The sequence below is a fragment of the Pseudomonas cuatrocienegasensis genome (genome assembly GCF_900110925.1).
GTDB lineage: Bacteria > Pseudomonadota > Gammaproteobacteria > Pseudomonadales > Pseudomonadaceae > Aquipseudomonas > Aquipseudomonas cuatrocienegasensis.
Genome location: NZ_FOFP01000011.1, coordinates 110889 through 159258 on the forward strand (window position 1 = coordinate 110889; position 48370 = coordinate 159258).

Here is a 48370-nt window from a genome sequence, read left to right on the forward strand (position 1 = left end):
ACCTGATCGAGGATTTCCTCGACCCCGAGATCAACCTCTCACCACTACCTGTCAAAGATACTGATGGCCGCATAAAGCTCCCGGCGCTGGACAACCACGGCATGGGTACGGTGTTCGAGGAGCTGATCCGCCGCTTTAACGAAGACAACAACGAAGAAGCCGGTGAGCACTTTACCCCGCGCGACGTGGTGCAGCTCATGGCCAAGCTGCTATTCCTGCCGGTAGCCGACCGGATCGAATCCAGCACCTACTCCCTATATGACGGCAGCTGCGGCACGGGTGGCATGCTGACCGTTGCTGAAGAAGCGTTGCACGAACTGGCCGAGGAACACGGAAAGGAGGTGTCCATCCACTTGTTCGGTCAAGAGATCAGCGACGAAACCTACGCTATCTGCAAGGCTGACTTGCTCCTGAAAGGCGAGGGTGCAGAGGCCGAGAACATTGTCGGCGGCGCAGACAAATCCACCCTGTCCGCCGACCAGTTCCGTTCGCGCGAATTCGATTTCATGATCTCCAACCCGCCCTACGGCAAGAGTTGGAAAACCGATCTGGAGCGCATGGGCGGCAAGAAGGAATTTAACGATCCGCGCTTTATCGTCAGCCACGCGGGCGAGTCTGAGTTCAAGCTCCTTACCCGTTCCAGCGACGGGCAGCTCATGTTCCTGGTGAATAAGCTGCAAAAGATGAAGCACAACACGCCGCTGGGCAGCCGCATCGCGCTGGTGCATAACGGCTCGGCACTGTTTACCGGCGACGCAGGCCAAGGTGAGAGCAACATCCGCCGCTGGGTACTGGAAAATGACTGGCTAGAATCGATCATCGCCCTGCCGCTCAACATCTTCTACAACACCGGCATCGCCACCTACATCTGGGTGCTGGCTAACAAGAAGGCCGAAGAGCGCCGTGGCAAAGTGCAGTTGATCGACGCATCGCAATGGTTTCTGCCGCTGAGCCGCAACCTTGGCAAGAAAAACTGCGAACTGAGTGATGTCGACGTTTCTTGCATCCTCGACCTATACCTTGGCGAGGCACAGGAAACCGCCCAGTCCAAATGGTTCGACACCCAAGACTTCGGCTATTGGAAGATCACCGTCGAGCGCCCGCTACGCCTGAAAAGCCAGCTCTCCGACGAGCGCATCGAGCCCCTACGTTTTGCCTCCGGCGACGAGGCACTGCGCGCCGAAATCTACGCCACCCACAGCGAGGCACTCTATAGCGAATTCGCCAAGCGTAAATCGGCCATCGAGGCCTGGTTGAAAGGTGAGGACGAGAACGAAGACGACGATAATGAAGAAAGCGACAGCGGCGATGACAGTGAGGCACCCGCTGCCCGCAAGGCCGTGCCCGCCAAGCGCCGCAAGAAACTGCTCGACGCATCAACTTGGCAGCGTGACAAGGGGCTGATGGAGTTGGCACAACGGGCGCAGAAGGCACTGGGCAGCGCCGTGTTTAACGACCACAATGAGTTCCGCACCCGCTTCGATTCTGCACTCAAAGCGCAAGGCGACAAGCTTAGCGCGCCGGAGAAGAAGGCCATCTACAAGGCAGTAAGCTGGCGAGATGAAACAGCCCCACCCGTTATTGCCAAACGCACAAAACTCAAAGCCTCTGACCCCTTTGTGGGAAATAACGATGGCCGTTATCTGTTAGATGATCAAAACCACCGCGAAGTTGTGGAATATGAACCCGACACCGATCTGCGCGACACAGAGCAGGTGCCGTTGAAAGAGCCAGGTGGTATCGACGCCTTCTTTGCCCGCGAGGTGCTGCCGCATGCACCTGATGCCTGGATCGCCAGGGAAAAAAACCAGATCGGCTATGAAATTTCGTTCGCTCGCTACTTCTACAAGCCCACGCCACTGCGCACGCTGGCGGAAATTCGCGCTGACATCCTCGCGCTGGAGCAGCAAAGCGAAGGCTTGCTGCACAAGATCGTGGGGGACGCGTAATGACGCTGTCGAGCGCGTACCCGGCCTATAGCGCATCCGGATTGCCTTGGGTTCCTCGGCTGCCGGAGGGTTGGCAGGTACTGCGTAATGGCCGCCTTTTCGGCCATCGCGTCGAAACAGGCTTTCCCGACCTACCCATTATGGAAGTATCGCTGCGCACAGGCGTGCGTGTGCGAGACATGGAAAACCTGAAGCGCAAGCAGGTGATGAGCCAGAAGGAGAAGTACAAACGCGCAGCCAAGGGCGACATTGCATACAACATGATGCGGATGTGGCAAGGCGCGGTCGGCCCCGCGCCAGTCGACGGACTGGTAAGCCCGGCCTATGTCGTGGTGAAACCCTACGACGAGGCCAACAGCAGCTACTACAGCTACTTGTTCCGTACTGCGGCGTACATGCAGGAGGTCAACAAGTTCTCGCGCGGCATTGTGGCAGATCGTAACCGGCTGTATTGGGAGTCCTTTAAGCAGATGCCTTCGCTCGTGCCCCCGCGCCCCGAGCAAGACCAGATAGTCGCCTACCTTCGCGCACAAGATGCACACATCGCCCGATTGATTAAGACCAAGCGCGATCTCATCAAGCTGCTCACCGAACAGAAGCTGCGAATCATCGACCACGCCGTAACACGTGGCCTTGATTCATCTGTGGCGCTGAAGGCATCCGGTATCGAATGGCTAGGCGAGGTGCCAGAACACTGGGAAGTGCAAAGGCTGAAGAACGTGGCCAACGTGGTCTTGGGCAAGATGCTGACCACGGAAGCCAAGGGTGGCGATGGCGATTTCAAGCCCTACCTGCGCTCCACGAATGTGCAGTGGATTAAACCCGATGTGCGCGACGTGAAGGAGATGTGGGTAGCCAAAGCTGAGATGGCGCAGCTCCGCGTTCGCAAGGGTGACTTGCTGGTCAGCGAAGGTGGAGAAGTTGGTCGGGCCTGTATTTGGAACGATGAACTGCCGGAGTGCTACATCCAGAACTCTGTGCATCGCGTTGCGGCCAAGCCGATGATGCTGCCGGAATTCCTGTTTCACCAGTTTTTCGCCTATGGCAAGCGTGGCCGTTTCAATGCCATCGTGAACCGCGTCAGCATCGCGCACCTGACGCGCGAAAAGCTCGTGACGGTTCCGTTCACCGTCCCTCCCATCGAAGAACAAAAAGCCATCTGCCGCTGGATCAGCGACGAATGCCAGCCGCTGGATGACGCCATCACCCGCACGGAAGAGGAAATCAAGCTGATCTGCGAATACCGCGACCGCCTGATTGCCGATGTGGTCACCGGTCAAGTGGATGTGCGCGGTTGGCAGCCCGGCCCGGACGACGTGGTGGACGACGCGGCGCTGGCCGCGCTGGGCGATGAAAACGAAAATGTGACCGAAGAGGAGGATGGCGATGGCGAAGACTGACACCAGCGAGCGCTGGTTTGAGGCGCGAGTGGTACGCGGCTTGACCGGTGTGCCGCAGCCGGAGTACAGCCATGAGCTGGCACCCACGGACTTCGCCTCCACCCACAACGGCTACGTTCAGGGCAAACCCACCGACTACAACCGCGACGTGGCGCTGGATGTGACGCAGTTGCTGGCCTTCTTGCAGGCCACCCAGCCCAAGGCAGTAGACACTCTGGAACTGGCGGCGGACGGCATCAAGCGCACCCAGTTCCTGCACCGGCTGCAAGGCGAGATCACCAAGCGCGGCGTGGTAGACGTGCTGCGCAAGGGCGTGAGCCACGGGCCCGTACACGTCGATCTCTACAAGCTGCTGCCCACGCCGGGCAACGCCGCCGCAGCAGACGCCTTCGGCAAGAACATCTTCAGCGTCACCCGGCAGGTGCGCTACAGCAACGATTCAGGCAACGAGCTGGACTTGGCCATCTTCATCAATGGTCTGCCGGTACTGACCTTCGAGTTGAAGAATTCGCTGACCAAGCAGACCCTGGCTGACGCCGTCGTCCAATATCAGACCACGCGCAACCCGCAGGAGCTGCTGTTCCAGCTGGGTCGTTGCATAGCGCACATCGCCGTCGATGACGCGGAGGCCGCCTTCTGTACCGAACTGAAAGGCAAGGCGTCATGGTTCCTACCGTTCAACCAAGGCTGGAACAGTGGCGCAGGTAACCCGCCCAACCCAGATGGTCTGAAGACCGATTACCTGTGGAAGCAGGTGCTGACCCGTGAGTCGCTGGCCAACATCATCGAAAGCTACGCGCAGGTGGTGGAAGAGGAAGCAGCAGACGCCAGCGGCAAGAAACGCAAGAAGCGCAAACAGATCTTCCCGCGCTTCCATCAGTTGCGCACAGTGCGTGCCCTGCTGCGCCGCGCCCATACCGACGGAGTGGGCCAACGTTATCTGATCCAGCATTCGGCAGGCAGTGGCAAGAGCAACACCATTGCCTGGCTGGCGCACCAGTTGGTGGAGCTGCGCCGCAAGAATGACCCGATGACGGCTCAGTTCGACTCCATCATCGTGATCACCGACCGCCGTGCACTGGACACGCAGATTGCCCGCACCATCAAAGGTTACGACCACGTTGCGGCGATCTTCGGCCACTCCGACAACGCGCAGGAACTGAGAGAGTACCTGCGCCGGGGCAAGAAGATCATCGTTACCACGGTGCAGAAATTCCCGTTCATCCTCGATGAGCTGAGCGACTTCTCCGGCAAGAGCTTCGCGCTGTTAATCGACGAGGCGCATTCCAGCCAAGGCGGCAAGACCACGGCGCGCATGCACGAAGCCCTCGGCGGCAAGGTCGCCGAGGAGGAGTTCGAGGAGGACAACACGCAGGATGCGGTCAACACGGAGATCGAGAAGCGCATCGCTTCGCGCAAGCTGCTCGCCAACGCCAGCTACTTCGCGTTCACTGCCACGCCCAAGAACAAGACGCTGGAGTTGTTCGGCGAGAAGACTCTCGTTGGTGACAAGGTGGAATTCCGCTCGCCCGAAGAACTGACCTACACCACCAAGCAGGCCATCCAGGAGAAGTTCATCCTGGACGTGGTGGAGAACTACACCAGCTACGATAGCTTCTACCAAGTCGCCAAGACCGTCGAAGGCGATCCCGAATTCGACAAGGCGAAGGCGCTTAAGAAGATCCGTCATTACGTCGAATCACACGACAAGGCCATCCGCTGTAAAGCCGAGATAATGATCGATCACTTCATTGATCAGGTAGCGGGCAAGCACAAAATTGGCGGCAAGGCGCGGGCCATGATTGTGTGCAACGGCATCGCACGTGCCATCGACTATTACCGCGAGGTGTCCGACTACCTCACCCAGATCAAGAGCCCGTACAAGGCCATCGTGGCGTACTCAGGTGACTTCGAGATCGGCGGCAAGAAAAAGACCGAGGCTGACCTCAACGGTTTCCCAAGCAAGGACATCCCGGTCAATCTCAAGCAAGACCCGTATCGTTTCCTGATTGTCGCAAACAAGTTCGTCACTGGTTTTGATGAGCCCCTACTGCATACGATGTACGTGGACAAGCCATTGGCAGGCGTGCTGGCAGTGCAGACCCTGTCGCGCCTCAACAGAGCCCATCCGCAAAAGCATGACACCTTCGTGCTCGACTTCGCGGACAACGCTGAGGCAGTAAAGACGGCATTTCAGGATTACTACCGTGCCACGATTCAGACAGGGGAAACCGATGCCAACAAGCTGCACGACCTGAAAGCCGAGCTCGACGGACAGCAGGTGTATAGCTGGCAACAGGTTGAGGACTTGGTCGCGCTTTACCTTGGCGGCGCAGATCGCGACAAACTCGACCCAATTCTTGACGCTTGCGTGGAGGAGTACCAGGAAAACCTAGACGAAGACGGTCAGGTGAAATTCAAGGGTAAAGCCAAGGCATTTGTGCGTAGTTACGGCTTCCTTGCCGCAATCCTGAGCTACGGCCATCCGTCGTGGGAGAAGCTGTCGATCTTCCTAAACTTTCTCATTCCGAAGTTGCCCGCCCCCAAGGAGGAGGATCTCTCCAAAGGCGTACTGGAATCGGTCGACATGGATAGCTATCGCGTAGAAGCGCAAGCGGCTCTCAAGATGGCGATGGACGATACCGATGCATCGTTTGATCCTGTTCCACCGAGCGGTGGTGGCGGCAACGGTGAGCCCGAAATCGACAGGCTGTCGAACATCATAAAGGCCTTCAACGATTTGTTCGGCAACATCGAGTGGAAGGACGAGGACAAAATCCGCAAGGTCATCGCCGAAGAGATTCCCGCGCGCGTGGCCAAGGACAAGGCCTACAGGAACGCACAGGTGAACTCCGACAAGCAAAACGCCAGGTTGGAACACAACAAAGCGCTCAATCGTGTCGTGCTGGAGCTGCTGTCTGACCACACTGAGCTATTCAAGCAATTCAGCGACAACCCGAGCTTTAAACGCTGGCTGACGGACATGGTTTTTGATGTGACTTATCAATCCCAAAATGCCGATGGAGCGCGCAGCGGTGGGCAGCTTAGGGCGCGTGCCCTAAAGGTGATACAGGAAAGGTTCGGTGTTGCAGACATCTGGTCGAGAGCGGTTGATACCCTTTTTGAGCGCTTAGAGAGTAGTTGTGAAAACTTGAGTCTTTCTGATCTGGTGGTAATAGAGAAGTTCAGTGGGCTGTCGGTCAGCAACATCTTGTTCCCTGTCTTGAACGTGCTGTCTGCCAACGACGTGGGTATTTTTCGTCGCGAGTTTCTTAATTTAGACTCCTCCACCTCCCGCCTACCGATGGATTTTGATGAGGTGCGGCGCATGGCATCCTCACACCAAGGGGAAGGTGATTGGGCAGAGCGTCTGTCAATCCAATGGGCTCTTAGGGATGCTAGAGGAAATATGCATGGCTGACAGCCTGAAAACATTGTTCAACTGGTTTCCTGTTTTGCGAACACTGTTTCAAGCAAAAACGGAGCATGAGTTTGATGATTTTTTGGATCGCCATTTCGAGGAATGCATTCAGCGTATGGAAGCTGAGGCGCACCACTTGACGGCAGATAAAGAAGAAAAACTGTCCGCATTCTTGGCGGCTGCATTGAGCATGCCGGGCCTTTCTGTAGTGCGTGAGGGCTACAGCAACGGTCGCGTTGACCTGACGATTAAATCTGAGAGCATTCAATCCTCTGAACGACGTCTGGCCGAAGCAAAGATCTATGCAGGGTCAGCTAAACATGTACAGGCTATCCAACAGCTGGTTTCCCGCTACTCCACTGGGCGACAAAGCCGTGGGTATGTCGTCGAATACATCCAGAAGCCTGGTATCTCTGACATCGTTGTTAAGCTGCGAGCCAAGGCTGATATCGACTTTCCTGTAAATCAAGAAGGAATGACATGCGATCACCGGATGAAATGGGCGTATATCAGCGACCACCGACATACGAGCCAAGAGCTAATTCGAGTTGTTCACATTAATGTGAATCTTCATCGATGATTTAGAGCCAGGATAGAAATGAAAGGCGCTGGAGGGCTGCTGTTTTGCCGAGCCTTGATTGGCTTCCTGAGGTGCCAGACATGATCACTGCTCAACCCACCTAAAGAAAACCCCAGGAGGCACATGACCTACTGGGGTTTCTTTTTCTTCTAGCCACTAACTTTGGCCGATACGCTTAACTCTGGCCGAAACGGCAAATAACTTTGCCCGCCTACATCCAACCTCAGACGTCGAGGTTAGACACCGCCAGGGCATTGGTCTCGATAAAGTCACGACGCGGCTCGACTTCGTCGCCCATCAGGGTGTTGAAGATCTGGTCGGCGGCGATGGCATCTTCGATACGCACTTTGAGCATGCGGCGCACTTCCGGGTCCATGGTGGTTTCCCACAGTTGATCCGGGTTCATCTCGCCCAGACCTTTATAGCGCTGGATGCTATGGCGTTTGGTGCTTTCGGTCATCAGCCAATGCAGGGCATCCTTGAACGTGTTCACCGGCTTCTTGCGCTCGCCGCGCTGCACGTAGGCGCCTTCTTCGAGCAGGCTGTTGAGCTGATCGCCAAGGCTGGTCACCGTCTTGTAATCGTTGCTGCCGAAGAAGTCCCGGTTGAAGGTGATGTAGCTGGAGTTGCCGTGGGAGATCAGCTCGACCTCAGGCAGCCACAGATGACGCTCGTGGTCTTCACGCAGGCTGGTCTTATAGACCAGGCCGGATTTTTCCATGGTCTTCAAGCGTGCATCGAACAGGCTCAACCAGGCTTGCATGGTCGACTGGTCAGCCAGGTTGTCGAGGCTGATGCTCGGCAGGTAGACGAAGTGTTCTGTGAGCTCGATCGGGTATAGACGCGACAGACGCTTGAGGGTCTTCATCACCAGGCGATAGTCATTGACCAGGCGCTCCAGCGAACCACCGGACAGACCCGGTGCGCTTTCGTTGACGTGCAGGCTGGCATCTTCGAGGGCCGACTGGGTCATGTATTCTTCCATGGCCTCGTCGTCCTTGATGTACTGCTCCTGCTTGCCCTTCTTGACCTTGTACAGCGGCGGCTGAGCGATATAGATGTAGCCACGCTCGATCAGCTCCGGCAGCTGACGGAAGAAGAACGTCAGCAGCAGGGTGCGGATGTGCGAGCCGTCGACGTCGGCGTCGGTCATGATGATGATGTTGTGGTAGCGCAGCTTGTCGATGTTGTATTCATCGCGGCCGATACCACAGCCCAGGGCTGTGATCAGGGTGCCGACTTCCTGGGAGGAAATCATCTTGTCGAAGCGCGCCTTCTCGACGTTGAGGATCTTGCCCTTGAGCGGCAGGATCGCCTGGGTCTTGCGGTTACGGCCCTGTTTGGCAGAGCCGCCCGCGGAGTCCCCTTCCACGATGTAGAGTTCGGAAAGGGCAGGGTCCTTTTCCTGGCAGTCGGCCAGTTTGCCCGGCAGACCCGCGATATCCAGCGCGCCTTTACGGCGGGTCATCTCACGCGCCTTACGCGCCGCTTCACGGGCACGGGCGGCGTCGATCATCTTGCCGACCACGGCCTTGGCTTCGTTGGGGTTTTCCAGCAGGAAGTCGGAGAAGTGCTTGCCCATTTCCTGCTCGACCGCGGTTTTCACTTCGCTGGAAACCAGCTTGTCCTTGGTCTGCGAACTGAATTTCGGGTCCGGTACCTTGACCGAGATGATGGCGGTCAGACCTTCGCGAGCATCGTCACCGGTGGTGGCGATCTTGTGCTTCTTGGCCAGGCCTTCCTGCTCGATGTAGGTGTTCAGGTTACGCGTCAGCGCCGAGCGGAAACCGGCCAGGTGGGTACCGCCGTCACGCTGAGGGATGTTGTTGGTGAAGCACAGCAGGTTCTCGTTGAAGCTGTCGTTCCACTGCAACGCCACTTCCACACCAATGCCGTCTTCACGCTGCATGGTGAAGTGGAACACCTGGTTGACCGCGGTCTTGTTGACGTTCAGGTATTCGACGAATGCACGCAGGCCACCTTCGTACTTGAACAGCTCTTCTTTACCGCTGCGCTCGTCACGCAGGAGGATGCCCACACCCGAGTTGAGGAATGACAGCTCGCGCAGACGCTTGGCCAGGATATCCCAGCTGAAGTGAATATTGGCGAAGGTCTCGGCCGAGGGTTTGAAATGGATCTGGGTGCCGGTGGTGTCGGAGTCGCCGACGATGCGCATCGGCTCCTGGGGCACGCCATGCACATAGGTCTGCTCCCAGATATGACCGCTACGGCGAACCGTCAGCAGCAGGCTCTCGGAGAGGGCGTTGACCACCGATACGCCCACACCGTGCAGGCCACCGGAAACCTTGTAAGAGTTGTCGTCGAACTTACCGCCGGCGTGCAGCACGGTCATGATGACTTCAGCTGCGGAAACGCCTTCTTCCTTGTGGATATCCACCGGAATGCCTCGGCCGTTATCGCGCACGCTTACCGATTCGTCCGGGTGAACGGTAATGACGATCTCGGAGCAGTGCCCAGCGAGCGCTTCGTCAATCGAGTTGTCGACCACCTCGAAGACCATGTGGTGCAGGCCGCTGCCATCGTCGGTATCGCCGATGTACATGCCAGGCCGCTTGCGTACGGCATCCAGTCCCTTGAGGACCTTGATGTTATTGGAGTCGTACGTTTGGTTGTCGCTCATGCCTTCACTCCCGGTGGTCGTGGGTCTGGGTGATACAGCCATGTTCCACGTGGAACATGGCAACTGGCGTGTCCGTGCGCCAGCCTTCCCTCAACAATTCATGGTCTACACAGGTGATAAACACCTGGCAGTGCAAATCTTCTAGTAATCGACACAGTGCGCCGCGGTGCTGCTCATCCAGTTCGGACGGCAAGTCGTCCACCAGGTAAATACACTGTCCACGCTTGGCCTGATCAACCAGGTGGCCCTGTGCGATACGTAACGCACATACCACCAGTTTTTGCTGGCCGCGGGACAGAATATCCGCCGCATTATGCGAACCCAGGCGCAGACGTAGATCGGCGCGCTGGGGCCCGGACTGGGTATGACCGATCTGCTGATCACGAACAAGCGACGCACTCAGCACATCGCTCAATGCCCGGTCCTTGTCCCAGCCACGGTAATAACTTAGCGTCAGCCCTTCGAGCTCAACTAGCTCGCTCAGGGTCTGTTCGAAAACCGGTTTCAACGCTTTGATGTAGGCACGTCGATAGCCATCTATTTCGTCGCTTGCCAGGCACAGTTCACGGTCCCAGGCAGCCTGCGAAGCACCGTCAAGTGTACCATGCCGCAGCCATGAGTTTCGCTGTCGCAGGGCCTTCTGCAGACGCTGCCAAGCGGGCAAAAACCGTTGTTCCACGTGGAACACTCCCCAGTCGAGGAACTGCCGGCGTATCTTCGGCGCGCCCTCGAGCAAGCGAAAACTGTCCGGATTGATCAGCTGCAAGGGCAGGGCATCGGCAAGCTGCGCCGCACTCCGCGCGTTTTGCCCATCGATACGAATCTGAAACTCGCCATTGCGCTCACGGGCAATACCGAGATTACTCTGACGACCATCCGCCAGTTGCACTTGGCCAAATACCGTGCAAGCGGGTTGTTCGTACTGGATAACGGGGGCAAGACGCACACTGCGAAAGGAGCGAGCGAGGCCAAGCAAGTGCAGGGCCTCCAGCACACTGGTTTTGCCGCTGCCATTGGCGCCGTGGAGGATGTTGATGCGCGGGGAGGGGGAGAGGGTCACCGGCTGCAGATTGCGCACACCGGTGACCGTGACACGGCTAAGGGACATTCAGGAAGAAGCTTACAAACGCATCGGCATGACAACGTAGGAAGAGTCGTCGTTGTCGGCTTCCTGAACCAGGGCACTGCTGTTGGCATCGGACAGAATCAGACGAACCTGGTCGGTGGTCATGACACCCAGCACATCCAACAGGTAGCTGACGTTAAAGCCGATCTCCAGCGTGCTGCCGGTGTAGTCGACGACAATCTCTTCCTCCGCTTCTTCCTGCTCCGGGTTGTTAGCCTGAATCTTCAGCAGACTACTAGCCAGTTGCAGACGTATACCACGGTACTTCTCGTTCGACAGAATTGCCGTGCGGCTAAAGGCTTCACGCAGCCCCTGGCGATCCGCAATGACCACCTTGTCACCGCCACGAGGCAGCACCCGCTCGTAATCCGGGAACTTGCCGTCCACCAACTTCGAGGTAAAGGTGAACTCACCAGTGGTCGCGCGGATGTGATGCTGACCCAGCACGATACTGACATTGCCGTCCTGCTCGGTGAGCAGGCGAGCCAGTTCGAGGATACCTTTACGCGGCACGATGACCTGATGACGCTCGACCTGTTCGATCGCAGCGCTCATGGCGCACATGGCCAAGCGGTGACCGTCAGTCGCCACGGCACGCAGTACGCCAGTCTGTACTTCCAACAGCATGCCGTTCAGGTAATAGCGCACATCCTGCTGGGCCATGGCGAAGCTGGTGCGCTCGATAAGCCGACGCAATTTGCCCTGGACCAAATCAAAGGTCAGCGAACCCGGCCCTTCTTCCACGGTGGGGAAGTCATTGGCGGGCAGCGTCGACAGGGAGAAGCGGCTACGGCCAGCCTTGACCAACAACTTCTGCTCGTCGACACGGATGTCGATCATGGCATCGCTGGGCAGGCTTTTGCAGATGTCCATCAGCTTGCGCGCCGGTACGGTGATCTCACCCGGCTCCGCTGCATCTTCCAAAGCCACGCGCCCCACCAGTTCGACCTCGAGGTCGGTACCGGTCAGCGACAATTGCTGGCCTTCGACGACCAGCAGCACGTTAGACAGAACCGGCAAGGTCTGGCGGCGTTCCACGACGCCGGCGACCAGTTGCAGGGGTTTCAACAGGGCTTCGCGTTGAATGGTGAAGTGCATGGTCTCGTCCCTTGCCTCGTGGAGTTGCGTAATTAGAACCTGTTTAAAGTTTCGCGAGCTAGAGTCCGGCAAGGCAAAAACAGGCGAGGAATGGTCGGAGTCGCGGGCGACTGTACTTTTGTACATGAGCATTCCGAGCCTGTTTTTAACGCAGCAGGGCCGACGCGCAGCAGACTTTAACGGGTTCTAGGTTGTCAGCGTACGCAGCAAATTCTTGTAGTCCTCGCGGATATCCGCGTCGGATTCCCTAAGTTCAGCAATCTTACGACAAGCGTGCAATACAGTGGTGTGATCGCGCCCGCCGAAGGCATCGCCAATTTCCGGCAGGCTGTGGTTGGTCAATTCCTTGGACAGGGCCATGGCGACCTGGCGCGGGCGCGCCACTGAACGTGAACGGCGTTTCGACAACAGATCGGAGATCTTGATCTTGTAATACTCGGCCACGGTGCGCTGGATGTTGTCGATGCTGACCAACTTGTCCTGCAGGGCCAGCAGGTCCTTGAGCGACTCACGGATCAGTTCGATGGTGATATCGCGCCCCATAAAGTGCGAGTGGGCGATCACCCGCTTGAGTGCACCTTCCAGCTCGCGCACATTGGAGCGAATGCGCTGGGCGATGAAGAACGCGGCGTCATGCGGTAACTCGACTCGGGCCTGGTCAGCCTTCTTCATCAGAATGGCGACGCGGGTTTCCAGCTCGGGGGGTTCCACCGCCACCGTCAGGCCCCAACCAAAGCGCGACTTGAGACGTTCTTCCAGGCCTTCGATTTCCTTCGGATAGCGGTCGCTGGTGAGGATCACCTGCTGACCCCCTTCAAGCAGCGCATTGAAGGTGTGAAAGAACTCCTCCTGGGAGCGCTCTTTCTTGGCGAAGAATTGAATGTCATCGATCAGCAGCGCATCCACTGAACGGTAGAAGCGCTTGAACTCATTAATGGCGTTGAGCTGCAGCGCTTTGACCATGTCGGCGACGAAACGCTCGGAGTGCAGGTAGACCACTTTGGCATTGGGATTTTTCGCCAACAGATGGTTACCCACAGCGTGCATCAAGTGGGTTTTACCCAGGCCCACACCGCCATAGAGGAAAAGCGGGTTGTAGCCATGCTTGGGGTTATCCGCCACCTGCCAGGCCGCAGCACGCGCCAATTGGTTCGATTTACCCTCGACAAAATTATCGAAGGTAAAGGTGCGATTGAGGTAGCTGGTGTGCTTCAAGCCACCCTCAACCTGCACCGAGCGCTCACGGGCCGGTGCCACCGGTGCGGACGCGCCCGCCATCGGATCGAAGCTCGAGCGCGAAGGCTCGCTGCCGTGATCAGCCACTTCGGCTCTGGGCGCCTGAGCGGCAATGGCTTCTGCCGCGTCACTGCGCGGAGTGGGTGCAGGCGCCGCAGGAGCGCTGGTATGCGTAAGTGCCGCCCGCGGTTTGGAGCTGCGCTTGCTACCTATCAATAGAGAAAGGGCAGGCACAAGACCAGTGGCGCGCTCGGAAAGAAGTTCGAGCAGCCGGCCCAGGTACTTTTCGTTGACCCAGTCCAGTACAAAGCGGTTGGGTGCATAGACGCGGAGCTCGTCGCCTTCGGCCTCGACCTGCAACGGACGAATCCAGGTGTTGAATTGCTGAGCAGGCAGTTCATCGCGCAGAAGATCTACGCACTGCTGCCAAAGTTCGACGGACACGGACATCCCCTAAATCGAAAGGCGGCGATACAAAAACAGCCGCCATTGTAGCCGCGAGCACCTGACTTATCCACACGAAAAGTACGAGAGGCACTCGTAAAATCAATGCCTTGGATAGCTTATCGCATACACATAACAAGCCCGCTAAGGCCTGTGGATAAAAACACCTAAGCTCAGGGGAGAAACCTGGGCATAACCGCTTACTAGCCTACCATGTGGATAAAAGTGCTTTTAATCCCCAGCTTATCCGCCGCCCCCACACACCTGCAGCCCAGTTTTCAGACAACCTTTTGAAACCCTGAACACCTTAGTAGCCCAGGCCCTCAGATGGTTATCCACAGAAAATAGCCTGTATAAGAGTTATTAACACAACAAGCTTTCTTAAAAGATTTTCTTCTTTATATGCTTTATCGAGCAAAGCACTGGTTGGAAATTGACCTGACCCTCGGCTTTCTCTACAATCGCCGGTCTCTTAAAACGGGGGCCATTCCGGCCCGTAGTCGACCACCCAGGTATCGCACCATGAAACGTACTTTCCAACCCAGCACTATCAAACGCGCTCGTACCCACGGCTTCCGCGCTCGCATGGCGACCAAGAATGGCCGCGCAGTCCTGTCGCGTCGCCGCGCCAAGGGCCGTGCTCGCCTCGCCGTCTAAGCTTCCAGTCTTGTGGTGAGTCGAGGCTTCGGCCGGGAAAAGCGTCTGCTTACACCCCGGCAATTCAAGGCAGTCTTCGACTCCCCCAGCGGCAAAGCGCCGGGCAAAAATGTCCTGCTGCTGGCTCGTGACAACGCGCTTGATCATCCCCGACTAGGGCTGGTGATCGGCAAAAAGAGCGTCAAGCTCTCCGTTGAACGTAACCGCCTGAAACGCCAGATCCGCGAGTCGTTCCGCCTTAACCAGAGCAATCTGGCGGGCTGGGACATCGTGGTGGTTGCGCGTAAGGGGCTCGGCGATCTGGAGAACACCGAACTGGCGCACCAGTTCGGCAAGCTCTGGAAGCGCCTGGGCCGCAGCAAGCCAAGCCCACAAGCACCTGCCCACTCGGGGGTGGACGACAGTCCCCATGCGTAAACTGGCGCTCGCTACCATTCAGGTTTACCGCTACGCCATCAGTCCCCTGATGGCCAGTCATTGTCGTTTCTACCCGAGTTGTTCCTGCTACGCGCATGAAGCCATTGATCAACATGGCCTGATGCGCGGTGGCTGGCTGACCCTGCGTCGGCTTGGCCGCTGCCATCCATGGCATCCCGGTGGCTACGACCCGGTTCCCCTCGCGAAACACTCCCGTTCCTCTTCGATGGCCGAATAATCATGGATATTCAACGTTCGATCCTGATCGTCGCCCTGGCAATCGTGTCCTATATGATGGTTCTCCAATGGAACCAGGACTACGGCCAGGCAGCACTGCCTGCTCAGACTGCCACTGCGAACAGCACCGCTCCCAGCTTGCCGGATACCGCGAATGTACCGTCCAGCGACGACGTGCCCAGTCCAGTGGCAGACTCCAGCACTGCGAGTGCCGTAGCGCCCGAAGTGGTCAGTGATCAACTGATCCGGGTCAAGACCGATGTGCTTGATCTGGCCATCGACCCGCGTGGTGGTGATGTGGTGCAGCTCAATCTGCCCCAGTACCCCCGTCGTCAGGATCGTCCAGACGTTCCTTTCCAACTGTTCGATAACGGTGGTGAGCGCACTTATCTGGCACAGAGCGGCCTGATAGGCAGCAACGCGCCGGATAAATCCAGCGGCCGTGCCCTGTGGAAAAGTGCCCAGCAGCAGTATCAACTGGCCGATGGTCAGGATCAGTTGGTGGTCGACCTGACCCACAGTGAAGGGGGCGTCAACTACATCAAGCGCTTTACCTTCACCCGTGGGCTGAACGATGAGTGCTCAGCGAAAGAGCAGGAACTGAAAAAGCCTGGCTGTGTAAACCCGGCGTCCTATCAGGTGAATGTGGCTTACCTTGTGGATAACCAGAGCGGCGAAGCCTGGAGCGGCAATATGTACGCCCAGCTCAAGCGGGACAGCAGTGGTGATCCGTCGTCGACCACGGCCACTGGCACCGCAACTTACCTGGGCGGCGCCGTCTGGACTCCTGACGAGCCGTACAAAAAAGTGTCCATGAAGGACATCGACAAGCAGCCGTTTAAAGAAACCGTACAAGGTGGTTGGGTTGCCTGGCTGCAACACTATTTCGTCACTGCCTGGATTCCCACTGCCGACAGCACCAACAGTGTGCAGACCCGTAAAGATTCCCAAGGCAACTACATCGTTGGCTATACCAGCCAGGCGCTGCAGGTTGAACCGGGTGCCAAGGGCGAGACCAGCGCAATTCTGTATGCCGGTCCGAAACTGCAAGGCCACCTGAAAACCCTGTCTCCAGGTCTCGAACTGACCGTCGACTACGGCATCCTGTGGTTCCTTGCCCAGCCGATCTTCTGGCTGCTGGAACATATCCACAGCCTGCTGGGTAACTGGGGCTGGTCGATCATTGTTCTGACCATCATCATCAAGCTGATCTTCTTCCCACTGTCGGCCGCCAGCTACAAGTCGATGGCCCGCATGCGCGCCGTCTCGCCGAAACTGGCTGCCCTGAAAGAGCAGTTCGGTGACGATCGCCAGAAGATGTCCCAGGCGATGATGGAGCTGTACAAGAAGGAGAAGATCAATCCGCTGGGCGGCTGTCTGCCGATCCTGGTGCAGATGCCAGTATTCCTGGCACTGTACTGGACGCTGTTGGAAAGCGTGGAAATGCGCCAGGCACCCTGGTTGCTGTGGATAACTGACCTGTCGATCAAAGACCCGTTCTTTATCCTGCCGATCATCATGGGCGCAACCATGTTTATCCAGCAGCAGCTCAACCCAACGCCGCCGGACCCCATGCAGGCTCGGGTGATGAAGCTGATGCCGATCATCTTCACCTTCTTCTTCCTGTGGTTCCCTGCTGGCCTGGTGCTGTACTGGGTGGTCAACAACGTCTTGTCGATCGCACAGCAGTGGTACATTACTCGCAAGATCGAAGCCGCTACCAAGGCTGCTGAGAGCTGATTTATCCACAGCTCGACACTTGAATCAGAACGCCCCTGCCCAGGGGCGTTTTGCTATGTTCGCAATGAGTTGTTATGGCAGCAGCCCAATATACGGGGATGACCGCCGTTATCGTTATCCACAAGCTGGAGTTCAACCATGCACCCTGCCCGTGACACCATTGCCGCCGTCGCTACCGCTCAGGGCCGGGGTGGAGTGGGCATCGTGCGAGTCTCCGGGCCCTTGGCGCGTACGCTGGCCGAGCAGATCTGCCAGCGCAGCCTGCGCCCGCGTTATGCCCACTACGGGCCGTTCCATGCCGAGGCAGATCAGGTGCTGGATGAAGGCTTGGCGCTGTTCTTTCCGGGCCCGCATTCGTTCACCGGTGAAGATGTGCTGGAGTTACAGGGCCATGGCGGCCCGGTGGTCCTCGATCTGCTGCTGCGGCGCTGTATCCAGCTCGGTGCACGGCTAGCCAACCCTGGGGAATTCAGCGAACGGGCCTTTCTCAACGACAAGCTGGACCTGGCTCAGGCCGAAGCAATCGCCGACCTGATCGAGGCCAGTTCGGAACAGGCTGCACGCAACGCCCTGCGCTCCCTGCAGGGCGCCTTCTCGCAACGGGTCCACGCCCTTACCGAGGCATTGATCAACCTGCGTATTTATGTCGAAGCTGCAATCGACTTCCCTGAGGAGGAGATCGACTTTCTCGCCGATGGCCATGTGTTGAGCATGCTGGAGCGCGTGCAACATGACTTATCCACAGTCGAGCGGGAAGCCGGCCAGGGCGCCTTGCTGCGCGACGGTATGAACGTGGTCATCGCCGGCCGACCCAATGCCGGCAAATCCAGCCTGCTCAATGCGCTGGCAGGTCGCGAGGCGGCCATCGTCACCGAGATTGCCGGTACCACCCGTGATGTCCTGCGCGAACATATCCACATCGATGGCATGCCGCTGCATGTGGTTGATACGGCGGGTCTGCGTGACACCCAGGACCAGGTCGAGCGCATCGGCGTGGAGCGGGCGGTCCAGGCCATTGGCAATGCCGACCGTATTCTGCTGGTGGTCGACAGCAGTGCCAAACACGCCGCAGATCCCTTCGCGCTCTGGCCGGAGTTTCTCGACACCCGCCCGGACCCGGCCAAGGTGACGCTGATCCGCAACAAAGCGGACCTGTCCGGTGAGCCTGTTGCCCTGCAGACCGCAGCTGATGGTCTGGTGACCATTACCCTGTGCGCCCGCTCGGCCCAGGGCCTCGATCTGCTGCGTGATCATCTGAAAGCCTGCATGGGCTATGAGCAAACCGCCGAGAGCAGCTTCAGTGCCCGCCGTCGTCACCTGGATGCACTGCGCAGGGCGTCCAGCCATCTCACACACGGGCACACCCAACTGACCCGTGCCGGCGCTGGCGAGCTGCTGGCTGAGGACCTGCGCCAAGCGCAACAGGCCTTGGGTGAGATCACCGGCGCCTTCAGCTCCGACGACCTGCTGGGGCGCATCTTCTCCAGCTTCTGTATCGGCAAGTGACCCTTAGTTTTTGGCTCTGTCCCAATGGAGTGTTGCATGGGAACTAGCGTCACGAGTAGCCGAGTAGGGTGCGCCGCGCACCAAGAGTCTGCAGCCTGCGTCGCGGTGCGCACGGCGCACCCTAGGGTTCTACCGTTGAACCCCAGCCCCTGAATGCAACACAAAGCTAGGACATCGCCATAAAAAACGGCTCTGTTCCAATAGTCTGTTGCACCCTGCTCAGGCCATAACGCAGCAGCAGTATGACCACCGTACAGGTGTAATAGCCCCGCCTCGGGGCGAATCGACTGCAACCATTCAGTGACTTCGGTGTTGCCCATGGCTTCGCCGCGGGGCGCGGCTCCTACGAAAAGCAGGGGCGCCTAGCTTTTATTCGCGGTGGTGTCGCGAATTTCGCCAATACATTCGCACCTACATAAATCACCAGCTCACTCAGACATAGCCTAGTTTTTATCCCCAACCTGCAGCCAATCACTGGCATGCAGCGTCTCCGCTTGCCTGTTTATCCCCACGCCTATTCTGCTGAATGCTCGCGGCAGAAATACGCCTGCGTGGTTAAAACCAGACCAATACTGGCTTGTAGCGATCGCTCCACAGCATTTATTTGCCGGGATAAGCCCTGTGGAAAACCAGGCCTAAGCCCAGTCCATAAGCCGGTGATAAAACGGAGGATAAACGCTCCTGTTGATAAGTACCTATTCCATCCACAGCTTACGGACTGCAACTGAACAGGCGCAGCCCGGCTTCAGCACAACCTTTTGAAACGCTGTACAGTCCATGAATGCTGGCTCTTAGTAATCTATCCACAGAAAAGTGCGGCATAAGTAATAAACATAAAAACAAGGATCTTTAAAAATTCATTCTTTTAATCTTGTTAACTGCCTGAGTTATCCACTGGGAAAGCGCGATGACCACCGGTTGGCTACTTTTTGTGCAAAAGGCTTCTTTCACCTAGGGGAACGCCCTATACTTGCCGGCTTCGCAGCTTTTCTACGTAAAAAAGCCCCCCATTTCTCAACAGGCACGAGGTGCGTGGTGGATTTCCCTTCCCGTTTTCAGGTGATCGTCATCGGCGGCGGTCATGCCGGTACCGAGGCCGCACTGGCGGCTGCACGCATGGGTGTAAAAACCCTGCTGCTTACGCACAACGTGGAAACCCTCGGGCAGATGAGCTGCAACCCGGCCATCGGCGGCATTGGCAAAAGCCATCTGGTCAAGGAAATCGACGCGCTAGGCGGTGCCATGGCACTGGCCACCGACAAGGGCGGTATTCAGTTCCGTGTGCTCAACAGCCGTAAAGGCCCAGCGGTGCGGGCCACCCGTGCTCAAGCTGACCGTGTGCTGTACAAGGCAGCGGTGCGTGAAATTCTCGAGAACCAGCCGAACCTGTGGATATTTCAGCAGGCCGCGGATGACCTGATCGTCGAGCAGGACGAAGTGAAAGGCGTAGTTACCCAGATGGGCCTGCGTTTCTTCGCTGACTCAGTCGTATTGACCACAGGCACCTTTCTCGGCGGACTTATCCACATAGGTCTGCAGAACTACTCCGGTGGCCGTGCCGGCGATCCACCCTCGATTGCCCTAGCGCAGCGTTTGCGCGAATTGCCACTGCGCGTGGGTCGCCTGAAAACCGGTACACCCCCGCGCATCGATGGACGCAGCGTCGACTATTCAAAAATGACCGAGCAGCCGGGTGATACGCCGACGCCGCTGATGTCATTTTTGGGTCGTCCAGAGCAACAACCGCGTCAGGTCAGTTGCTGGATTACCCACACCAACGCGCGTACCCATGAAATCATCGCCGCCAACCTCGATCGCTCGCCGATGTACTCCGGCGTGATCGAAGGCGTTGGCCCGCGCTACTGCCCATCGATCGAAGACAAGATCCACCGCTTCGCCGACAAGGACAGCCACCAGGTGTTTATCGAGCCGGAAGGCCTGACCACCCATGAGCTGTACCCCAATGGGATTTCCACCTCCTTGCCGTTCGACGTGCAACTGCAGATCGTGCAAAGCATTCGCGGTATGGAAAATGCCCATATCGTGCGGCCGGGTTACGCCATCGAGTACGACTACTTCGATCCGCGGGACCTCAAGTACAGCCTGGAAACCAAAGTGGTCGCAGGGCTGTTCTTCGCTGGGCAGATCAACGGCACCACAGGTTACGAAGAAGCCGGCGCTCAGGGTCTACTCGCGGGCGCCAACGCCGCGCTGCGTGCCCAGGGCAAAGACAGCTGGTGTCCGCGTCGCGACGAGGCGTACATCGGCGTGCTGGTCGATGACCTGATTACCCTGGGGACCCAGGAGCCGTACCGCATGTTCACCTCGCGGGCCGAATACCGCTTGATCCTGCGCGAAGACAATGCCGACCTGCGATTGACCGAGAAGGGCCGTGAGCTGGGCTTGGTCGATGAGCAGCGCTGGGCGGCATTCGAAGCCAAGCGCGAAGGCATTGCCCGGGAAGAGCAGCGCCTGAAGAGCACCTGGGTACGCCCTGGCACCGAGCAAGGCGAAGCCATTGCTGCGCACTTCGGCACGCCACTGACCCATGAATACAACCTGCTCAACCTGCTCGCCCGCCCGGAAATCGATTACGCCGGGCTGGTCGCCCTGACTGGCGGCGGTGCCGATGACGTGCAGGTGGCCGAGCAGGTCGAGATCAAGACCAAATACGCCGGCTACATCGAACGCCAGCAGGAGGAAATCGCTCGTCTGCGCGCCAGTGAGGACACCCAACTGCCTGTGGATATCGACTACGCGTCGATTTCCGGGCTGTCCAAGGAAATCCAGCACAAACTCGGCGCCACTCGGCCGCAGACTCTTGGCCAGGCGTCACGCATCCCTGGCGTCACCCCGGCAGCGATCTCCCTGTTGCTGATTCACCTGAAAAAACGCGGCGCCGCCCGCGAGCTGGAGCAGAGCGCCTGATGTCCTTGGTCACCCCGCAACATGCCGAAGAACTCAGCCGTGGCGCCCAGCAACTGGGCGTAGTCCTGACCGAACAACAGCATGGGCAATTGCTGGCCTACCTGGCTCTGCTGATCAAGTGGAACAAGGCGTACAACCTGACTGCGGTGCGTAACCCTGACGAGATGGTTTCGCGGCATCTGCTCGACAGCCTGAGTGTCGTGCCCTATGTGACCGAGGCTGGGGATAACTGGCTGGACGTCGGCAGCGGTGGCGGGATGCCTGGAGTGCCCTTGGCCATTCTGTTCCCCGAGCGGCGTTTTACCCTGCTCGATTCCAATGGCAAGAAAACGCGCTTTCTCACCCAGGTCAAACTCGAGCTCAAGCTGGATAACCTTGAAGTTATCCACAGCCGGGTCGAAGCCTTCACCCCCGCGCAGCCATTCAGCGGTATTTGTTCACGGGCATTCAGCTCGTTGCACGATTTCAGTACCTGGACCCGCCATCTCGGTGATGAACAGACCCAGTGGCTGGCGATGAAAGGCGTGCATCCGGATGATGAGCTGCAGGCCTTGCCAGACGACTTCAGCCTGGCCGCCAGCCATGTGCTCAAGGTTCCCGGTTGCCAAGGTCAGCGCCATCTGCTGATACTGCGGCGCTTGGTTCAGGGGGGAACGCTGCATGGCTAAAGTATTCGCAATCGCCAACCAGAAAGGCGGGGTTGGCAAGACCACCACCTGCATCAACCTGGCCGCCTCACTGGTGGCGACCAAGCGACGCGTGCTGCTGATCGACCTCGACCCCCAGGGCAACGCGACCATGGGCAGTGGTGTGGATAAACACGCCCTGGAGCACTCGATTTACGACGTGCTGGTCGGCGACTGCAATTTACTCGAGGCCATGCAGTTTTCCGAGCACGGCGGCTACCAGTTGCTGCCAGCCAACCGCGACCTGACGGCCGCCGAAGTCAGCCTGCTGAACGTGCAGATGAAGGAAAGCCGTCTGCGCGATGCCCTGGCGCCGATCCGCGAAAACTACGATTTCATCCTGATCGACTGCCCGCCGGCGCTGTCGATGCTGACCATCAATGCCCTGGTCGCCGCCGATGGCGTAATCATCCCCATGCAGTGCGAGTACTACGCGCTGGAAGGCTTGAGCGACCTGGTCAACAGCATCCAGCGCATTGGCAAGTTGCTCAACCCGAGCCTGAAGATTGAAGGCCTGCTGCGCACCATGTACGACCCGCGCATCAGCCTGACCAACGACGTGTCGGCGCAGCTCAAACAGCATTTCCCCGACACGCTCTACCAAACCGTGATCCCGCGTAACGTGCGCCTGGCCGAAGCGCCGAGTTTCGGCATGCCGGCGCTGGTCTATGACAAGCAATCCCGTGGGGCCATCGCCTACCTGGCGCTGGCTGGCGAACTGGTCCGCCGCCAGCGCGCGGCCCCTCGCCCCGCAACTGCATAAGGAATTTCCGCATGGCTGCCAAGAAACGTGGTCTGGGACGAGGCCTGGACGCTCTGCTGGGGGGTAAGACCATTACTGCCCTGCAGGAAGAAGCGGCCGAGGTGGACCAGCGCGAGCTGCAGTACGTGCCCCTGGACCTGATCCAGCGCGGCAAGTATCAGCCCCGTCGCGATATGGACCCGACGGCGCTGGAAGAGCTGGCGCAATCGATCCGCTCTCAGGGCGTTCTGCAGCCTATCGTGGTTCGCCCGATTGCTGCTGGGCGCTTTGAAATCGTTGCCGGTGAACGCCGCTGGCGCGCTTCGCAACAGGCAGGTCTGGAACGTATCCCCGCGATGGTTCGCGATTTGCCCGACGAAGCCGCGATTGCCATGGCGCTGATCGAGAACATCCAGCGTGAAGACCTCAACCCCATCGAAGAAGCCATGGCGTTGCAGCGCCTGCAGCAGGAGTTCCAACTGACCCAGCAGCAGGTCGCCGAAGCTGTGGGTAAGTCGCGGGTGACCATCACCAACCTGCTGCGCCTGATCGCCCTGCCGGAAGAGATCAAGACCCTGCTGTCCCATGGTGATCTGGAGATGGGGCATGCCCGCGCTCTGCTCGGTTTACCCGCCGAACAGCAGACCGAAGGGGCGCGACATGTTGTCGCAAGAGGCCTGACGGTTCGCCAAACCGAAGCCCTGGTTCGCCAGTGGCTCAACAGCAAAGAGAAGCCGGCAGCGGTAACCAAGACCGATCCGGATATCAGCCGCCTCGAACAGCGCCTCGCAGAGCGGCTGGGCTCTCCGGTGCAAATCAAGCATGGCAGTAAGGGCAAGGGTCAATTAGTGATCCGTTACAGCTCGCTGGATGAACTTCAGGGTGTGCTCGCTCACATCCGCTGAAATGTTTGGACAACTTTACGTATGTAGTATCGGGCGACCGGTACTACAGTGCGGTTGATCGGTAATAGGCCTGCACCTATACTCGCCGCGCTCTTTTGGTATGCGCTCTATGTGCTCGTTTTTTGCAGCGTGATCCGGGGTTCATTGCAATGGCCATCCGCAACAAGACGCCATTCACCCGGCAACCCGGTTTTCCGGTGCTGCGCATTCAGGCGATTGTCAGCCTGTTGGTTGCCCTGGGATTTGCTCTGGGTGGCGGAACGAATGCTGGGTTTTCAGCGCTACTGGGCGGTTTGATCGCCCTGTTGCCCAACGCGTTTTTTGTCTACAAAGCCTTTCGTTACTTTGGCGCGCGTTCGGCAAGAGACATCGTCCAGTCCATGTGGTCCGGGGCGATGGGTAAATGGATTTTGACGGCAGTGCTGTTTGCACTGGTGTTCGTGGGGATCGCTCAGGTGAATGTCGCGGCCTTGTTCGGCAGTTATCTGCTAGCGGTTGCGGCGGCGGCCAGCGCTCCACTCCTGATAAAAAATTTCTGAAGCATTAGAGCGTTTGAGGCGTTTATGGCAAACACCCCGGCAGAGTACATCCAGCATCACTTACAAAACCTGGTCTACGGTGAACACCCTGAAAAGGGCTGGATCCTTGCTCAGACTCCTGAAGACGTTGCCCAGATGGGCTTCTGGGCCGTGCATGTGGATACCATGGGCTGGTCGGTATTCATGGGCCTGATCTTTCTGGGTCTGTTCCGTCTGGCGGCCAGCAAGGCCACCCAGGGTGTGCCGGGTCGCCTGCAGAACGTTGCCGAGATGGCCATCGAGTTTGTTCAAGGCATCATCAAGGACACCTTCCACGGTCGCAATTCCCTGGTCGCGCCGCTGGCCCTGACGATCTTCGTCTGGGTCTTCCTGATGAACAGCCTGAAGTGGATTCCGGTCGACTACATTCCCGGTCTGGCTTATGCGCTGGGTCTCGAGTACTTCAAGATCGTGCCCACAGCCGATCCGAACGGCACTTTCGGTATTGCCCTGGGCGTGTTCATCCTGATCATCTTCTACAGCATCAAGGTCAAGGGGATCGGCGGCTTCGCCAAGGAACTGTCCTTCACCCCGTTCAACCACTGGGCCCTGATTCCGTTCAACCTTTTCCTCGAGCTTATCGGCCTGCTGACCAAGCCGCTGAGCCTGGCCCTGCGACTGTTCGGCAACATGTATGCCGGCGAAGTGGTGTTCATCCTGATCGCGCTGTTGCCCTTCTACCTTCAGTTCGGGCTCAACGTGCCATGGGCGATCTTCCATATCCTGGTGATCCCGCTGCAGGCGTTCATTTTCATGGTGTTGACGGTGGTGTATCTGAGTGCAGCGCACGAAGATCATCACTGATAGCAACATGACGCCAGCAACCTGTTCAACACACTAACCCTTAACTTCTGAAAACTCTGGAGCTTTATTTATGGAACTCGTCTATATCGCTGCTGCCCTCATGATCGGCCTGGGTGCACTGGGTACTGGTATCGGCTTCGCCCTGCTGGGCGGCAAGCTGCTGGAATCCACTGCCCGTCAGCCTGAGCTGGGTGCTCAGCTGCAAACCAAGACCTTCCTCATGGCCGGTCTGCTCGACGCCGTTCCGATGATCGGTGTTGGTATCGCGATGTACCTGATCTTCGTGGTTGCCCCGGCTGCTGGTGCCTGATCAGTTTCCAGATTGCGGGATTCGCGTTTGTGAATCCCCATGGCTGTGAAATTGACCCGCGTCATACGTGATAGCACGAGGTAAATCGCTGTGAACATAAACCTGACCCTGTTCGGTCAAACGATTGCCTTCGCTATTTTCGTCTGGTTCTGCATGAAGTACGTATGGCCGCCGCTGACGCAGGCCATGCAGGAACGCCAGAAGAAAATTGCCGAAGGTCTGGATGCCGCTGGCCGCGCTGAGCGTGACCTGCATCTTGCCCAGGAACGTGCCGCTCAACTGCTCCGCGAGAGCAAAGAGCAGGCCGCTGCAATCATTGATCGTGCGAACAAAACCGCCAACTCGATCGTTGAAGATGCCAAGAATCAAGCTCGCACCGAAGGTGAGAAGCTGATTGCCGGCGCCAAGACTGAAATTGAGCTGGAAGTGAATCGTGCCAAGGATCAACTGCGTGCTCAGGTGTCGGCACTTGCCGTAGCCGGTGCCGAGAAGATTCTCGAGTCGTCCGTGGACGGCGCAGCGCACAATGACCTGGTCGCAAAACTGGCCTCCCAACTCTAAGCGAGGCGAGCGATGATCAATACCACTACGCTGGGTCGGCCCTACGCCAAAGCCGCTTTTGAATTTGCCAGCAGTGCCGGTCAGGCTGACGCCTGGTTGTCGATGCTGGCTTTTTCGGCTGCTGCCGTGCAGACCCCCGAAGTCGCTCGGCAACTGGTCAACCCCGCGCTGACCAGCGACCAGAAAGTCGCCGTGTTGAGCCAGGTCTGCGCTGATTACGTTGACGCTAACTTCGTCAACTTCCTCGCCACCTTGAGCAGCAATGATCGTCTGTCGCTGCTCCCGGTCGTACTCGAGCAATTCACCGCCCTGAAAGCCAAGGCCGAAAGCACCCTCGACGTTGAGGTGCAAACGGCATTCGAGCTGACGGCGGAGCAACTAACTACCCTGGCTGCCGCCCTTTCCAAGCGGCTTGATCGAACTGTCCAGCCCAAGCCGGTCGTCAATCCTGCCCTTATCGGCGGTTTGCTGATTCGTGCCGGTGACCTGGTTATCGACAGTTCGGTCCGCGGCAAACTGAACAAGCTGGCCGAAGCGTTGAAATCCTGATTGAGGGAACTGGCATGCAGCAATTGAATCCTTCCGAAATTAGCGAAATCATCAAGCAGCGCATTGGCGCGCTGGATGTGACCGCTCAAGCCCGTAATGAAGGCACCATCGTCAGCGTATCCGACGGTATCGTGCGCATTTACGGCCTCGCCGACGTGATGTACGGCGAGATGATCGAATTCCCTGGTGGCGTATTCGGCATGGCACTGAACCTGGAGCAAGACTCCGTCGGTGCTGTTGTCCTGGGTGCCTACACCAGCCTCGCCGAAGGCATGAGCGCCAAGTGCACCGGCCGCATCCTCGAAGTTCCGGTTGGTCCGGAGCTGCTGGGTCGTGTGGTCGATGCCCTGGGTAACCCGATCGATGGCAAAGGCCCGATCAACGCTCAGGCCACCGATGCTGTGGAAAAGGTTGCACCGGGCGTGATCTGGCGTAAGTCGGTCGACCAGCCGGTACAGACCGGCTACAAGTCGGTCGATGCCATGATCCCGGTAGGCCGTGGTCAGCGTGAGCTGATCATCGGTGACCGTCAGATCGGTAAAACCGCGCTGGCCATCGACGCCATCATCAACCAGAAGAACAGCGGCATTAAGTGCGTGTACGTGGCTATCGGTCAGAAGCAGTCGACCATCGCCAACGTTGTGCGCAAGCTGGAAGAAACCGGCGCGCTGGCCAACACCATCGTGGTTGCAGCTTCGGCTTCCGAATCCGCTGCGCTGCAGTTCCTGGCGCCTTACGCCGGCTGCACCATGGGTGAATACTTCCGCGACCGCGGTGAAGATGCGCTGATCGTTTATGACGATCTGTCCAAGCAGGCTGTGGCTTACCGCCAGATTTCCCTGCTGCTGCGCCGTCCGCCAGGCCGTGAAGCCTACCCGGGCGACGTGTTCTATCTCCACAGCCGTCTGCTGGAGCGCGCATCGCGCGTTTCCGAAGAGTACGTTGAGAAGTTCACCAATGGCGCTGTAACTGGCAAAACCGGTTCCCTGACCGCTCTGCCGATCATCGAAACCCAGGCGGGCGACGTTTCCGCGTTCGTTCCGACCAACGTGATTTCCATCACCGACGGTCAGATCTTCCTGGAATCGGCGATGTTCAACTCGGGTATCCGTCCTGCGGTCAACGCCGGTATCTCGGTGTCCCGCGTTGGTGGTGCTGCCCAGACCAAGATCATCAAGAAGCTCTCCGGTGGTATCCGTACCGCTCTGGCTCAGTACCGTGAACTGGCTGCATTCGCCCAGTTCGCGTCCGACCTGGACGAAGCCACCCGTAAGCAACTCGAGCACGGTCAGCGCGTTACCGAGCTGATGAAGCAGAAGCAGTACGAGCCGATGTCCATCGCGCAGATGGCCGTTTCGCTGTACGCCGCCGAGCGTGGCTTCCTGACCGACGTCGAAGTGAAGAAAGTGGGTGCGTTCGAAGCGGGTCTGCTTGCCTTCTTCAACCGTGATCACGCCGATCTGATGGCGAAGATCAACGAGAAGGGTGACTTCAACGACGACATCGACGCTGGCCTCAAAGCCGGTATCGAGAAGTTCAAAGCCACCCAAACCTGGTAACCGCAGCGGGAGCCACCGGCTCCCGCCTGCTTGAACCATAAAGGTGTGAAATGGCAGGCGCAAAAGAGATTCGCAGTAAGATCGCGAGCATCAAAAGCACGCAGAAGATCACCAGCGCCATGGAAAAAGTGGCGGTCAGTAAAATGCGCAAGGCTCAAATGCGCATGTCCTCTGGTCGCCCTTACGCTGAGCGTATCCGTCAGGTGATTGGCCATTTGGCCAAAGCCAACCCGGAATACCGCCACCCGTTCATGGTGGAGCGCGACGTCAAGCGCGTCGGCTACATCGTGGTGTCGAGTGATCGTGGCCTGTGTGGTGGTTTGAACACTAACCTGTTCAAGGCACTGCTCAAAAGCATGGCCGAGTGGCGTGATGCCAAGGTCGAGGCTGATTTCTGCGTGATCGGTACCAAGGGCGCGGCTTTCTTCCGCAGCCACGGCGGCAATGTAGTTGCTGCAGTGAGCAAGCTGGGTGAAGAGCCGTCGCTCAACGACCTGATTGGCAGTATCAAGGTCATGCTCGACGCGTATACCTCCGGCCGTATCGATCGTCTGTATCTGGTGTCGAACAAGTTCGTCAACACCATGACGCAGCGGCCCGAAGTGCAGCAAATGCTGCCGCTGGCGCCGATCGAAGAGGAAGGTGTGCAGAAAGGCCTGTGGGATTACATCTACGAGCCCGACGCACAGACCCTGCTGGACAGCCTGATGATTCGTTTCGTCGAGTCGCAGGTGTACCAGGCCGTGATGGAAAACAACGCGTGCGAACAGGCTGCACGGATGATCGCAATGAAAAACGCCACCGACAACGCTGGCGATATCATCAAAGACCTGCAGTTGGTTTACAACAAAGCACGTCAGGCTGCGATCACCCAGGAAATTTCGGAAATCGTCGGCGGCGCTGCCGCGGTTTAAAGAACGGTTCAACTGTTTAGAACGGTTGAAAAAAGTCAGAGGAACCAAAGATGAGTAGCGGACGTATCGTTCAAATCATCGGCGCCGTCATCGACGTGGAATTCCCGCGTGACAAGGTGCCGAGCGTTTATGAAGCGCTGAAAGTAGTCGGCGCCGAAACCACCCTGGAAGTTCAGCAGCAGCTGGGCGACGGCGTGGTACGCACCATTGCGATGGGTTCGACCGAAGGCCTCAAGCGTGGCCTGGACGTCGACAGCACTGGCGCAGGCATCCAGGTACCGGTCGGGGTGAAAACCCTGGGCCGTATCATGGACGTGCTGGGCAACCCGATCGACGAAGCTGGCCCGATTGGCGAAGAAGAGCGTTGGGGCATTCACCGTGCCGCACCGAGCTACGCCGAACAAGCTGGCTCCAACGAGCTGCTGGAAACCGGCATCAAGGTTATCGACCTGGTTTGCCCGTTCGCCAAGGGCGGTAAAGTCGGTCTGTTCGGTGGTGCCGGTGTCGGCAAGACCGTAAACATGATGGAACTGATCCGTAACATCGCCATCGAGCACAGCGGTTATTCCGTGTTCGCCGGTGTGGGTGAGCGTACTCGTGAGGGTAACGACTTCTACCACGAGATGAAGGACTCCAACGTTCTCGACAAGGTAGCCCTGGTTTACGGTCAGATGAACGAGCCACCAGGCAACCGTCTGCGCGTTGCGCTGACCGGCCTGACCATGGCCGAGAAGTTCCGTGACGAAGGCCGTGATGTCCTGTTCTTCGTGGACAACATCTACCGCTACACCCTGGCCGGTACCGAAGTATCCGCACTGCTCGGCCGTATGCCGTCGGCAGTGGGTTATCAGCCGACTCTGGCCGAAGAAATGGGCGTTCTGCAAGAGCGCATCACGTCGACCAAGACCGGTTCGATCACCTCGATCCAGGCCGTCTACGTACCTGCGGACGACCTCACCGACCCGAGCCCGGCGACCACCTTCGCCCACTTGGACGCCACCGTTGTACTGTCCCGTGACATCGCTTCCCTGGGTATCTACCCAGCGGTCGATCCACTCGACTCGACGTCGCGCCAGCTGGACCCGAACGTCATCGGCCAGGAGCACTACGACACCGCTCGCGGCGTTCAGTACGTGCTGCAGCGTTACAAAGAGCTGAAGGACATCATCGCGATCCTCGGCATGGACGAACTGTCGGAAGAAGACAAGCAGCTGGTATCCCGTGCTCGTAAGATCCAGCGCTTCCTGTCCCAGCCGTTCTTCGTGGCTGAAGTATTTACCGGTTCGCCGGGCAAGTACGTCTCCCTGAAAGACACCATCGCGGGCTTCAGCGGCATCCTCAACGGCGACTATGACCACCTGCCGGAGCAGGCGTTCTACATGGTTGGCGGTATCGAAGAAGCCGTAGAAAAAGCCAAGAAGCTGTAATCGGTGCGCCCGGCAACGGGCGCTCACGGTCTGGCTGATGCCTGTTGGTGTGGCCTTGCACTCGATGTATCGGGTGCCAAGGCGCTCAGCAGGCCTCAGACGATCGATACGTGAGGTTAGATATGGCCATGACAGTCCATTGCGATATCGTCAGCGCTGAAGGGGAAATCTTCTCCGGCCTGGTGGAAATGGTAATCGCACACGGCAACCTCGGCGACCTGGGGATTACCCCGGGCCACGCGCCGCTGTTGACCGACCTCAAGCCAGGCCCGATCCGCTTGATCAAGCAGGGTGGCCAGGCCGAGGTGTTCTACATCTCCGGCGGCTTCCTCGAAGTCCAGCCGCATACTGTGAAGGTCCTGGCCGACACCGTACAGCGCGCTGCCGACATTGATGAAGCAGCCGCTCAGGAAGCCCTCAAGGCTGCTGAGAAGGCGCTGAACGAGAAGGGCACGGAGTTCGATTACGGCTCCGCCGCCGCTCACCTGGCCGAGGTTGCAGCTCAGCTGCGTACCGTCCAGCAGCTGCGCAAGAAGTTCGGCGGCTAACGCCAAGGCTTCATCGCATGCGAGTAAAAGGGTAGCCTTGGCTACCCTTTTTCTTGGGCGTTGGTTTTGTGCTGTCGGTGGTCTGCCTGGCCAACTTATCCACAGTACCTGCAGTGACGCCTTTCCATTCTTCTGCCGTGCGGTTATCCACAGGTGGGCATGAAGCCCACACGACCGCCGTTCTGTTCAGGATTTTTGCCCATGTCGCTCGATATCGTCATTCTCGCCGCCGGCCAAGGCACCCGCATGCGTTCGGCCCTGCCCAAGGTGCTGCACCCGGTTGCCGGCAAATCCATGCTCGGGCATGTCATCGACACCGCTCGCCAGCTCAAGCCACAGGGTATTCATGTGGTGATCGGCCATGGCGCGGAGAAGGTTCGTGAGCAACTGGCGGCGGATGACCTGAACTTCGTCATCCAGGCCGAGCAGTTGGGCACCGGCCATGCCGTGGCCCAGGCGTTGCCGGCGTTGACCGCCGAGCGCGTGCTGATTCTCTATGGCGATGTGCCGTTGATCGAAGTCGAAACCCTGCAGCGCCTGCTGCTGCAGGTCAGCGAGCAGCAGCTCGGCCTGCTGACGGTCAACCTGAACGACCCCACCGGCTATGGCCGCATCGTGCGTGATGAACAGGGCGTGGTGAAGGCCATCGTCGAGCACAAGGACGCCAGCGAGGCGCAGCGCAAAATCTGCGAAGGCAACACCGGCATTCTCGCGGTGCCCGGCAAACGCCTTAGCGACTGGCTGGGCCGGTTGTCCAACAGCAATGCCCAGGGTGAGTACTACCTGACGGATGTTATTGCCATGGCCGTGGCCGACGGCCTGGTGGTGGCCACCGAGCAGGCGGCGGACGAGATGGAAGTGCTGGGCGCCAATGACCGCATCCAGCTTTCGCAGCTTGAGGGCCACTATCAGCAACGCTTCGCCAACCGTCTGATGGCGCAAGGCGTCACCCTGATCGACCCGTTCCGCTTCGATGTACGCGGCGAGGTCAGCGTCGGCCGCGACATCACCATCGATATCAACGTGATCCTCGAAGGCAAGGTGGTGATTGAGGACGACGTACAGATCGGCCCGAACTGCGTGATCAAGAACTCGATCCTGCGCAAAGGTGCCATCGTCAAAGCCAACAGCCATTTGGAAGGGGCCGAAGTGGGTGAGGGCGCCGACTGCGGCCCGTTCGCCCGCTTGCGTCCCGGCTCGGTGCTGGGTGCCAAGGCCCATGTGGGTAACTTCGTCGAGCTGAAGAACGCCAAGCTGGGCGAGGGCGCCAAGGCCGGTCACCTGAGCTACCTGGGCGATGCCGAGGTCGGCGCGCGCACCAACATCGGCGCCGGCACCATCACCTGCAACTACGACGGCGCCAATAAACACCGCACCGTGCTTGGTGAAGACGTGTTTATCGGCTCTAACAGCGCTCTGGTTGCGCCGGTCACGCTGGGCGACCGCGCCACCACGGGCGCTGGCTCGGTAATTACCGGTGATGTGCCGGATAACACCCTGGCGGTCGGCCGCGCCAAGCAGCGCAATATCGAGGGCTGGAAGCGGCCGACCAAGAAGACCTGATGGAGTTGGCAAGGATGCCTTTACGCAAACGCTGGATAATACCGGTGCTGTTTCTTGTCTGGGCCTTGCTGCCGGAATGGCCGCAGATTCCGGTGCAGGACGCCAGTGCCCGGGACTGGAATCCGCATACCTTCTGGTTTGAACCTTGGGGCCGCTCCGGCGTGCACAAGGGCATTGATATCTTCGCCAAACGCGGTGCGCCGGTGCGCTCCAGCAGCTATGGGGTGGTGCTGTTTCGCGGTGAGATCGCGCAGGGCGGCAAGGTGGTGGTCGCCCTGGGGCCGAAATGGCGCATTCATTATTACGCCCATCTGCAAACCGTCGACGCCTACCCAGGCCAACCGCTGCTGGCTGGCAGCCTGCTGGGTACGGTTGGCGATACGGGTAATGCTCAAGGCAAACCGGCGCACTTGCATTACTCGGTTGTCAGCCTGCTGCCGTTACCTTGGCGTGCGGACGAGTCGACCCAAGGCTGGAAGAAGATGTTTTATCTGGACCCCAACCAGCTTTTGCAAACGCGCTGAATTGGCCTGGGTACCCCTGCCAGATGTCGATTCCCGCTTGACGAAAAACTTCGATTAGGTTTTGATTCGCGTCATTATCTTTCGAATCGAAACTTAAACATGTCGAAGCGCAACACTCCGCAACGTCGCCACACCATTCTTGCCCTGCTCGCCGAGCAAGGTGAGGTAAGTGTGGACGCGCTGTCGAAAGCCTTCGCCACCTCGGAAGTGACCATCCGCAAAGACCTCGCCGCCCTGGAGAAAAACGGCCTGCTGCTGCGCCGTTATGGGGGCGCTGTGCCAATGCCCCAGGAGTTGATCGGCGAGCCGGCACAGCCGGTGTCGTCTTACAAACAGGCCATCGCCCGTGCCGGTGTGGCGCGTATTCGCGAGCATGCGCGGATCATCATCGACAGCGGCACCACCACCGCGGCGATGATCCCGCAGTTGGGCTACAAGCCCGGTCTGGTAGTCATGACCAACTCGTTGAACGTGGCCAACGCCCTGCGTGATATCGAGCACGAGCCGGTGCTGCTGATGACCGGCGGCACCTGGGACCCGCATTCCGAGTCGTTCCAGGGCCAGGTCGCCGAGCAGGTGCTGCGTTCCTACGACTTCGACCAGTTGTTTATCGGCGCCGATGGCATCGATCTGCAGCGCGGCACCACCACCTTCAATGAACTGCTGGGCTTGTCGCGGGTGATGGCCGAGGTGGCGCGCGAAGTGGTGGTGATGGTCGAGAGCGACAAGATCGGCCGCAAGATTCCCAACCTGGAGCTGCCCTGGGGCAGCATCCATACCCTGATTACCGATGAGCGTCTCGCCAATGAGGCGCGCGAACAACTGATGGCCCGTGGGATCAAGCTGATCTGCGCGGCCGTCGACGTCTAAGCAAGGAGAACAGACTATGTGTGGCATTGTGGGCGCCGTCGCCGAGCGCAGCATCACCGCCGTCCTGGTCGAGGGCCTCAAGCGCCTCGAGTACCGTGGCTACGACAGCGCCGGGGTGGCCCTGCTCGACGACCAGGGCGTGCTGCAGCGTCGGCGTCGGGTCGGCAAGGTCAGCGAGCTGGAAACCGCCCTGAGCAGCGAGCCGCTGCCGGGCCGCCTGGGCATCGCCCATACCCGTTGGGCCACCCACGGCGCGCCGAGTGAGCGTAACGCCCACCCGCATTTCTCCGGTAGCGATCTGGCGGTGGTGCACAACGGCATTATCGAAAACCATGAGCAGTTGCGCGAACAGCTCAAGGGCCTGGGTTATGTGTTCAGCTCGGACACCGACACCGAAGTCATCGTCCACCTGCTTGACCACAAATTGAAAAGCCAGCCGGACCTGACCGCAGCCTTGAAAGAGGCGGTCAAGGAATTGCACGGTGCCTATGGCCTGGCGGTGATCAGTGCCAAGCAACCGGATCGCCTGCTCGCCGCGCGCAGCGGCAGCCCGCTGGTGATCGGCCTGGGCCTGGGCGAGAACTTCCTCGCCTCTGATCAGTTGGCCCTGCGCCAGGTGACCGACCGCTTTATGTACCTGGAAGAAGGCGATATCGCCGAGATCCGCCGCGACAGCGTGCAGGTCTGGGCCGCCGATGGCCAGCCGGTGGTGCGCGAAACCGTGCAGTACCACGAAGGCGCCGAAGCCGCCGACAAGGGCGCGTACCGCCACTTCATGCTCAAGGAAATCCACGAGCAACCCAAGGTGGTGCAGCGCACGTTAGAAGGCCGTTTGGGCAGCGATCATGTGCTGGTGCAGGCGTTCGGCCCGCTGGCTGCCGAGTTGTTCGCCAAGGTGCGCAACGTGCAGATCGTCGCTTGTGGCACCAGCTACCACGCCGGTATGGTCGCCCGTTACTGGCTGGAAGAGTTGGCCGGGATTCCCTGCCAGGTCGAGGTGGCCAGCGAGTTTCGCTACCGCAAGGTGGTGGTGCAGCCCGACACCCTGTTTGTCAGCATCTCCCAGTCCGGCGAAACCGCCGACACCCTGGCTGCCCTGCGCAACGGTAAAGAGCTGGGTTACCTGGCCAGCCTGGCGATCTGCAACGTCGGCATCAGCTCCCTGGTGCGCGAGTCCGACCTGTGCCTGCTGACCCTCGCAGGCCCGGAAATCGGTGTGGCCTCGACCAAGGCCTTCACCACCCAGCTGGTCGCACTGATGCTGCTGACCCTGTCCCTCGGCCAGGTGCGCGGCACCCTGGATAAAGCCCTGGAGGCTGAACTGGTCGACGAACTGCGCCGACTGCCGACGCGTCTGGGCGAAGCCCTGGCCATGGACAGCGTTGTGGATAAGATTTCCGAGCTGTTCGCCGAGAAGCACCACAGCCTGTTCCTCGGCCGTGGCGCGCAGTATCCGGTGGCGATGGAAGGTGCGCTCAAACTCAAGGAAATCTCCTACATCCATGCCGAGGCCTACCCGGCCGGCGAGCTCAAGCACGGGCCATTGGCGTTGGTGGACAGCGATATGCCGGTGGTCACGGTGGCGCCAAATAACGAGCTGCTGGAAAAGCTCAAATCCAACCTGCAGGAAGTGCGCGCCCGTGGCGGCGAGCTGATCGTCTTCGCCGACGAGCAGGCCGGCATGCGCAACGGCGAGGGCACCCACGTGGTGAACATGCCGCATATCCACGATGCCCTTGCACCGATCCTCTACACCATCCCGCTGCAGCTGCTGTCCTACTACGTCGCTGTGCTCAAGGGCACTGACGTCGACCAGCCGCGCAACCTGGCCAAGAGCGTGACTGTCGAGTGAAGCGCGCGGACGTGATACAGCGTTTGGCCGCGGGCGTGGTCTTCGAGACCCAGGTCATCACCAACCCGGCCAATACGCGGGAGTGGATTCTGCTGCTGAGCAAAGAGGCGGGGCGCAGCTATTTTCTGGTTGATGACGCGGAACAGGTGGAGTCCTTTGCCAGCCTCGACGGGCTGATTGCAGAGCTGCGCCAGTTGGGTATCAAGCGGGTCGAGGTACAGCTCTAACAGGCGAGGTGGTGCATGCCCATCAATTACGCCCGACGGCTAATTGGCAGCGAACGCAGTGACACGGCGAACCGGCATCTTGGGTTTGCCTTGGCCTTTGTCGCTGGGGCGATCAATGCCGGGGGCTTTCTCGCCGTCCAGCAGTACACCTCGCACATGACCGGCATCGTCTCGTCGATGGCCGACAATATCGTCCTTGGTGCCCATGGGCTGGTGCTGGCCGGGCTGGGCGGGGTGGTTTCGTTCCTGCTCGGTGCCGTCTGCTCGACCCTGATGATCCATTACTCGCGGCGCCGCCAGCTGCACAGTGAATACGCCCTGCCGCTGTTGCTGGAGGCCGTGTTGCTGCTGTGTTTCGGTCTCCTGGGTAGCCTGCTGGCGACGGTTGCCGGGCTGTTCGTGCCGCTGACGGTGATGCTGCTGTGTTTCATCATGGGCCTGCAAAACGCCCTGATCACCAAGCTGTCGCGCGCCGACATCCGCACCACCCACGTGACTGGCATCATCACCGACATCGGTATCGAGCTGGGCAAGCTGTGTTACTGGAATCGCAGCCCTGGCCTGCCCAGCGTCGGGGTGGACCGCCAGCGGCTGCGCATCCTGCTGACGCTGTTGGGCTGTTTCTTCCTCGGCGGGGTGCTCGGCGCACTCGGCTTCAATTATCTGGGCTACGTCTCCACCGTGCCGCTGGCGCTGTTTCTGGTGCTGCTGGCCGGCGTGCCGGCGGTGGACGATGTGCTGAGGTGGTTGCGCAGGCGTTTGGCGAGCTGAAGCGCCTCAACGTCGATAGAGATGCCGATGTTCGGCGTCATACAGTGCCGATTCGGCAAAGGCGCCGGGGTCGAGCACCCGCCCGACCAGGATCAGCGCGGTGCGGCGAAAGTCCTTGGTTGCGACCTTTTCCTCGATATCGCCCAGGGTGCCGAGTACCCAATCCTGATCGGGCCAGCTGGCCCTGTGGATAACTGCGATGGGGCAGTCGACGCCATAGTGCGGCAGCAGCTCGGCGACAATATTCGGCAAGTGGCGCACACCCAGGTGGATGGCCAGGGTTGCGCGGTGCTGCGCCAGCTCGCCAAGGGACTCGCCTGCCGGCATCGGTGAGGTGGTGCCGTAGCGGGTGAGAATGACCGTCTGGGCGATGCCGGGCAGGGTCAGCTCGGCTTCCAGCAGCGCCGCGCAGGCGGCGGTGGCGGTGACGCCGGGGATGATCTCGAACGGAATGCCAAGGGCGCGCAGCTCGCGAATCTGCTCACCGATGGCGCCGTACAGCGAAGGATCGCCGGAGTGCACCCGGGCCACGTCCTGGCCGCGCTCGTGGGCCTGGCGTAGTAACTCGATAATTTCCGCCAGGTGCAGCTCGGCGGTGTTCACCAGCTGTTCGGCGTTATGGCCGTCGAGCACTGCTTCAGGCACCAGGGAACCGGCGTAGAGAATCACCGGGCAGCTGCGGATCAGGCGCTGGCCCTTGACGGTGATCAGCTCAGGGTCGCCGGGGCCGGCACCGATAAAGTAGACGGTCATTGCGTGTCCTTGCGGGTAATCAGCGCCAGCGCACAGGTGGCGCTGGCGCTGCGGGTTTTGCCACCGAGTAGACGCGCCTCGCAGCCACCCAGGCGAGTGGCCAGGGCCAGGGCGCAGGGTTCGGCCACGGCGGGGCTGCCAGTGGTGCTGAGGGTCAGAGCGGCGCCATGCACGTGGGCCTGGAAGGGTGTCAGCTCATCAGGGCTAAAGCAGGTCAGTGGCAGACCCAGGCGGTCAGCCAGGGCGAGCAGGCCGGCTTCCTCGCGCTTGTGCTCAATACTGGCCAGGCCGACCAGGTTATCCACAGTCAGTTGCTGGGCCGCCAGCGTCTCTTCAAGCAGTGTGGATAACTCATCCAGCCCGCAGTCACGGCGACAGCCCAGGCCTGCAACCACCTGGCGCGCGGGTGCAGCGAGTGGAACGGTTGGGCTGGGCATTATCACGGGCGCTCATACGGGGCAGCGGCGTAGCTCAACATGGTGTCCTCCACCGGTCAACCGTGAAGGGTGCAACCTATGCAACCACTGTAGCCTGGGCGCGGTTATCACCGTTATCCGCCTTTATTTTCCAGATTTAAAAGACAGCTGTGTATGACTGGTTGAAATAGGAACCATTCGCGATTAATGTGCTCGCGGTCGCCATATCCCCCCATGGCGCCTTACCCCGGTTGGCTTGGGCTGCGCCATGTCGTCACCTGAAACGGATTCGATCATTCCTCTCGACGTGCTCTACGGCACACACCACGGTTGGCTGCATGGCTGGCTGCGGCGTTCGGTCGGTTGTTCGCAGCAGGCGGCGGATCTGGTTCAGGACACTTTCGTGCGCTTGCTGGTGCGCGGCCAGCCGATTGAAAGTCGTGCACCGCGGGCCTTGTTGGCGCGTATCGCGCGCGGGCTGCTGATCGACCACTGGCGGCGTGACGCGCTGGAGCGGGCCTACCTTGATGCATTGGCGCAGTTGCCTGAGGCGCTGCATCCCTCGCCCGAGGTGCGTCATGAGGCCCTGCAGTCTCTGGAGCGCATTGCCCAGCTGCTCGATGGCCTCAAACCGGCCGTGCGCGACGCCTTTCTGCTGTACCAGCTCGGCGGCCTGAATCATGCGCAGGTGGCGCAGCAGTTGGGTGTTTCCAGCCGCACCGTTGAGCGCCATGTGGCCAATGCCCTGCTGCACTGCTATCGCCTGTGTTTCGAGGATGGCCAGTGAGCGCAGTGAAGCGTTTGCCTGAGCCCATCGTGTGCACGGCGATCGAATGGCAGATGCGCTTGCGCGGCAATGCCGGTAACCCCGAACTACAGCGGCAGCTGCAAGACTGGCTGGATCAGGACGAGCTGCATCGCCTGGCCTGGCAGCGCTTGCAGCAGATGGCCGGCTTGTTTCAGGTCAGCCAGATGCCCGGTTCCGGGCAGGCCATTCCGCTGTTGCAACGCGCCAACGCTGACCTGAGCCGCCGACGCATGCTCAAGGTGTTTGGCATCGGCCTGGCGGCAGGCGGTGCTACCTTGCTGGCCACGTCTGTCCCCTCTGCCTGGCATGCCGATTTTGCCACGACCACCGGGGAGCGCCGGCGAGTGAGCCTGGGGGATGACACCCAGGTGCTGCTCAATACCGGCAGCGCCCTGGATGTACGGGGCAAGGCATTGCTGCTGCGTGCCGGCGAAGTGCTGGTGGAGGGTGCGCAATGGCAGGTGCGTTGTCGTTTTGCCGAGTGCACGGGGCGGCAGGCGCGGGTGCTGCTGCGTGAACGCGACGGCTACAGCGAGATCCGTGTCGAGCGCGGCGAGGTGCTGGTGGCCGCCGGGGCAGGGCAGCGCTGGTTACAGGCGGGCGAAGGTGTGGCGGTGTCGGCAGCGAACATGACCGCGCTCGGCAAGGGTCCGCTCGATCCCTTTGCCTGGGCCCGTGGCCTGCTGCTGGTCAACGACATTCGCCTGGCCGACTTTCTCGCCGAGGCCGGGCGCTACCGTCAGGGCTGGCTGGGCTGCGACAGGACGGTGGCCGATTTGCGCCTTTCCGGGGTCTTTCGCCTGGATCAGCCGGAGTTGATGCTGCACAACATTACCCAGCTGCTGCCGGTGGCCATCGTCGAGCACACGCGCTGGTGGGTGCGCATCGTGCCCGTCGCCTAAAAAAATTGTCGGATTTCTGCGACTTGTCCGGTTAGGGGATATCACTCCCTCAATGGATACCCTCATGCGTTCTGCCAGGCCACTGCCGTCCACGCTTCAGCCCCGTACCTTATCGACCGCCATCTGCCTGGCCCTATCGCTGCTGGGCGGGACAGCGAGCCTGCCGCTGCAGGCCGCCGAGCCGGCTTCCAGCGTTGCTGCGCCGAGTGTTCCGGCCGGGCCGCTGGATCAGGCCCTCAACCTGTTCGCCGAGCAGGCGGGCATTACCCTGTCGTATTCCCCGCAGATGGTCCACGGGCTGCGCAGCCCGGGTGTGGCAGAAGGTGAGTCACTGGACGACGGGTTACGGTTGCTGCTGGCTGGCACCGGCCTGGTCGCCGAGAAAACTGCCTCGGGTTATGTGGTACGGCTCAGTCAGTCCGACGCCAGCTATCAGCTGGAGCCCATGACCATCAAGGCCACCTTGGCGCCGGGTGCCTTTGAGCCGGTGCCGGGTTATTTCGCCAGTAACGCCAGCAGTGCGACCAAGAGCGATAAGCCGATCCTGGAAACCGCGCAGAGCATCAGCGTGGTCACCGCCGAGCAGATGGCTGATCGCAAGGTCGACCGGGTCGAAGATGCAGTGGCTTACAGCGCCGGGGTACGCGTGGGCAGCTCGGGCCTCGACCCGCGCTTCGACCAGATCAACATACGCGGCTTTGAGACGACCATGTCCGCCGACTTTCTCGACGGCTTGCGTCAGCCTTATAACGGCTGGCTGTCCATCTATGGTGCAGAAGCCTTCGCCCTGGAGCGCGTCGAAGTGCTCAAAGGCCCGGCCTCGGTGCTCTATGGCCAGATCAGCCCCGGCGGCATGGTCAACCGGGTGAGTAAGCGGCCGAGCGTGCTGGCGAAGAATCAGGTTGAAATCCAGGGCGGCAGTCATGACCACCGCCAGGGCCAGTTCGATGTCGGCGGCAAGCTGGATGAAGACGGGGACGTGCTGTTTCGCACCGTGGGCGTTTACCGCGATGCGCAGTACGACATCGAGCAACTGAACAACGATGTGCGCCTGCTGGCCCCGTCGTTGAGCTGGCAGATCGATTCGGCCACCAGCCTGACCCTGCTGGCGCAGTACCAGGAGCGCGAGACAGCGGCCTCGCCGATGCTCTACCAGGACGGTGACCATCTCACCGACTTCTGGCAGGGCGATGAGTACTTCGACAAGCTCGGGCAGCGCCAATGGACCTTCGGTTACGAGTTCGAGCACGCCTTCAACGACAGCCTCAGCGTGCAACAAAACCTGCGCTACGGCCAACTGAACACCACCAACCAATACTTGCAGCCCAACGGCACCATCACCAACGGCGTGATGGAGCGCGATGCGGTGGGCGTGTACGAGGACATGGATTCGCTGACCTCCGACACACGCCTGGTTAACCGCTTCGCCACCGGCGAGCTGCAGCACACCCTGCTGAGCGGCTGGGATTACACCTGGTTCGACAGCTCGGTGTTGTATGCCACGGGGCCTGCGCCCTCCATCGACATGGGCGCGCCGGACTACCACCAGCCGGTCAGTAAGCCGACCGCTGCGCTGGCCGACCAGGACAGCCTCACCCAGCGCAGCGGCCTGTACCTGCAGGACCAGATCGAGCTCGAGCGCTGGCGTCTGTCCGTCGGTGTGCGCCGCGATTGGGTGCATGTACGCAACAGCAACAACCTGACCGATACCCATACAAAAACCAGCGACTCCGCCACCACCTACCAGCTCGGCGCGCTCTACCTGTTCGACAACGGCCTGGCGCCCTATACCAGCTACGCCGAATCATTCCTGCCGCAGAGCGGGAGCAACGCCAGTGGCCCGCTCAAGCCCACCGAGGGCAAGCAGTACGAAGTCGGCCTGAAGTACCAGCCGCCCGGCACCAGCGCGATGTTTACCGCCTCGCTTTACCACCTGACCCAGGAAAACGTCTCGACCCGCGACCCGGTCGACCCGCTCAACACCGTGCAGACCGGCGAACAGGTCTCCCGTGGTCTTGAGCTGGAGGCGGTCGCCGACCTGAACGAGCGCCTGAGCCTGACCGCTGGCTACAGCTACAACGACCCTGAGGTGACCAAGAGCAACGACGGCAACGAGGGCAAAGACCCGAAAGACGTGCCGCGTCACCTGGTCTCGCTTTGGCTGGACTACAACCTGCCCTCGGGCCTGGGCTTTGGTGGCGGCGCCCGCTACACCGGCAGCGTCTACGGCAATGACATGAACACCGTGAAGAGCGAGGACTACACCCTGGTCGACGCCGTCGTGCGCTACGACTTCGGCGGTGGCCTGGACGGCGTACGTGTAGCCCTCAACGCACGCAACCTGTTCGACAAGCAGTACATCAACTGCCAGGCCGGCTTCTGCTACCGCGGCGAAGCTCGCAGCCTGGTCACCAGCCTGAGCTACAGCTGGTGAGCGGCGTAACCTGGCTGCGCGCATTGACCATGCTGGGCTGCATGTTGGTGGGCGGCCTCGCCGTCGCCCAGGTCGAGCCGGTGAGCCTGGACGGCAGCGAGCAATGGGCGATGAAAAGCGCCGAGGGCCGCGATTACCGCATCATGGTCAGCCTGCCGGAGGGCGACGTGCCCTATACCGGCGGCTACCCGGTGATCTACCTGCTCGACGGCAACGCCTATTTTCCGGCCTTCCACGCCGCCAAGCGGGCGCAGAAGCGCTGGCGTGGCGCGATTCTGGTGGCCATCGGTTACCCGAGCGATACACCGCTGGATTTCAAACGCCGCGCCTTCGACCTGTCGCCGCCGCAGCTGCCCGAGCGCAACGACCCGCCGCAAGGCGGCCAGGACCTATTTCTCGATTTTATCGAGCAGCGCCTGATGCCTGAGGTCAACCAGCGCTTCAAGGTCGATCAGGACCAGCGCAGCCTGATTGGCCACTCCTTCGGCGGCATGTTCGGTATCTACGCTTTGTTCACCCGCCCGGCTTTGTTCCAGCATGTCGTGGCGATCAGCCCGAGCCTATGGTGGCGTGACCGCTACCTGCTGGCGCACGAGCGGGCGTTTACCCAGCAGGCCCATGCCGGGCAGCTGGATCTGACCCACCGCAGCCTGACCATGTGGGTGGGCGACCGGGAAATGCCCCAGGAAATTCAGGACGTGCGCTCCCTGCAACTGCGCCTGGAGAACCTCTCGCAATACGGGCTGCGCAGCAACTTTCAGCTCGAAGCGGGCGAGGACCATATGTCGATTCCCTTCCGGGTGACTACCCAGGTGCTGGAGGAGCTGCTCAGCACAAGGCGCTTCTAAACGGCGTTGGGCCGCCGCCACCGGTCAAGCGTGATTGACCGACTGCTGCGGCCTGCGTAGCCTTCCCTCCGTTCGAGGTTCTTTGTGGGCAAACCCACAAAGCTAAGAGGGAACAGGGTCCCCATGCCCTGGCTGCCCCCGCAACTGTGAACGGTCTTAAATCCTTCGACACACCACTGCCATTGGCGGGAAGGTGAAGGATGGCGCGATGCGCAGGCCGTGAGCCAGGAGACCTGCCTCGTCACGCTTTCGACAACCGGGCGGGGTGATCCGGTGGTGTTGGCTGACGCCTGCGTGGCTGTCATGTCTGTGCCGCCTGCCTGCTCGCTTTTTCCGACGCTATGCAGGATTCGCCATGAAAACCCTCGCCAAACTTCCCGTTACCATCGTCACCGGCTTTCTCGGTGCCGGCAAAACCACGCTGCTGCGTCATCTGCTGGCCCATTCTGGCGGGCGGCGTATCGCGGTGATCGTCAACGAGTTCGGCGAGCTGGGCATCGACGGTGACCTGCTCAAGCAATGCTCCATCGGCTGCAGTGAAGAAGAAGCCAATGGCCGCGTCTTTGAGCTGGCCAACGGCTGCCTGTGCTGCACCGTGCAGGAAGAGTTCTTCCCGGTGATGCGCGAGCTGGTGGCGCGCCGTGGCGACCTCGACCATATCCTGATCGAAACCAGCGGCCTGGCGCTGCCCAAGCCGCTGGTGCAGGCCTTCAACTGGCCGGAAATCCGCAACGCCTGCACCGTGGATGCAGTGATTACCGTGGTCGACAGCCCGGCCGTGGCCGCCGGCACCTTCGCTGCTTTCCCCGACCAGGTGGACGAACAGCGCAAGCTTGACCCCAACCTCGACCATGAATCGCCGCTGCATGAGCTGTTCGCCGACCAACTGGCCAGCGCTGACCTGGTGATCCTCAACAAGGCCGACCTGCTCGACGCCGCGGCGCTGGCCGCCGTGCGCGCCGAAGTGAGTGAGGAGCTGCCGCCGGCGGTGAAAGTCATCGAAGCCCACGGCGGCGAGCTGCCGTTGGACGTGCTGCTCGGCCTGAACAGCGAAACCGAGCTGCACATCGACAGCCGCCGCACCCATCACGACGATGAGGACGAGGACCACGATCACGACGAATTCGCCTCGTTCCACGTGGAACTACCGGAAGCCGACGAGACGCGCCTGCTGGCGGCTCTCAAGGACACAGTGGCCAAGCACGGCATCCTGCGGATGAAAGGCTTCGCCGCCATCCCCGGCAAACCCATGCGCCTGCTGGTGCAGGGCGTCGGTCAGCGCTTCGACCGCCACTTCGACCGCGCCTGGCAGGCCGATGAGCCGCGTATCACCCGCCTGGTGGTGATCGGCCAACAGCTTGATCACGCGGCCATCGAGGCCGAGCTGCAGTCGGCATTGGCCTGATGGAAATGTGGGAGGGGCTGGGCGGCACCCCGCTTTAGCCGCGATCCAATTCGCGGATAGTCGCGGCTAAAGCGGTTCGCCGCCCGGCCCTCCCACGATTCGCGCCTTCCTCGGAACGATCATGCACCTACTCCGCACCCAACCCGGCAGCCAGGTCCCGGCCGACAGCATCGCCGACCTCGGCCAGACCCCGGCTGAGCTGGTGATCTTATGCACCGGTGATTCCCAGCTGTCGCTGCTGGCCGAGGTGGCGCGGCAGTTGCCGGCGGACTACCCCAGCCTGCGTCTGGCCAGCCCGGCGCAGTTGAGCAACAACGCCTCCATCGACCTGTACGTCGAGCAGGTGCTGCAGCACGCCAAGGTGATCCTGATCGCCGTGCACGGCGGCGTGAGTTATTGGCGTTACGGCATCGAGCGGCTGGTCGAGCTGGCCGAGCGTGGCGCGCAGGTGGCGATGATGCCCGGCTGCGACAACACCGACCCGGAGCTGATGGGCCTGAGCAACGTGCCGGCGGCCGAGTGCGAGCGGCTCTGGCAGTACCTGCGCCAGGGCGGCGCGCAGAACGCCCACAACCTGTTCAACTGCATCGCCAGCCAGTGGTTACAGCGTGATTACCCCTGGGCGGCGCCCCAGGCCTTGCCGCGTGTCGGCCTCTATCATCCACAGCGCAGTCAGCCAGACCTCGATGACTGGCGCCGCGACTGGCAGGCCGGCGCGCCGGTGGTGGCGCTGCTGTTCTACCGCGCCCAGGTGCAGGCGGCCAATACCGGGTTTATCGAGGTGTTCTGCCAGCGCCTGCGGGCCCAGGGCCTCAACCCGCTGCCGATTGCCGTGGCCAGCCTCAAGGAAGCCGCGTGCCTGGCCCAGGTCGAGGCGTGGCAGGATGAAACCGACACCGCGCTGATCATTAACACCACCGCTTTCGCCCTGTCCAACCCGGAGGCGCCCAGCGCGCGGCCGTTCCGGCGGGATATTCCAGTGCTGCAGGCGATCTGCGCGCTGGACAACCTGGAGCAGTGGCAGGCCAATGCCCAAGGCCTGGGCGGTCGCGACCTGGCCATGCACATCGTGTTACCGGAGCTGGACGGCCGGCTGATCACCCGGCCGATCAGCTTCAAGGGCCTGGCCTGGCGCAGCGAGCGCAGCCAGAGCGATGTGGTCTGTTATCAGCCGCACCTGCCGGGGATGGACTTTATCGCCAGCCTGGCGCGCAACTGGGTGGCCCTGGCCACGACCACCAATGCCGACAAACGCATCGCCCTGGTGCTGGCCAACTACCCGACCCGCGACGGGCGCATCGGCAATGGCGTCGGCCTCGATACCCCGGCGGCGGCGCTGGGCATCCTTCAAGCCTTGCAGGCCCAGGGCTACCCTGTGGATAACCTGCCGGCGAGCGGCACCGAGCTTATCCACAGGCTGTTGGGCGGTGTGACCAACGACCTCGATAACCTGGACCAGCGGCCCTGTGCGCAAAGCCTGGCTATGGCTGACTATTTGGCGTTTTTCCACAGCCTGCCCGAGGTCAACCAGCAGGCGGTGCTGGCGCGCTGGGGCAGCCCGGAGCAAGACCCGATGTTCCGTAGCGGGCGTTTGATGATTGCCGGCCTGCGCTTTGGCCTGACCTTTGTCGGTATTCAGCCGGCGCGGGGTTATCAGGTGGACGCAGCGGCGGTCTATCACGACCCGGACCTGGTGCCGCCCCACGGCTACCTGGCGTTCTACGCCTGGCTGCGTCGTGAGTTCGGTGCCCACGCGGTGATCCACGTCGGCAAGCACGGCAACCTGGAGTGGCTGCCGGGCAAGAGCGTGGGCCTGTCCGAGCAGTGCTGGCCCGGCGCGATTCTTGGTCCGCTGCCCAACATCTACCCGTTTATCGTCAACGACCCCGGCGAAGGCGCCCAGGCCAAGCGGCGTACCCAGGCGGTGATCATCGACCACCTGATGCCGCCGCTGACCCGCGCCGAAAGCTACGGGCCGCTGCGCGATATCGAACGCCTGGCCGATGAGTATTACGACGCCAGCCAGCTCGACCAGCGCCGCGCCCTGGAGCTGCGTGGCGAGATTCTGCTCAAGGTGCGCGAAGCCAGCCTCGACCGCGAACTGGGCCTGCAGCTCAACGAAGACCCCAATAGCTGGCTGCCGCAGCTCGATGCCTACCTCTGCGATTTGAAGGAGTCGCAGATCCGCGATGGCCTGCACGTATTCGGCGAATCACCGGCCGGCACCCTGCGCCGCGACACCTTGCTGGCGTTGCTGCGCATTCCCCGGGGCGACGGCCTGGGCGGCAACGCCAGCCTGCTGCGCGCCCTGGCGGACGACCTTGCGCTGGCCTTTGATCCGCTCGACTGCGACATGGCTGCGCCCTGGAATGGGCCGCGTCCCGCTGCCTTGCAGGCTGTGGATAACTGCACCTGGCGCACCACCGGTGACACCCGCGAGCGCCTGGAACTGCTGGCCTTGCAGCTGATCGAGGCAACGGATTTTGACGCCGCTGGCCCGAGCAGTCGCCAGGTGCTGCAGCGCTTGCATGATGAGGTCGCGCCGCGCCTGGATGCCTGCGGCCCGGCAGAAATGCACGGCCTGCTGGCGGCGCTGGAGGGGCGTTTTGTTCCCGCTGGGCCAAGTGGCGCACCGAGCCGGGGCCGGCTGGATGTGCTGCCCACCGGGCGCAACTTCTTCACCGTCGATGTGCGTAACCTACCGACGCCGACCGCCTGGCGCATCGGCGTGCAAGCGGCGGATCGCCTGCTCGAACGCCATCTGCAGGACCACGGCGACCACCTGCGCCAGCTCGGCCTGTCGATGTGGGGCACCGCGACCATGCGCACCGGCGGCGATGACATGGCCCAGGCCCTGGCGCTGCTCGGTGTGCGCCCGGTGTGGCAGGCTGGCAGCCAGCGCGTCGAACGCTTCGAGGTGCTGGCGCTTGAGCAGCTCGGCCGCCCACGGGTGGACGTGACCCTGCGGGTGTCCGGCTTCTTCCGCGATGCCTTCAGCAACCTGATCCGCCTGTTCGACGAGGCGGTGCAGGCGGTGGTCGATCTGGATGAGCCGGAAGACATGAACCCGCTATCGGCGCGGGTCTGGCGCGAATCCCTGGCCCTGCAGGACAGCGGTCTGGACGAGTTCGAGGCGCGCAAACAGGCCGGCTGGCGGGTGTTCGGCTCCAAACCTGGGGCTTACGGCGCCGGCGTGCAGAACGCCATCGACCAGCGCCTGTGGGAAACCCGCGCGGACCTGGCCGAGGTCTACCTCAACTGGGGCGGCTACGCCTATGGCGCGCACAGCGACGGCGCCCCGGCGCGCGCGCAGTTCGCCGAGCGTCTGGAGCAGATGCAGGCGGTGCTGCACAACCAGGACAACCGCGAGCACGACATTCTCGATTCCAACGACTACTACCAGTTCCAGGGCGGCATGTTGGCAGCGGTGGAAACCCTGCGCGGCGCCAAGGTGGCGAGCTACCACGGCGACAACAGCCAGCCCGACAACCCGCGCATCCGCACCCTCAAGGAGGAGCTGAACCGCGTGGTGCGCGCCCGCGCGGCCAACCCCAAGTGGATCGACGGCATGAAGCGCCACGGCTACAAGGGCGCGTTCGAGCTGGCGGCGACCATCGACTACCTGTTCGCCTTCGACGCCACCAGCGAGCTGGTCGACGACCACCAGTACGCGCTGCTTACCGATGCCTACCTGCTCGACAAGGACACCCGCGACTTTATCCAGCAGCACAACCCCGGCGCCCTGCAAGACATCCTCGAACGCCTGCTCGAAGCCCAGCAACGCGGCCTCTGGCAGGAGCCCGGCGCGTATCGCGAGGCGCTGGAAAACCTGCTGATCGACAGCGAAGAGTCTTAAAAAGCCTCGCGGCTAAAGCCCCTCCCACAGGTAACAGTTGTCGTCGTGGGAGGGGTTTTAGCCGTGAACCGGTTGGTTGGAAACAGTGGGTAGCCTGGGTTGAGCAGCGCGATACCCGGGGCATCTCCTTTCTCCCGGGTGTCGCTGCGCTCGACCCAGGCTACGGTGTCGGTTGACC

Annotated in this window: 40 protein-coding genes, 1 pseudogene and 1 riboswitch (1 of these 42 running past the window's edge); of the genes and pseudogenes, 34 read left to right on the forward strand and 7 right to left on the reverse strand. The window is 60.5% G+C overall.

The features are described 5' to 3' along the window. From BMW49_RS15895 to BMW49_RS15910, 4 genes are all read left to right on the forward strand, one after another. A protein-coding gene (locus BMW49_RS15895) for a type I restriction-modification system subunit M (protein ID WP_069519375.1) crosses the window boundary here: on the forward strand, positions 1-1949 show its 3' portion. 436 nt of this gene lie to the left of the window's left edge; only the last 1949 of its 2385 coding nucleotides appear in the window; the start codon falls outside the window, past its left edge; its stop codon occupies positions 1947-1949. 179 nt (positions 1950-2128) lie between these two features. After that, positions 2129-3349, forward strand: a complete 1221-nt coding sequence (locus BMW49_RS15900) for a restriction endonuclease subunit S (RefSeq protein WP_244168364.1) — start codon at positions 2129-2131, stop codon at positions 3347-3349. Next, positions 3336-6770 (forward strand): type I restriction endonuclease subunit R, encoded by a 3435-nt coding sequence (locus tag BMW49_RS15905; RefSeq protein ID WP_069519377.1) that lies wholly within the window; start codon positions 3336-3338, stop codon positions 6768-6770. Before BMW49_RS15900 ends, BMW49_RS15905 begins: the two co-directional genes overlap by 14 nt. Beyond that, entirely contained in the window at positions 6763-7350 is a 588-nt protein-coding gene (locus tag BMW49_RS15910) for a hypothetical protein (RefSeq protein ID WP_069519378.1), read from the forward strand. Before BMW49_RS15905 ends, BMW49_RS15910 begins: the two co-directional genes overlap by 8 nt. A 223-nt stretch (positions 7351-7573) precedes the next feature. On the opposite strand, the gene gyrB is transcribed toward BMW49_RS15910, so the two are convergent. The 4 genes from gyrB to dnaA form a co-directional block, all read right to left on the reverse strand. Further along, a complete protein-coding gene (gyrB, locus tag BMW49_RS15915; RefSeq protein ID WP_069519379.1) occupies positions 7574-9991 on the reverse strand; it encodes a DNA topoisomerase (ATP-hydrolyzing) subunit B in 2418 nt (805 codons plus the stop codon). A gap of 4 nt (positions 9992-9995) precedes the next feature. Continuing rightward, positions 9996-11099 (reverse strand): DNA replication/repair protein RecF, encoded by a 1104-nt coding sequence (recF, locus tag BMW49_RS15920; protein WP_069519380.1) that lies wholly within the window; start codon positions 11097-11099, stop codon positions 9996-9998. Positions 11100-11111: 12 nt separating this feature from the next. After that, a complete protein-coding gene (gene dnaN, locus BMW49_RS15925; RefSeq protein WP_069519381.1) occupies positions 11112-12215 on the reverse strand; it encodes a DNA polymerase III subunit beta in 1104 nt (367 codons plus the stop codon). Positions 12216-12401: 186 nt separating this feature from the next. After that, positions 12402-13895 (reverse strand): chromosomal replication initiator protein DnaA, encoded by a 1494-nt coding sequence (gene dnaA, locus BMW49_RS15930; RefSeq protein WP_069519445.1) that lies wholly within the window; start codon positions 13893-13895, stop codon positions 12402-12404. A 522-nt stretch (positions 13896-14417) separates the two neighbouring features. Between dnaA and rpmH the strand changes: the two genes are divergently transcribed. From rpmH to BMW49_RS16050, 24 genes and pseudogenes are all read left to right on the forward strand, one after another. Beyond that, entirely contained in the window at positions 14418-14552 is a 135-nt protein-coding gene (gene rpmH, locus BMW49_RS15935; protein WP_003213577.1) for a 50S ribosomal protein L34, read from the forward strand. Positions 14553-14564: 12 nt separating this feature from the next. After that, positions 14565-14969: a ribonuclease P protein component gene (gene rnpA, locus BMW49_RS15940; RefSeq protein ID WP_069519382.1), complete on the forward strand. Its 405-nt coding sequence runs from the start codon at positions 14565-14567 to the stop codon at positions 14967-14969. After that, a complete protein-coding gene (gene yidD / locus BMW49_RS15945; RefSeq protein ID WP_069519383.1) occupies positions 14962-15207 on the forward strand; it encodes a membrane protein insertion efficiency factor YidD in 246 nt (81 codons plus the stop codon). Before rnpA ends, yidD begins: the two co-directional genes overlap by 8 nt. 2 nt (positions 15208-15209) lie before the next feature. Beyond that, entirely contained in the window at positions 15210-16946 is a 1737-nt protein-coding gene (yidC, locus tag BMW49_RS15950; protein WP_069519384.1) for a membrane protein insertase YidC, read from the forward strand. Positions 16947-17084: 138 nt separating this feature from the next. After that, positions 17085-18452: a tRNA uridine-5-carboxymethylaminomethyl(34) synthesis GTPase MnmE gene (mnmE, locus tag BMW49_RS15955; RefSeq protein ID WP_069519385.1), complete on the forward strand. Its 1368-nt coding sequence runs from the start codon at positions 17085-17087 to the stop codon at positions 18450-18452. Between the two features lie 1035 nt (positions 18453-19487). Continuing rightward, a complete protein-coding gene (gene mnmG, locus BMW49_RS15960; RefSeq protein ID WP_069519386.1) occupies positions 19488-21380 on the forward strand; it encodes a tRNA uridine-5-carboxymethylaminomethyl(34) synthesis enzyme MnmG in 1893 nt (630 codons plus the stop codon). Continuing rightward, positions 21380-22048, forward strand: a complete 669-nt coding sequence (gene rsmG / locus BMW49_RS15965; protein ID WP_069519387.1) for a 16S rRNA (guanine(527)-N(7))-methyltransferase RsmG — start codon at positions 21380-21382, stop codon at positions 22046-22048. The genes mnmG and rsmG overlap by 1 nt, the downstream gene beginning before the upstream one ends. Further along, the gene (locus tag BMW49_RS15970; protein ID WP_069519388.1) at positions 22041-22829 is read left to right on the forward strand and encodes a ParA family protein; all 789 of its coding nucleotides are present in this window, start codon (positions 22041-22043) and stop codon (positions 22827-22829) included. The genes rsmG and BMW49_RS15970 overlap by 8 nt, the downstream gene beginning before the upstream one ends. Positions 22830-22840: 11 nt before the next feature. Next, entirely contained in the window at positions 22841-23713 is an 873-nt protein-coding gene (locus tag BMW49_RS15975) for a ParB/RepB/Spo0J family partition protein (protein ID WP_069519389.1), read from the forward strand. A gap of 149 nt (positions 23714-23862) precedes the next feature. Beyond that, the gene (locus tag BMW49_RS15980) at positions 23863-24252 is read left to right on the forward strand and encodes a F0F1 ATP synthase subunit I (RefSeq protein ID WP_069519390.1); all 390 of its coding nucleotides are present in this window, start codon (positions 23863-23865) and stop codon (positions 24250-24252) included. A gap of 24 nt (positions 24253-24276) precedes the next feature. Then, entirely contained in the window at positions 24277-25095 is an 819-nt protein-coding gene (gene atpB, locus BMW49_RS15985) for a F0F1 ATP synthase subunit A (RefSeq protein WP_069519391.1), read from the forward strand. 70 nt (positions 25096-25165) lie between these two features. Then, entirely contained in the window at positions 25166-25405 is a 240-nt protein-coding gene (gene atpE, locus BMW49_RS15990; protein ID WP_069519392.1) for a F0F1 ATP synthase subunit C, read from the forward strand. Positions 25406-25495: 90 nt separating this feature from the next. Next, positions 25496-25966 carry a F0F1 ATP synthase subunit B gene (locus BMW49_RS15995; protein ID WP_069519393.1) on the forward strand — a complete coding sequence of 157 codons (471 nt, stop codon included), beginning with the start codon at positions 25496-25498 and terminating at the stop codon, positions 25964-25966. A 12-nt stretch (positions 25967-25978) separates the two neighbouring features. Then, positions 25979-26515 carry a F0F1 ATP synthase subunit delta gene (locus tag BMW49_RS16000; protein ID WP_069519394.1) on the forward strand — a complete coding sequence of 179 codons (537 nt, stop codon included), beginning with the start codon at positions 25979-25981 and terminating at the stop codon, positions 26513-26515. Between the two features lie 14 nt (positions 26516-26529). Continuing rightward, the gene (atpA, locus tag BMW49_RS16005; RefSeq protein WP_069519395.1) at positions 26530-28074 is read left to right on the forward strand and encodes a F0F1 ATP synthase subunit alpha; all 1545 of its coding nucleotides are present in this window, start codon (positions 26530-26532) and stop codon (positions 28072-28074) included. 50 nt (positions 28075-28124) lie between these two features. Beyond that, entirely contained in the window at positions 28125-28988 is an 864-nt protein-coding gene (gene atpG / locus BMW49_RS16010) for a F0F1 ATP synthase subunit gamma (RefSeq protein WP_069519396.1), read from the forward strand. Positions 28989-29038: 50 nt separating this feature from the next. Further along, entirely contained in the window at positions 29039-30415 is a 1377-nt protein-coding gene (gene atpD / locus BMW49_RS16015) for a F0F1 ATP synthase subunit beta (RefSeq protein WP_069519397.1), read from the forward strand. Positions 30416-30537: 122 nt separating this feature from the next. After that, a complete protein-coding gene (locus tag BMW49_RS16020) occupies positions 30538-30963 on the forward strand; it encodes a F0F1 ATP synthase subunit epsilon (protein ID WP_069519398.1) in 426 nt (141 codons plus the stop codon). Between the two features lie 201 nt (positions 30964-31164). Further along, complete coding sequence (gene glmU, locus BMW49_RS16025) at positions 31165-32526, forward strand: bifunctional UDP-N-acetylglucosamine diphosphorylase/glucosamine-1-phosphate N-acetyltransferase GlmU (protein ID WP_069519399.1); 1362 nt, start codon at positions 31165-31167, stop codon at positions 32524-32526. A 14-nt stretch (positions 32527-32540) separates the two neighbouring features. Further along, entirely contained in the window at positions 32541-33050 is a 510-nt protein-coding gene (locus BMW49_RS16030; RefSeq protein ID WP_069519400.1) for a M23 family metallopeptidase, read from the forward strand. A 99-nt stretch (positions 33051-33149) separates the two neighbouring features. Further along, a complete protein-coding gene (locus BMW49_RS16035) occupies positions 33150-33920 on the forward strand; it encodes a DeoR/GlpR family DNA-binding transcription regulator (RefSeq protein WP_069519401.1) in 771 nt (256 codons plus the stop codon). A 16-nt stretch (positions 33921-33936) separates the two neighbouring features. Continuing rightward, the gene (gene glmS, locus BMW49_RS16040) at positions 33937-35772 is read left to right on the forward strand and encodes a glutamine--fructose-6-phosphate transaminase (isomerizing) (RefSeq protein WP_069519402.1); all 1836 of its coding nucleotides are present in this window, start codon (positions 33937-33939) and stop codon (positions 35770-35772) included. Beyond that, positions 35769-35999, forward strand: a complete 231-nt coding sequence (locus BMW49_RS16045) for a hypothetical protein (protein WP_069519403.1) — start codon at positions 35769-35771, stop codon at positions 35997-35999. The genes glmS and BMW49_RS16045 overlap by 4 nt, the downstream gene beginning before the upstream one ends. Before the next feature lie 15 nt (positions 36000-36014). Then, positions 36015-36767, forward strand: a pseudogene (locus BMW49_RS16050) (YoaK family protein); the annotation flags it as partial. A 9-nt stretch (positions 36768-36776) separates the two neighbouring features. Here the strand turns inward: BMW49_RS16050 and cobM are convergent. Together cobM and BMW49_RS16060 are read right to left on the reverse strand one after the other, a co-directional pair. Next, positions 36777-37523 carry a precorrin-4 C(11)-methyltransferase gene (gene cobM / locus BMW49_RS16055; protein ID WP_069519405.1) on the reverse strand — a complete coding sequence of 249 codons (747 nt, stop codon included), beginning with the start codon at positions 37521-37523 and terminating at the stop codon, positions 36777-36779. Beyond that, entirely contained in the window at positions 37520-37960 is a 441-nt protein-coding gene (locus BMW49_RS16060; RefSeq protein WP_069519406.1) for a cobalamin biosynthesis protein, read from the reverse strand. The genes cobM and BMW49_RS16060 overlap by 4 nt, the downstream gene beginning before the upstream one ends. 247 nt (positions 37961-38207) lie before the next feature. On the opposite strand from BMW49_RS16060, the gene BMW49_RS16065 reads away from it, so the two are divergent. The 6 genes from BMW49_RS16065 to cobN all read left to right on the forward strand — a co-directional run bounded on the left by BMW49_RS16065 (position 38208) and on the right by cobN (position 48192). Then, positions 38208-38726: a sigma-70 family RNA polymerase sigma factor gene (locus BMW49_RS16065; protein WP_069519407.1), complete on the forward strand. Its 519-nt coding sequence runs from the start codon at positions 38208-38210 to the stop codon at positions 38724-38726. Further along, positions 38723-39649: a DUF4880 domain-containing protein gene (locus BMW49_RS16070; protein ID WP_244168356.1), complete on the forward strand. Its 927-nt coding sequence runs from the start codon at positions 38723-38725 to the stop codon at positions 39647-39649. Before BMW49_RS16065 ends, BMW49_RS16070 begins: the two co-directional genes overlap by 4 nt. A gap of 64 nt (positions 39650-39713) precedes the next feature. Further along, complete coding sequence (locus BMW49_RS16075) at positions 39714-42083, forward strand: TonB-dependent siderophore receptor (RefSeq protein ID WP_244168357.1); 2370 nt, start codon at positions 39714-39716, stop codon at positions 42081-42083. Next, positions 42080-42931 (forward strand): alpha/beta hydrolase, encoded by an 852-nt coding sequence (locus BMW49_RS16080; protein WP_244168358.1) that lies wholly within the window; start codon positions 42080-42082, stop codon positions 42929-42931. Before BMW49_RS16075 ends, BMW49_RS16080 begins: the two co-directional genes overlap by 4 nt. Before the next feature lie 58 nt (positions 42932-42989). Beyond that, positions 42990-43186: riboswitch (cobalamin riboswitch) on the forward strand. A gap of 100 nt (positions 43187-43286) precedes the next feature. Then, positions 43287-44336, forward strand: coding sequence for a cobalamin biosynthesis protein CobW (gene cobW / locus BMW49_RS16085; RefSeq protein ID WP_069519409.1), 1050 nt, complete (start codon positions 43287-43289; stop codon positions 44334-44336). A gap of 121 nt (positions 44337-44457) precedes the next feature. Then, positions 44458-48192, forward strand: a complete 3735-nt coding sequence (cobN, locus tag BMW49_RS16090; RefSeq protein ID WP_069519410.1) for a cobaltochelatase subunit CobN — start codon at positions 44458-44460, stop codon at positions 48190-48192. Here the strand turns inward: cobN and BMW49_RS24985 are convergent. Further along, positions 48189-48370: hypothetical protein (locus BMW49_RS24985; protein ID WP_208600973.1), on the reverse strand; the 182-nt coding region annotated here is incomplete at its 5' end. The two genes, cobN and BMW49_RS24985, sit on opposite strands and share 4 nt — an antisense overlap.

Coding starts and splice junctions, on each gene's coding strand:
- BMW49_RS15900 (WP_244168364.1), top strand. CDS start 2,129: ATGGAAAACCTGAAGCGCAAGCAGGTGATGAGCCAGAAGGAGAAGTAC.
- BMW49_RS15905 (WP_069519377.1), top strand. CDS start 3,336: ATGGCGAAGACTGACACCAGCGAGCGCTGGTTTGAGGCGCGAGTGGTA.
- BMW49_RS15910 (WP_069519378.1), top strand. CDS start 6,763: ATGGCTGACAGCCTGAAAACATTGTTCAACTGGTTTCCTGTTTTGCGA.
- gyrB (WP_069519379.1), bottom strand. CDS start 9,991: ATGAGCGACAACCAAACGTACGACTCCAATAACATCAAGGTCCTCAAG.
- recF (WP_069519380.1), bottom strand. CDS start 11,099: ATGTCCCTTAGCCGTGTCACGGTCACCGGTGTGCGCAATCTGCAGCCG.
- dnaN (WP_069519381.1), bottom strand. CDS start 12,215: ATGCACTTCACCATTCAACGCGAAGCCCTGTTGAAACCCCTGCAACTG.
- rpmH (WP_003213577.1), top strand. CDS start 14,418: ATGAAACGTACTTTCCAACCCAGCACTATCAAACGCGCTCGTACCCAC.
- yidD (WP_069519383.1), top strand. CDS start 14,962: ATGCGTAAACTGGCGCTCGCTACCATTCAGGTTTACCGCTACGCCATC.
- yidC (WP_069519384.1), top strand. CDS start 15,210: ATGGATATTCAACGTTCGATCCTGATCGTCGCCCTGGCAATCGTGTCC.
- mnmE (WP_069519385.1), top strand. CDS start 17,085: ATGCACCCTGCCCGTGACACCATTGCCGCCGTCGCTACCGCTCAGGGC.
- rsmG (WP_069519387.1), top strand. CDS start 21,380: ATGTCCTTGGTCACCCCGCAACATGCCGAAGAACTCAGCCGTGGCGCC.
- BMW49_RS15970 (WP_069519388.1), top strand. CDS start 22,041: ATGGCTAAAGTATTCGCAATCGCCAACCAGAAAGGCGGGGTTGGCAAG.
- BMW49_RS15975 (WP_069519389.1), top strand. CDS start 22,841: ATGGCTGCCAAGAAACGTGGTCTGGGACGAGGCCTGGACGCTCTGCTG.
- BMW49_RS15980 (WP_069519390.1), top strand. CDS start 23,863: ATGGCCATCCGCAACAAGACGCCATTCACCCGGCAACCCGGTTTTCCG.
- atpB (WP_069519391.1), top strand. CDS start 24,277: ATGGCAAACACCCCGGCAGAGTACATCCAGCATCACTTACAAAACCTG.
- atpE (WP_069519392.1), top strand. CDS start 25,166: ATGGAACTCGTCTATATCGCTGCTGCCCTCATGATCGGCCTGGGTGCA.
- BMW49_RS16000 (WP_069519394.1), top strand. CDS start 25,979: ATGATCAATACCACTACGCTGGGTCGGCCCTACGCCAAAGCCGCTTTT.
- atpA (WP_069519395.1), top strand. CDS start 26,530: ATGCAGCAATTGAATCCTTCCGAAATTAGCGAAATCATCAAGCAGCGC.
- atpG (WP_069519396.1), top strand. CDS start 28,125: ATGGCAGGCGCAAAAGAGATTCGCAGTAAGATCGCGAGCATCAAAAGC.
- atpD (WP_069519397.1), top strand. CDS start 29,039: ATGAGTAGCGGACGTATCGTTCAAATCATCGGCGCCGTCATCGACGTG.
- BMW49_RS16020 (WP_069519398.1), top strand. CDS start 30,538: ATGGCCATGACAGTCCATTGCGATATCGTCAGCGCTGAAGGGGAAATC.
- glmU (WP_069519399.1), top strand. CDS start 31,165: ATGTCGCTCGATATCGTCATTCTCGCCGCCGGCCAAGGCACCCGCATG.
- BMW49_RS16030 (WP_069519400.1), top strand. CDS start 32,541: ATGCCTTTACGCAAACGCTGGATAATACCGGTGCTGTTTCTTGTCTGG.
- BMW49_RS16035 (WP_069519401.1), top strand. CDS start 33,150: ATGTCGAAGCGCAACACTCCGCAACGTCGCCACACCATTCTTGCCCTG.
- glmS (WP_069519402.1), top strand. CDS start 33,937: ATGTGTGGCATTGTGGGCGCCGTCGCCGAGCGCAGCATCACCGCCGTC.
- cobM (WP_069519405.1), bottom strand. CDS start 37,523: ATGACCGTCTACTTTATCGGTGCCGGCCCCGGCGACCCTGAGCTGATC.
- BMW49_RS16060 (WP_069519406.1), bottom strand. CDS start 37,960: ATGCCCAGCCCAACCGTTCCACTCGCTGCACCCGCGCGCCAGGTGGTT.
- BMW49_RS16065 (WP_069519407.1), top strand. CDS start 38,208: ATGTCGTCACCTGAAACGGATTCGATCATTCCTCTCGACGTGCTCTAC.
- BMW49_RS16075 (WP_244168357.1), top strand. CDS start 39,714: ATGCGTTCTGCCAGGCCACTGCCGTCCACGCTTCAGCCCCGTACCTTA.
- cobW (WP_069519409.1), top strand. CDS start 43,287: ATGAAAACCCTCGCCAAACTTCCCGTTACCATCGTCACCGGCTTTCTC.
- cobN (WP_069519410.1), top strand. CDS start 44,458: ATGCACCTACTCCGCACCCAACCCGGCAGCCAGGTCCCGGCCGACAGC.